This is a genomic window from Martelella endophytica, from assembly GCF_000960975.1.
GTDB classification, from domain to species: Bacteria; Pseudomonadota; Alphaproteobacteria; order Rhizobiales; family Rhizobiaceae; genus Martelella; species Martelella endophytica.
Window position 1 is genome coordinate 3251072 of sequence record NZ_CP010803.1, and the last position, 55720, is coordinate 3306791.

The window sequence follows — 55720 nt, forward strand, 5'->3', positions numbered from 1 at the left end:
CAGCGGTTCCGCCACGGCGAGGCCGAGGGTGAGGACCAGGTCGGTGTTGTCACCGGTCTTGCCTGGACGGAAGTCGGCGGTGAGCTGCTGACGATCGAAGGCGTGATGATGCCCGGCAAGGGTCGCATGACGGTCACCGGCAACCTGCGCGACGTGATGAAGGAATCGATTTCGGCAGCGGCCTCCTATGTCCGCTCGCGCGCCGTCGACTTCGGCATCAAGCCGCCTATGTTCGACAAGAACGACATTCACGTCCATGTGCCGGAAGGGGCGACCCCGAAGGACGGACCGTCTGCAGGTGTCGCGATGGCGACCGCGATCGTCTCGGTAATGACCGGTATTCCGGTCGACAAGAGCGTGGCGATGACGGGTGAGATCACCCTTCGCGGCCGGGTTCTGCCGATCGGTGGTTTGAAGGAGAAGCTGCTTGCGGCTCTTCGTGGCGGCATCAAGAAGGTGCTGATCCCGGAAGAGAACGCCAAGGACCTTCCCGACATTCCGGACAACGTCAAGAACGGCCTGGAAATCATCCCGGTTTCGCGCATGGGTGAGGTTCTGCAGCACGCCTTGCTGGAGGTGCCGCAGCCGATCGAATGGGATCCCGCGGCTGAAAACGTGGCGATTTCCACCGACGACAAGGATGCCGACTCGGGCAAGACAATGGCTCACTAACGCCGAAAAATAGCCACTTTTCCGGGGCTCCTGTGGAAAAGAAGCCTTGAAGGCCGGTCTCTGACCGGCCTTTCTTCACAAATCGTCGTATTGCTATTGCAATTCGTTGAAACGCAGGGCTTTTGAATTGCTGGCGGGTCCCGGTGTTGATTATCTGAGCCCGACTGAACCGAGATTCGTTTCGAACCATTTGAGAAAGGGTGGAAACATGAACAAGAGTGAACTCGTAGCCTCCGTCGCTGAAAAGGCTGGCCTGTCGAAGACCGACGCCGCTTCCGCTGTCGACGCTGTTTTTGATGCCGTCCAGGGCGAACTGAAGAATGGCGGCGAAGTCCGCCTCGCCGGTTTCGGCGCCTTCACCGTTTCGCACAGCGCAGCTCGCAAGGGCCGCAACCCGTCGACGGGCGCTGAGGTCGATATCCCGGCCCGTAACGTTCCGAAGTTCACGGCCGGCAAAGGCCTCAAGGAAGCTTGCAACTCGTAAGTTCCGCCGCTTTCCTAAGCGACAAGACCCGGGGCATTGCTCCGGGTTTTTTTGTGCGCGTTTCGTTGACGCTCAGTAACCATTCCACTCCGGCGAAACCACTTGCCGTTTCACCGGCGCTCGACTAACTGATGGGTATTGGTGCCGGATATCTTTCCGGCAGGTTCTCGGGGCGGGGCGAAATTCCCCACCGGCGGTAAGCGCGGTTTGTGCGCAAGCCCGCGAGCGCCCGGTTCGCAAGGACCGGGGTCAGCAGATCCGGTGCAACTCCGGAGCCGACGGTTAGAGTCCGGATGAAAGAGAACAGTCGAGCATGGCAGCGGCGCTGGCGCCGATTGCTGGCCCGTCGCGTCGTCCCGTCCACACTGCCTCCGGGTGAGGCGAGAAAGGTTCGAGACGGTCATGAACGCGACACTTCGCCGTTCCCCAGCCCTTGTCGGGGCGTTCTGGATGGTGCTTGCCGGTGTGGTCTATACGGCCGGCAACATTCTCATTCAGCAGATCACCATGAACATGGGCTTTGCCGCGTCTTCGGTTGCCTTCTGGCAATATGGCATCGCGCTCCTGTTTTCACTGCCCTATCTGTTCCGCACCGGGCTGAAGGTTATGCGCACGGAGCATCCGTGGCGCCATGTCATCCGGGTGGCGCTTTCGGCACTTGGCGTTCAGGCCTGGGCGATCGGCCTTGCCTCGGTTCCGATCAGCCAGGCCATTGCGCTGGTCATGACCTCGCCGTTCTTCATCATTGTCGGCGCGAAGCTTTTCCTCAATGAACGCGTCGGCGCCTCGCGTTGGATCGCGACGGCGGTGGGCTTTACCGGCGCCGTGCTCATCCTCCAGCCGTGGTCCGAGGCCTTTACCTGGGCGGCGCTGCTGCCGGTCGCTTCGGCACTTCTGTGGGGGGGAACCTCGCTGATCACCAAGAACCTGACCGCCGACGAAGCGCCGGAATCGATCACCGTTTGGCTGCTGATGCTGCTGACGCCGATCAACCTTCTGGTCGCCATCGGCGGTGGCTTCGCCGTGCCGACCGGGGACATGCTGTGGGTCATGATCGCGCTCGGCCTGGTGACCGTCCTCGCGCAGTATTTCCTCACGCTTGCCTATTCATCCGCCGATGCCGCCTATGTGCAGCCCTTCGACGACCTGAAGCTACCGCTCAACGTTCTCGGAGGCTGGCTGGTGTTCGGCTATGCGCCGGACAGCTTGTTCTGGGTGGGCGGCGTGATGATCCTCGGCGCTTCGCTTTCGATCATGCTGATCGAGCGGCGGCGCGAGGCCTGAGGGAGGAGCCCTGCCGGCACAATCAGCCCGTGTTTTATGGCCCAAAGCCCGCCGCTACCGATCTCCCCCTTAAGGGGGGAGATTATTTGGTCCGAGATACACCTACCAGCGCTGATGCACATGCGGAGCGATGCGGGAGCGATAGAGCTCTTCCATCGCCGCCATCACGTCGGCGCCGATGACCGGAAGATCGGAAGCCGCTGCGTTGCCCTTTGCCTGCTCGGCATTGCGCGCACCCGGAATGGCGACGGTGACAGCCTCGTTCATCAGGATCCAGCGTAGCGCAAAAGCGGCCATGCTTTCGCCACCCGGCACATGCTTGCGCACTTCCTCGACGGCATCGAGCGCGATCTCGAACGGCACGCCGGCAAAGGTCTCGCCGACATCGAAGGCGTCGCCATTGCGGTTGAAGTTGCGATGGTCATCCTTGGCGAAGGCGGTGTTGCGGGTGATCTTGCCCGATAGCAGCCCGCTTGCCAGCGGCACGCGCACGATGACGGCGACGTTCTTCTTCTTTGCCTCCGGCAGGAACAGCGAGGCCGGGCGCTGGCGGAAGATGTTGTAGATGATCTGGACGCTGGCAACGCCCGGAAACTCGATCGCCTTCAGCGCTTCCTCGACCTTCTCGACGCTGACGCCGTAATTGGCGATCTTGCCCTTGGCCTTGATCGCGTCGAGCGCTTCGAACACGTCAGGCCGGTAGAAGGCTTCCGTCGGCGGGCAATGGAGCTGCACCAGATCGAGCCGTTCCATCTTCAGGTTCTTCAGGCTGCGATCGATAAAGCCTTCCAGGTTCTCGCGGTTATAGCCCTCCGCCGTATGCGGGTTGAGACGGCGCCCGGCCTTGGTCGCCACGAAAGGGCGTTGGCCGCCACGGCTGGCCAGCACATCGGCGATGATCTTTTCCGAGCGGCCGTCGCCATAGACATCGGCGGTGTCGATGAAGTTGATGCCGGCATCAAGTGCCGCGTTCAGCGCGGCGCGGCCGTCCTCCTCGGTGACCGATCCCCAGGACCCGCCGATCTGCCAGGCGCCGAAGCCGATGTTCGATACGGGCCGCCCCGTGCGGCCGAAATTGTGATAATGCATGTGTTCCTCCGGTAGAATCGTCGCTGGAAAGCAAAGCGCCGCTTATGGCGCTTTTGACTTGAAATAGCGTCCGGAGTTCTTTTACCCGTCGAAGGCCGATGGGAAAACAGGGAAACGTGATCCGTGTCCAGCTTCCGCTTCATCCATGCTGCCGATCTGCACCTTGGAAGCCCGCTTTCGGGCCTCCGGCTGAAGGACAAGCGTATTGCCGAGCGTTTTGCCGCGGCCGGGCGTGATGCCTTCACGGCGCTGATAGACCGGGCGCTTTCGCTTGAGGTGGATTTCCTGGTGATTGCCGGTGACGTCTATGACGGCGCCTGGAAGGACAACCATATCGGCCTGTTCTTCAACCGCGAGATCGCCCGGCTCGCCCGCGCCGGCATCCCGGTCTACTTCCTGCGCGGCAATCACGACGCCGAGAGCATCGTCACCCGCACCATTGCGATGCCCGACGACGTGCACGAGTTCTCGACCCGCAAGCCCGAAACCTTCGTCATCGACCATCTGAAGGTGGCGCTGCATGGCCAGGGCTTTGCCGAGCGCGTGGCGAACGACAATCTGGCGCTTGCCTATCCGCCCGCCGTGCCCGGCCATTTCAACATTGGCGTGCTGCACACCTCGCTCTCCGGCCGGCCGCCGCATGCCGTCTATGCACCCTGCACCCCGGCGGATCTTGCCTCGCGCGGCTATGACTACTGGGCGCTTGGCCATGTCCACAGCTTCGAGGAAGTCTCCGCCGATCCGCTGACGATCTTTCCCGGCAACCTGCAGGGCCGCAATATCCGCGAGACGGGTGAAAAGGGTGCAGTGCTGGTGACGGTCGAGGAGGGCAGGGCGCGCTACGAGCGGCTTTCGCTCGACTGCGCCCGCTTCGAGGCCGTGACCGTTACAGTGACGCCGGACATGCAGGATGGCGACATCCTCTCCGCGGTCGAGCACAGGGTCGAGGAATTCGCTGAGGCGGCCGACGAACGTCCGCTGGCGTTGCGGTTAAGCCTTTCGGGGCGTCACGATGGATCGGCGCGGCTGCAATCGGCGCGCGGCGAGTGGCATGACGACCTGCAGGCGGCTCTGCAGCGCGTTCATGCCGAGCTCTGGCTGGAGAAGCTGGTCCTCGACCTCCTGCCGCCCGATGATGCGCCACGGCCGGTGCAGGACGAAACCACGCTCGATATCGAGCGCATGATCGACGCCATCGCCGGCGAACCCGAGATTGGCGAGGCGCTTGATGCGCTGATCGAGGAGATTGCCAAAAAGCTGCCCGGTGGCGCTGCGGCCGAAGCCGAGCCGCTGGGCGACAGTGCATCCGCTCTTCTGGCCGAAGCCCGGGCCATTCTCGGCGCTCGCCTTTCTGCGGAGAACTGACGATATGCGTTTTCTCTCGCTCGACCTGATCCGCTACGGGCATTTCACCGATCGCTCCATCCTCTTCCGGCCGGAAGCCGGGCTGCATATCGTCTACGGCCCGAACGAGGCCGGCAAATCGTCGGCGCTGTCCGCCTTTTCCGACTTGCTCTTCGGCTTTCCCGATCGCGATGTCGGCTTCGATTTCCTGCATGAGGCGCGCGATCTGCGCATCGGCGCCGAAATCGCGGCGCGATCCGGCGCCCGGCTGTCCTTTCGCCGCCGCAAGGGACGGAAGAATACCCTGCTGGAGGGAGCCGCCGAGACGGCGCTGAATGACGACGCCTTGGCGGCCTTTCTCGGCAGTCTGGAGCGGCCGGTCTTCGAACGCGCCTTTGGGCTCGATTCGGAGCGGCTGCGCGCCGGGGCTGACGAGATGCTCGCCGATGGTGGCGAGATCGGGCAGATGCTGTTCTCCGCCGCCTCTGGGCTCACCGGGCTAAGGATCGCAAGCGAAAGGCTCGCCGCCGATGCCGATGCGATCTACGCGCCGCGCCGCTCGCAAACCCGCAGCTTTTACCAGGCGCTCGACCGTCACGACGAGGCCCGCAAGGCCGAACGCGCGCTTGAACTCAACGCCAGCGACTGGAAGGCGCTGCTGAAGGAAGAGCGCGAGATCGATGAGGAAATCGACACCGTTCAGGATCGCTGCCGCAAGCGCGCCGCCCGGATTGCGGAGCTCGAACGGTTGCAGCGCCTGCGCGGCCTCGTCCTCGAGATCGACCGTCATGTCGCGGCCTTGGCCGAACTGGAAGATGTCGCCAGTGTTGCCGATGAAACCGGACTGGCGCTGGAGACGCTGGAGGCGGACCGGCAGCGGCTTCAGGCAACGATCGCGGAAAAGGGCGGGCGCCTTGGCGGCCTCAGGCGGGACCTTGAGGCGCTGAAGGTCGATGACGCACTTCTGGAAAGGCGCGGCGATGTCAGCCGCCTCGGCGTCGAGAGCGGGCTTTATGCGCAGGCTGTCGAGGCATTGCCGGCGCGCCGGCTGGCACGCGATGACGCCATGGCAGAGCTTGCCGGCTATGCGGCTCAACTGGGGCTCTCATCGGTCGAAGAGCTCGAAAGCAGCAGCCCGAACGCGATGCTGCGGGCAGAGCTCGAGCAGCTTGTCGAGGAAGGCGGCGCGCTTGCGCGTGAAAAAGCGGCGGCTGAGAAGGCTTTGGCCGAAGGCCGGCAGGCCCTGTCAGCGTTGGAGGGGGACCGCGGCGAAGGTCATCTTGTCGACCCGACACCCCTGCGCCGGCGTTACGAGGCGCTGCGCCCCGATATCCTCAGCCTCGAGGAGATGGAGGCCCTGGAAACCGAGATCTCGCGGCGGGAGCGGTCGCTTGGCGCTTCCGCGGCCGGGCTCAGGCCCGCCATCGTCGATATTTTCGCGCTCTCGCAGGCCGAGCTGCCAAACCAGGCAGAGTTGCGCAGGCACCGCGATGCCGTGGCCTCTGCACGCAAGGCTGACGGCGACAGCGCCCGCGCCCTGACCGAGCTCATGGACGAGGAGGCGCGGCTCAGCACGCAGCTTGCCACGGAGGGCGAGCGCGGTCCCGTGCCGACCCGTGCGGCAATCGTTGCGGCACGAACCCGCCGCGACGGGCTGTTTCGCGCCTTTGCCGAGGGGGCGTCGGCGGCGCAATCTTACATCAACGCGGTCGAGGAGGCCGACCGGCTTGCCGACGGCGCGCTGGATGACGCCGAACGGGTCGCCCGCCTCGGCGAAATCGTGAAACGGCTGACGCAGACGCAGGGGAGCCGAGAAACGATGGCCCTGCGCCGCGACGAAGCCGCTGCGGCACTGGAGCGTGCCACCGCCGATTACCGTGGTTTGTTTTCGCGGCTTGCGATCGCGCCCGCCGAGCCGGACGAGATGATCGAATGGCTGCGCGCCGTCGAAACCCTTTTCGTCGAACGAGAGGCGGTGCAATCGCTTCGGGACAAGCATGGCGCCGCCTTGCGCAGGCGGGACGAGCTGCTGCCGGCGCTGAGGGCACTTGCCCGGGATCTCGGCATCGACGCCGAACTCCCGGCTCTGGCGCTTTGCCGCCAGATCGGGACGGCGCTCGACAGGCTCTCAGAACGCTGGGCAGGCGCGCGCGAGCGCGAAGGCCAGCGCGCAGCGGCAAGGCAGGCAATCGAGGCGAGGGTTTCCGAGCTCGCCGTGCTGGAGACGCGCAAAGCCGAGTTTCAGAAGCGGTACACGGTGGCACTCGGCCGCTTCGGCCTTGCACCCGATACCGGTCTCGCCGCGGCCCGCGCCGCACTCGCGCTGCGGGAACGCGTGCCGCCGCTCCTTGCCTCCCGCGAACGGCTGTCGCGCGAGACGGCGGCCGACGAAGCGCGGATTGCGCGGTTCGAGGACGATGCGCGTGCATTGGCCGAGACGGTGGCGCCGGAAATGGCGGCAGACGCGCCGGCCGAAATCATCCGTCGCCTTGCCGAGCGCGTCGAAATTCACGCAACGCGCGCCACCCGTCGCGAAACGCTGGAAGAGAATGCCGCCGTCCTGCAGCGCGAGATCGATGCGCTCGGGGTGGGGCAGGAAAACTGCGAGGCCCGCATCGGCGAGATCGCCGCAAGCTTGCCCGAGGGCGTCAGTATTGCCGGGCTCGCCGAAAGGCTGAAGATGCGGGCGGGGCTGCGCCAGGAGCTTCGCGAGGCGCGCCGGCGCTTTGACGAGGGCAGCGATGGTGCGGACGAGGCCGAGACCCGCGCGCTCGCGGCGGGGCTCGATATCGCCGCCTGCCGGCAGGAACTCGAAACCCTCGGCTCCGATCAGGCCGACGATAACGAAGCATTCGAGACGCTGCGTGAGCGACGGCTGGGCTGCAGGCACCGCAAGGAGGCCATGGGGCAGGGGCAGAGCGCCGAGGCCGCGGCCTTCGAGCGGGTTTCCGCCGAGGCCGAAGCGCGCGATCTCGCTCGCGAATGGGTGGTGCTGAAACTTGCCGGCCGGCTGCTCGACAGTGCGCTCGATCGCTATCGCGAGGGCCGCGCCGATCCTATCCTTGCAGCCGCCGGCCGGCATTTCCGCGCGCTGACGCGCGGCGCCTTCGACGGGCTGACGCAGGCTTACGGCGAACAGGATACGCTGGTGCTCTCGGCGCTGCGCGCTGGCGGCGAGGAGGTTCCGGTCGGTGGCCTCAGCGATGGCACCCGTGACCAGCTCTACCTCGCCCTCAGGCTCGCCTTCCTCGAAGACTATGCGAGCCGCAACGAGCCGGCGCCGCTGATTGTCGACGACATCTTCCAGACCTTCGACGACGACCGCAGCGCTGCCGGCCTGAAGGCGCTCTCGGCGCTCGGCCGCATTCAGACGATCCTCTTCACCCATGAGGCAAGTGTCGTCGAGATCGCGCAGCGGGAACTGGCAGGGCAGGCGGACATCATCAGACTGGAGCGCTGACAGGCTTAGTTCGGCGTGTCTTCGTCTTCCTGCTTGCCGGTATGCATGCGCCGGCTGCGATGCTCGACCTTATGCAGCAGGAAGAGCACGACGAGGCCGAGGATCGAGGCGAAGATGCCGAGGCTCCAGAGCCCGAGACCGATCGTCAGGCCGATGGCGCCGGAAAGCCAGAGCCCGGCGCCCGTCGTCAGGCCCTTCACGGTACCCTTCTGAAAGAACACGATGCCGGCCGCCAGGAACGCCACACCCTCCGTGATCGACTGGATGACGCGTGTCGGGTCGATCCTGAGGACGTCGGAGTGACCGGACAGCAGGTCCGGCACCTGCGTCGATACGATGACGAAGAGGGCAGCGGAGAGACTGACGAGGATATGGGTCCTGAGGCCTGCCGAATGATGCTGCAACTCGCGCTCGAGCCCGATCAGCCCGCCGAACACAGACGCACCGATCAGTCTCACGAACATCGTCAGATGGTCATGGGAGAACGCGGTTGCGAATGGCTCGGACAGACCGTCCATCATTCGGGGCCTCAGCTTTTGAGGGCGGCCAGGATCTTCTCGGCATTGGCCTTCAGCACATCCATGTCTTCCATCTGGCCGCTGTGACGCTTCAGCTCGACGCCCTCGTGGCGCGGCACGACGTGGAAATGCAGGTGGAATACGGTCTGCCCGGCCGCCGGTTCGTTGAACTGGGCAATGTAGACGCCATCGGCATCGAAGGCGGCTTTCACCGCGCGCGCCATCTTCTGCACGATCGGCAGGGCTTTCGACAGCACCGCAGGATCGGCATCGAGGAGGTTGCGGGAGGGGGCGCGGGGGATGACCAGCACATGGCCGGGAGCCTGCGGCATGACATCCATCACGGCAATCGCATCGTCATCCTCATAAAGGCGGATCGACGGGATTTCGCCGCGCAGGATCTTCGCGAAGATGTTGCTGTCGTCATAGTCTGCCATGGGTCATTCCTCCTCGGCGGGTTTGCCGCCGGACTTCTTGTAGGGGCCGTGATCGGTGAGAATATCATTGAAATGTGCGACGTCTTCGCGCTCGTGCTCCAGAAACTCCGCGATCGCCTGCTTCAGACCCTCGTGTGCAATATAGTGCGCGGAATGGGTCGTGACAGGGAGATAGCCGCGGGCGAGCTTGTGCTCCCCTTGAGCGCCGGCCTCGACCCGTTTCAGATTATGGGCGATGGCATAGTCGATGGCCTGATGGTAGCAGACCTCGAAATGCAGGAAACGGTGATCCTCGATGCAGCCCCAGTGGCGGCCGTAAAGCGCGTCGGAACCGATGAAGTTGATGGCGCCGGCGATATAGCGACCTTCGCGCTTTGCCATCACCAGCAGGATGTCCTTCGCCATGCGTTCGCCGATCAGCGAGTAGAATTCCCGCGTCAGGTAGGGCCGGCCCCATTTGCGGCTGCCTGTATCCATGTAGAAGGTGAAGAACTGGTCCCAGATGTCTTCGGTGAGGTCATCACCGGTCAGCCAGTCGATCTCGATGCCGTTTTCAAGTGCCGTCCGACGCTCCTTCTTCAGGGCCTTGCGCTTGCGTGAGGCCAGCGTGTCGAGGAAGGCGTCGTAGCTGTCATAGACGGCGTTGAGGAAATGGAACTGCTGGTCGGTGCGGTGGAGATAACCGGCCGCCTCGAAGGTTTCGATCTCCCGCTCGGGCACGAAGGTCACGTGGGTGGACGAAACGCCGAGACGGTCGTTGACGGTCTGCAGTCCCTCGGCGAGCACCTTGGCGACCGTTTCGCGGTCATAGCCCTCGCGGACCAGAAGATGCGGCGCCGTTGCCGGAGTAAATGGCACCGATGCCTGGAGCTTCGGATAGTATCGTCCGCCAGCGCGCTCGAAAGCATCCGCCCAGCCGTGGTCGAAGACGTATTCGCCCTGGCTGTGGTTCTTCAGGTAGCAGGGGATGGCACCGATGAGGCGGCCCTCTTCGGTTTCCAGCAGCAGGTGGTGGCCGAGCCAGCCGGTATCCGCCGTCGCCGATCCCGATTCTTCCAGCGCCGAGAGGTAGGCATGCGACAGGAACGGGCTGTAGAAGCCGTCGCCCGAAAGCGACGGCATGGTTGCGGAGAGCTTGTCCCATTCTTCGCGTGTGATGTTCGCGAAGCTGTTTTCAATGCGGATTTGCAGGTTTTCGCTCAAGAAAATCGTCCAGATCAGGCTATGCCGACCGCGGGTCGAACCCCTCGAACGTCATCTGGTCGCCATGCCGGTTTGAAATCTCCCGGGCCTCAGCGTCGCGTATGGTCCAGGTAATGACCGGAATGCCCTTGTCGCGCAGGCCGGTGGTGAAGTCGTTGGGCAGATGTTGGTAATAATAGGAGACAAAATCAAGCCCGAGCGCCATCGCGGCCTCGTGTTCATCGAAATTTTCCGCACCCTCTGCAGTCAGTCCGACCGGAACGGTGGCGCCGGCAGCCTTGAGTTCTGCCAGCAGGTCGGAATTGAAGCTCATCAGGGCGAGGGGGCCGTCATAGCCGGCAATGGCATCAAGCACGGCGGGTACGAAGCGCGGATCGGGTGCTGCACCACGCTTCAGTTCGACAACCAGCGGAACCTTGCCGTCGGTGGCGGCGAGCAGGGCAGAGAGACGCGGAATTTTCGCGTCCGCGCCGCCGATGGCGATCGCATCGGTCTCCGCCGCCGTCAGGGCCTCGATGGTATCGCCGCGACCGGCGAGGCGTTGAAGATCGTCGTCGTGGAAGATCACGGGAATGCCGTCACGTGTCAGCCGGACATCGCATTCGATGGCAAAACCGGCCGCAATCGCAGCCTCGAAGGCCGGCATGGTGTTTTCGAAGACGGCTTTCTTCGGGTCATGATAGCCGCGATGCGCAATCGGCGCAGAGGTGAGCCACATCATGCGATCTCCAGCACGGCATCGATTTCGACCGCGGCGTTCAGCGGCAAGGATGCCATGCCGACGGCGGCGCGTGCATGGCGGCCGGCCTCGCCGAAGACCTCGGCGAAGAGATCCGAGGCGCCGTTGATGACAAGGTGCTGGCTGGTGAAATCCGGCGTGGATGCGACGAAGCCGTTGATCTTGATGATGCGGCGCACGCGGCCGAGATCGCCGCCAAGCGCCGCATTGGCCTGGGCAATGATATTGACCGCGCAGGCACGCGCCGCCCGTACGCCATCTTCGAGCGAAACCGTGTCGCCGAGCCGTCCCTCGGCAATGAGCTTGCCGCTCTCGGTCGGCAACTGGCCGGAGACATGGAGCATGTTACCGGAAATGACGTAGGGCAGGTAATTCGCGGCAGGCGCGGCGGCTTCCGGCAGGGTGATGCCAAGCGACTGTAGCTTTTGGGTGATAGTGGCCGACATGAAAAACTCCGGCAGATGAAATAACATCGTGAAACAATTGGCAGTGCCGAGCCTTTTCTATACCATCGTCTCTCAAAACCAAGGGGAATATGGCGATGCGGACAATTGCTGCGACAGGTATATGTGTTGTGTTGATGGCGGGGAGTGCTGCGGCGGCGGGCGTATCGCTCGCACCGCACCAGGCGATCTACGATCTGTCCCTCGGCTGGGCGTCCGGCAATTCGGGGATCGAGGCGCTGGACGGTCGTTTCGTCTATTCCTTCACCGGTGGCGACTGTTCCGGATACAGCACGGACATGCGAATGGTGACCGACATCACGCGCGAGGATGGCTCGCTGATGACCGATCAGTCCTCGTCGAGCTACGAGGACCTTGCCGAAGGCTCCTTCGCCTTCTCCAATACGCTCTATTCCGATTTCGCCCTGCAATCCCAGACCAATGGCGAGGCGCTGCGGAAGGCCTCTGATGTCATCGACGTGACGCTTGGCGGCGATCAGCCGACATCGGTCGAGCTCAAGAAGGCCGAGTTCCCGACGGAGTATCTTGCCCATGTCATTCGCGCGGCCGACCACGGCAAGCGCGTCTATGCCTCGATCTCCTTCGATGGCTCGGGCGAAAAGGCGATGCGGGCGGTGACGCTGATCGGGGATGCGGGTGTCATCAGAAACCCTGCCGAAGGCGAGAAGGCCGCACGCAACTGGCCGATCACCACGGCCTATTACGATCTCGATGCAGGCGCCGGCGACCAGACGCCATCCTATACCGTTTCCATGGTGCTGAGCGAGGATGGCGTGAGCCGCGATCTGATGATGGATTTCGGGGACTTCAAGATTGCCGGCACGCTGACCAGTCTGAAGATGCTCAAGGCCGCGCCGTGTGGCGACCGCGCTTCGACTGCATCGTCGGCGCCCTAAGTCTCAAAACGCCACAATTCGCCGGCGCCTCTTGCAATTCGCGCTGAAACAGGCTATCGCGCCGGCATTCCACACGCAGGTCATGGGGCGTTCCGGGAGAAATCCGGGCCGTTCCGCCGGTGTCAGGCGATTGTTCGTCTGGTCTCAGGCCTGCGGAGGTTCAACCGGAAAAGGAAGAAAAAGCATGGCACTGCCAGACTTTACCATGCGCCAGCTGCTTGAAGCAGGCGTACATTTTGGTCACCAGACCCACCGCTGGAACCCGAAGATGAAGCCTTACATCTTCGGCGACCGCAACAACATCCACATCATCGACCTCGCCCAGACGGTACCGATGCTGTCGCGTGCCCTTCAGGTCGTTTCCGACACCGTGGCCCGCAACGGCCGCGTGCTGATGGTCGGCACCAAGCGTCAGGCCTCCGAGATCGTAGCCGAATCGGCACAGCGCTCGGCGCAGTACTACGTCAACTCGCGTTGGCTCGGCGGTATGCTCACCAACTGGCGCACGATCTCGAACTCGATCCAGCGCCTGCGCAAGCTCGACGAGATCCTCGCCAACGAAGCTCAGGGTTTCACCAAGAAGGAACGCCTGAACCTCGACCGTGAGCGCGAAAAGCTCGACCGTGCGCTGGGCGGTATCCGCGACATGGGCGGCGTTCCGGACCTGATCTTCATCATCGACACCAACAAGGAAAAGATTGCCATCGAAGAGGCCAAGCGCCTTGGCATTCCGGTTGTCGCTGTCGTTGACTCGAACTGCGATCCGGATGAAGTCGATTACCCGATCCCCGGCAATGACGACGCTTCGCGCGCCATCTCGCTTTACTGCGACCTGATCTCGCGCGCCGCCATCGACGGCATTGCACGCCAGCAGGGCGCTGCCGGCATCGACCTCGGCGCCGTTGACGCGCCGGTCGAAACGGCCCTCGAAGAGGAAGCCCCGGCTGAGGAAGCTGCTGCTGAGGGAACCTCCTCGGAAGAAGCCTCCAAGTAAGAGATGCGCCGTGGTTTGAACCGCGGCGTCATCATCCCTATCTCTGCACGAATGGCGCGGCGCTTTTTTGAGGCGCCGCGTGGACTATGAAGACCTCTTGTCGGTCTCGCGCCTGCTAGTGCGTTTGATGCGTTCCGGTTCTGCCGGAGGCGCAGTCGACCAACAGCAAGGCGCGACAGGCGAGGGGAGGCCGCCCGACGGGTGGCCGCGGGGTTCATACCCCTGTTATGTTACGGGTACAATGCGTTGCCCAAATCAGGCGCCGACAAGCGCTGCCAGCGAATGGACGAGAGGCAAGTTATGAGCACGATTACGGCTGCAATGGTGAAGGAACTGCGCGAGAAGAGCGGCGCAGGCATGATGGACTGCAAGAAGGCGCTGGCCGAAACCGACGGCGACATGGAAGCTGCCATCGACTGGCTGCGCGCCAAGGGCATCTCCAAGGCTGACAAGAAGTCCGGCCGCACGGCTGCCGAAGGTCTCATCGGCATCGCCGAAGCCGGCACGGAAGCCGTCGTCATCGAAGTCAACTCCGAAACCGATTTCGTTGCCCGCAACGAAGCCTTCCAGGAAATGGTTTCGGGTGTCGCCAGTGTTGCGCTTTCCACCGACGGTTCGGTCGAGGCTATTTCGGCAGCGACCTACCCGAAGACCGGCAAATCGGTCGAGGACAGCATCAAGGACGCGATCGGCACGATCGGCGAAAACATGACGCTGCGCCGCGCCGCCAAGCTTTCGGTCGGTTCGGGCGTTGTCGCGACCTACGTCCACAACGCGGTTGCCGACGGTCTTGGCAAGCTCGGCGTGCTGGTCGCACTGGAATCGGACGGTGACAAGGAAGCCCTGAACGCCATCGGTCGTCAGGTCGCCATGCACGTTGCCGCGACCAACCCGCTTGCCGTTCGCGCCGACGAAGTCGACAAGGACATCGCAGACCGCGAGCGTCACGTCTTCCTCGAGCAGGCGAAGGAATCCGGCAAGCCGGCCGAGATCGCCGAGAAGATGGTCGAAGGCCGCATGCGCAAGTTCTTCCAGGAAGTCGCGCTGCTGTCGCAGGCTTTCGTCATCAACCCCGACCTGACTGTCGAACAGGCCGTCAAGGAAGCCGAAAAGGCTGCCGGCGCGCCGATCAAGGTCGTCGCCATCGCCCGTCTCGCCCTTGGTGAAGGCGTCGAGAAGGAAGAAAGCGACTTTGCCGCTGAAGTTGCCGCCACGGCACGCGGCTGATCGGCCGAGCCTGTTAAAAACGAGGGCGCCGCGTGACAACGCGGCGCCCTTCGTGTATCCGGACTTCATTGCTTTCAGGAGTTTACGGCTTTGACGAATCCGATTTTCAAACGTGTATTGCTAAAGGTTTCCGGCGAAGCGCTGATGGGCAATCAGGGCTTCGGCATTGACGTGGCGGTGGCAGACCGCATCGCGTCCGATATCGCCGATGTGCGCGCCATGGGTGTGGAGATCGGCATTGTCGTCGGCGGCGGCAATATCTTTCGTGGTGTCGCCGTGGCGTCCAAGGGCGGCGAGCGGGTGACGGGCGACCATATGGGCATGCTCGGAACGGTGATCAACGCACTGGCGCTTGCGACCTCGTTGCGCAAGCTGAATGTCGATACCGTCGTGCTTTCGGCGATCGCCATGCCCGAGATCTGCGAGAGCTTTTCCCAGCGCGCGACGCGCGCCCATCTTGATGCCGGCCGTGTGGTGATCTTTGCCGGGGGCACCGGCAACCCGTTCTTCACCACCGATTCCGCCGCCGCCCTGCGCGCTGCCGAAATCGGCGCGGAAGCGATCTTCAAGGGCACCCAGGTCGACGGCATCTATTCCGCCGACCCCAAGAAGGTGCCGGATGCGACGCGTTTCGACAGCCTGACCCATCACGAGGTGCTGCAGCGTGGCCTGCAGGTCATGGATGTCGCGGCTGTTGCTGTCGCCCGCGAGAACAACATTCCGATCATCGTGTTTTCCATTCACGAGCGTGCCGGGTTCGGCCAGATCATGGCCGGCGCCGGTCGCCGGACGATTGTAACCGAAAGCTAGAAAGTGGCGGGCCGCCTTTGACGGCAGGTCCGCGAAGTGGGAGAATGAAGAAATGAGCGATCCGACCGATTTGAACGATCTGAAACGCCGTATGGAAGGTGCCGTCAACGCATTCGTCGGGGACATTACCTCGCTGCGCACCGGTCGCGCTTCCGCCAACATTCTCGACCCTGTCACGGTCGAGGCCTATGGTTCGCGCGTACCGCTCAACCAAGTTTCCAACATCACCGTGCCAGAATCGCGCATGCTTTCCGTGAACGTCTGGGACAAGCAGATGGTCAATGCGGTCGACCGCGCCATCCGCGAATCGCATCTTGGCCTCAATCCGATCATGGACGGTCAGAACCTGCGCATTCCACTGCCGGAGCTGAACGAAGAGCGTCGCCGATCGCTCGTCAAGGTTGCCCATGAGTATGCCGAAAAGGCGCGTGTGGCGATCCGCCATGTTCGTCGCGACGGCATGGAAGGCCTCAAGAAGGCCGAAAAGGATGGCGATATTTCCCAGGACGACAGCCGTTCGCTCTCCGATGATGTGCAGAAGCTGACGGACACCTCGATTTCGCGTATTGATGACTTGCTTGCGGAGAAAGAAAAAGAAATCATGCAGGTCTAATTTTAGCACCTACTGATTTATTCCGAGAGACCATATGACCAGATTTCCCGATTCTGCCAGGCCGGAACATGTTGCCATCATCATGGATGGCAACGGCCGATGGGCGAAGGGGCGCGGGCTGCGTCGGATTCTGGGCCATCGCAAGGGCGTGGAAGCGGTGCGGCGCACCGTGGATGCCGCCGCTGAATCCGGTATCGGCTACCTGACGATGTTTGCGTTCTCCTCCGAGAACTGGAAGCGTCCGGAAGACGAAGTCAACGATATCATGGACATGATCGCGCTGTTCATTCAGCGTGAACTCGAGAACTACCACCGCAAGAACATGCGGTTCCGCATGATCGGCGAGCGTTCGGGCCTTGGTCCCAAGGTCCTGAACGCGCTCGAAAGCGCCGAGGTGCGCACGCGCGACAATACCGGCCTTACTGTCATCGTCGCCGTCAACTACGGAGCGCGCGCGGAAATTGCGCGGGCAGCGGCGGCATTGGCCCGCGATGCGGCCGCCGGTCTGATCGCGCCGGATGAGATCGACGAGGCGATGCTGTCGGGTCGGCTCGACACGGCCGGCATCCCCGATCCCGATCTGATCATCCGCACCAGCGGTGAACAGCGGCTGTCGAACTTCCTGATGTGGCAGGGGGCCTATTCGGAACTGGTCTTCCTTCCTTGCCTCTGGCCCGACTTTTCCCGCGACATCTTCTTCGAAGCGCTCGACGAATATGCGCGGCGCAGCCGCCGCTTTGGCGGGCTCCTGGAAGAACCGTCGGTTCTGACGGGGTCGTAATGTCGCGTGAATTGAGGCTGCGCATCGTCTCGGGACTGATTCTCGCCATCGTCGTATTGGCGGCAACCTGGGCGGGCGGGCTCGTCTTCGCGCTGTTGTCGATCCTCATTGGGCTGCTGGTCTTCCATGAATGGACGGCGATGGGACGTTCGCATCCGACGGTGGGTGCGGACACGCGCCTGACTTTCCTGACGGCAGCGGGCTGGATCCTGCTTGTGGTCATAGCTGCACTTGTGGCCGCAAAGCTGTTTCTGCCGGCGCTCGCTATCTGCATCCTGGCGCTTCTGGTTGCGTTTGTCGGCTTGAGACAGCCTGCCATTCGGTGGATCGCCGGCGGCGTCTTCTATGCCGGTGCTTCGATGGTTTCGCTTGCCGCCATCAGGGGCGGGGCGGAAGGTGGTCTCTATGCCATGCTGTTTGTCTTCGCCCTGGTGTGGGCAACGGACATCATGGCCTATTTCACCGGGCGTGCCATTGGCGGCCCCAAGCTGGCCCCCTCGATTTCCCCGGGCAAGACATGGTCGGGCGCCATTGGCGGCGCCATATTCGGCGTGCTTGCCGCAATCGGCGTTGTGTTTGGCTTCGGTGGTGTGCCGAACGTCGCCTTCGCATTGCTGGCGCTCCTGCTTTCCGCCGTCAGCCAAATGGGGGATCTGTTCGAATCGGCGCTCAAACGGCGTTCGGGCGTCAAGGATTCCAGTCATCTCATTCCCGGACATGGCGGTGTGATGGACCGCGTTGACGGCCTCGTTGCCGCCGCTTTCCTGCTGTTTGTCGTCGTAGCCGTTGCCGGACTTGCCGATGGCGGCCATAATTCGGAGGTGGGCGACACACTTCGCGCCTGGAGCGGCATTTTTTCCGCTGTCGACGGAGACTGACAAGTATGGGTTTCACCAACGCGCCCGGCATGCTCGTGGCGTTCATCATCGCGATTTCCTTCCTCGTCTTCTTCCACGAGCTCGGGCACTATCTGGTCGCGCGCTGGTCCGGGATTCGCGTACTCGCCTTTTCGCTTGGCTTTGGCCCGGAGCTGATCGGACGGACTGATCGTCATGGCACGCGCTGGAAGATCTGCGCCGTGCCGCTTGGCGGCTACGTGCGCTTCTACGGTGATGAAGATGCCGCAAGCCGGCCGGATTTCGAGGGCACGGCAGCGCTTCCGCCTGAAGAGCGCGCCAAGACCTTCAACGGTGCAGCGCTCTGGAAGCGCGCAGCGACGGTGGCGGCCGGTCCGATCGCCAATTTCCTGCTCGCCATCGCAATCTTCGCGGTAATCTTCGCTGTCTATGGCCGCACGGTTTCCGATCCAGTGGTCGCCGAGGTGCAACCGGGAAGCCCGGCGGCGGAGGCCGGTATCGAGCCCGGCGACGTGATGAAGGCGCTCGACGGCCATAGTGTCGATACGTTCGACGCGGTGGTGCGCTATGTCAGCGTCCGGCCCGGTCTGCCGATCAGGATGACGGTCGAGCGCGACGGCGCGCCGGTGGACCTGACGGTGACGCCGGAGCGCGTCGAGGATTCCGATCGGTTCGGCAACACCATGGAGCTTGGCAGGATCGGCGTCGTTGCGACGCGCGATTCGGGCAATTTCCGCGTCGTCCGCTACGGTCCGGTCGATGCCGTGTGGCAGGGCGTGCTGCAGAGCTGGCACATCGTCGTGTCCACCTATGACTATATCACCAATGTCTTTGCAGGTCGGATGAAGGCCGATCAGATCGGCGGGCCGGTCAGGGTGGCGTCGATGGCGGGCCAGATGGCATCGCTCGGTTTTGTGGCCTTCGCCAACTTCGCCGCGATTCTCTCCGTGTCGGTCGGGCTCTTCAATCTGCTGCCTGTTCCGATGCTCGATGGCGGTCACCTGCTGTTTTATGCGATCGAGGCGCTGCGCGGTCGGCCGCTGTCGCAGCGGGTGCAGGAATTCGCCTTCCGCGTCGGGCTTTTCCTGGTGCTGGCGCTGATGGTGTTTGCCACATGGAACGACACGATCGGCCGTATGGGCTGACCGTGACTTTTTTAACCCTTTGACACTATTCGTTTTACAGTGCGCCTGCGCCATCTTGTGGCAAGCGGACGAGTGTGCGAATGTAGCCTTGCGTTTGACGTGAGAGATGCTAGGAAGCGCGTGAGGTGGCGGGATCATACCCTGTCACGGAACGCTGTTACGCTTCATTTACGATGATTCATAATTATCGTGGCGAATCCGCCACGCTTGGGGCGGAAGTTGCGGTTTGAAGGGGTCTTTCTATTGCGCGCGGTTACGAAGTCTTTAGAACGTAAAGCCGCAGTGCTGAAAACCGCTGATACCGAGCGAGTATAAAGGGTAGATTATAGCATGGCCGGTTCGAGATTTTTGAACACAGTTTCAGGTGCGGCGCTTTCTCTGGCAGTCGCCGTCTCCGGAGGAGTGGTCACCGCCATTGCCTTGCCTCAGTCCGCTGAAGCCGCGACCGTCAGCAACATCGTTGTAAACGGTGCTGGCGCGACGGGGGCAGATGCCATCAAGTCGAAGCTCTCCATCGTTCCCGGCAGGAGCTTCACGGATGCCGATATCAACCAGTCGATCCGCACGCTTTACGGTTCCGGCTACTTCTCTGACGTCAAGATTTCCGTCCAGGGCTCTACCCTGATCGTCAACGTCACCGAGAATCAGCTGATCAACCAGGTCGTCTTCAACGGCAACCGCAAGGTCAACGACAAGAAGCTTCAGGGCGTCGTGCAGCTGCACTCGCTCGGCCCGTACAGTCAGGCGCAGGCCGAGCTCGATGCGCAGCGCATCAAGGATGCCTATTCCCAGATCGGTCGTTCCGATGTCGAGGTTACCATCGACACCGCGACGGTGCAGGACAACCGCATCAACGTCGCCTTTGTTATCGATGAAGGTGGCCGCACGAAGACCAAGCACATCAATTTCGTTGGCAACAATACCTACGGTGCCTCGCGCCTTGCTGCTGTCATCGACACCAAGCGCTCGACGCCGCTCTCGTTCCTGACCCGCAAGGATATCTACAATCCGGACCAGGTCCGTCACGACGGCGATCTGCTGCGCGAATTCTACAACAATCACGGTTTCCCGGATTTCCGTCTGCTGTCGACCGACGTTCAGTATGACGACGTCGACAATAGCTATTCGATCACCTTCACCATGGACGAAGGTGCGCGTTACCGCTTCTCCGATATTGGTGTCGACACGACGATCACCGGCATGAATGTCGATAACCTCAAGGGCGATATCGATACGAAGTCCGGCAAGTACTATGATGCCGACAATATCCAGAAGACCTCGGAAGCGATCGCCGCTTCGGCCTCGTCGCAGGGTTATCCGTTTGCGCAGGTCAACCCGCGCCTCGACCGTGACTTCTCGACCGATACGGTCGCCGTCAACTATCAGGTCGACCAGGGTGTGAAGGCCTACATCGAACGCATTGAAATCGTTGGTAATACGCGTACCCGCGACTACGTTATCCGTCGCGAGTTCGATCTTGCGGAAGGCGATGCCTATAACCGCGAACTGATCGCCCGCACCAAGCGTCGGCTTGAGGCTCTCGGCTACTTCTCGTCCGTCGATATCCGGACGCAGCCGGGCAGCGCGCCCGATCGCGTCGTTCTCGTGGTCGATGTGACCGACGAGCCGACCGGCTCGTTCTCGATCGGCGCCGGTTACGATGCCGAGGGCGATTCGCTGGTGCTGGAACTCTCGGTCGAAGAGCGTAACTTCCTCGGTCGCGGTCAGTATGTCCGCGCATCCGCCGGTCTTGGCGATGACGACTCGCAGATCTACAACTTCTCGTTCACCGAGCCCTTCTTCCTGGGTTATCGTCTGGCGGCCGGTTTCGATCTCTATCGCGCCACGTCGTCGACGCAGACCTATTACAGCTATGCCGAGACCGCCGGTACGCTGCGCGTGACGGCGCCGCTCACCGACGATCTGGCATCGACCTTCAAGTACAACTACCAGCAGTTCGAATACACTGGTGAGGGTAACTGGGAAGATCCGAACAATCTGTCGCCGATCTACCAGAACCTCGTCAACGGCAGCCCGTGGACAGTGTCTTCGCTCGAGCAGACCTTCAGCTATTCGACGGTCGATGATCGCAAGATGCCGCGTGAAGGAACGCTGGCGCAGCTTTCGAACACGATTGCGGGTCTCGGTGGCGATTCGCATTATTACAAGATTGCGGGTAAGGCGCGCTGGTATCAGATGCTGTCGGACCAGGCAGACATCGTCGGCTCGCTGACGGTTCGTGGCGGTTACGTTGCGCCGTTCGACGACAATCTGAACGTTTTCGACCAGTTCACGATCGGTGGCCAGGAAATCCGCGGCTTCAAGCAGAATGGTATCGGCCCGCGCACGGTCGAGCAGGGCGATGCGCTCGGCGGTCAGACCTATGCCGTTGTTTCTGCCGAGGCGAACTTCCCGGTTCCGTTCATTCCGGAAGATATCGCGCTGCGCGGCGCGGCCTATGTTGACGCCGGTTCGCTCTGGGGCAATCAGGTCGATGTCGACAATACGGCGATCGAGGGGACCGATTTCTCGCTCCGCGCTTCGGCCGGTGTCGGGCTGATCTGGAACTCGCCCTTCGGTGACCTTCGCTTCGACTACGCGATCCCGTTCGTGAAGGAAGATTTCGACGAGACGCAGCGTTTCCGTTTCGGAATTGCCAACACGTTCTGATCTCGCTTCCAGAGCTGACGTCATAACCGTTCTGGAGTGGCACCTGATGGATCAAAATCAGTTTTTCGGTGCGCGGCAGTCCATCCGTCTGGATGACCTTGCCGCTCGCATCGGCGCTGAATTGTCAACGAAGTCGGCCGGCGAGCGGATGGTGGAAACCATTGCTCCGATCTATCGGGCCGGACCGTTCGACATCTGCTATATTTCGTCAAAGCGCGGTGTGAAGGAGTTCGAGACCTGTCGGGCTGCCGCCGTGATCTGCGCGCCGGCTCTGAAGCCGCTCGTTCCGTCTTCGTTGCCGACGCTGGTCAGCGATGCGCCGCAGTTGGCTTTTGCCCGTGCTGCAGCGCTGCTTTATCCTGCATCGATGCGCCCGCAGCTTGCACTGGGTCGAGCTTCCGGCATCTCGCCTCAGGCGGTCGTCGACGATACCGCAGTGATTGAAAAGAGCGCCGAGATCGCCCCCTTTGCCGTCGTCGGCGCACGGGCGGTGATTGGCGCGGGCAGCCGCATTCTTTGCGGCGCGGTTATCGGCCCCGGCGTCAAGATCGGCCGCAATTCCACCATCGGTGTTCATACATCGGTCTCCAACGCCCTGATCGGCAACAATGTCATCGTCCACACCGGTGCCCGCATCGGCCAAGATGGTTTTGGCTATGCTGCGGGCCCGACGGGCATGGTGAAGCTGCCGCAGGTCGGCCGTGTCATCCTTCAGGACGATGTCGAGATCGGCGCGAACACGACCATCGATCGCGGTGCGATGGACGATACGGTGATCGGCGAGGGGACCAAGATCGATAATCTCGTCCAGATTGGGCATAACGTGCAGATCGGCCGTCATTGCGGTATCGTAAGCCAGGTTGGTATTGCCGGTAGCACGCGCATTGGCGATGGTGTGATGATCGGCGGGCAGGCCGGTTTGAACGGTCATATCGTAATCGGCAGCGGGGCGCAGATTGCGGCGAAGAGCGGTGTGTTGACATCGATTGCGCCGGGCGCGCGGATTGGCGGCAATCCGGCCGGACCGATCCGTGACTATTTGCGCGACGTCGCCGAGATGGAAAAGCGACTGGCGAAAGCGGGAGAAAACAAGGGTGAATGACGAGCTCAGAGAAACGATGGGGCATATGGAACTTCTGGACATCATGAAGTTCCTGCCGCATCGTTATCCGTTCCTGCTGGTCGACCGTATCGTTGACATCGACGGGGACGACAGCGCGGTTGGTATCAAGAACGTTACGGCCAACGAACCGCATTTCGTCGGGCATTTCCCGACCATGCCGATCATGCCGGGTGTTCTTCTGGTCGAAGGCATGGCCCAGACGGCGGGCGCCATTTGTGCCCGCAAGGCCGCTGAGACGGACAATCTCGTCTACTTCATGACCATCGACAATGCTCGATTCCGCAAGCCCGTCGTTCCCGGAGACCAGGTGCGTTTCAAGGTCGTCAAGCAGAAGCAGCGCCGCCGCGTCTGGAAGTTTCACTGCGAGGCTCTCGTCGATGGACAGATGGTCGCGGAGGCCGATATCGGCGCCATGATGGTGCGCAAGGAAGAAGAATGACCAGAATAGCCAGTTCCGCCGTCATCGACAAACGTGCTGTTGTCGAGGACGGCGCGACCATTGGCGAGAACGTGAAGATCGGTCCGCTCGCCTATGTCGGGGCCGATGTGGTGCTTGGCGACAACGTCACGCTGATGCATCATGCGATTGTAGAGGGCGTCACGGAGCTCGGCGCTGGCTGCACGGTGTTTCCGATGGCCGTCATCGGCGGTGCGCCGCAGAGCGTGCGCCACGATGGCAGCGCGACACGACTTATCGTCGGCCGCAATTGCACCTTCCGTGAGGGCGTTACCGTCAACACCGGTTCGTCGCATGGTGGGGCTGAGACGATTCTCGGGGACGACAATCTGCTGCTTGCCAATTCCCATGTCGGTCATGACTGCCGACTGGGGAGCAACATCATTCTTTCGAACAATGTGATGATTGGCGGCCACGCGACAGTGCATGACCGGGTGATTTTGAGCGGCGGCGCCGCCATCCATCAGTTTGTCCAGATCGGCCGCCAGGCCTTCGTCGGCGGACTTGCCGGCGTGGTCAACGACATCATTCCCTATGCCATGGTTGTCGATAATCCCGCTTTCATGGGCGGCCTCAATGTCGTCGGCATGCAGCGCGCCGGTATCGGGCGCGATGAGATCCATGTCGTGCGCAAGGCCTATCAGGCGATCTTCAGCGGCGGCCAGGTGCTGGAGAATGCCAAGGCGGCACGTGAAGAATTTGCGGACCAGAGCGCAGCCGTGCGGGAGATCCTCGATTTTATCCTCGACCGCGATGGTGATCGCGCGCTGACGACGCCGGGATCGCGCCGGCGAGGCAGCACGGCGTGACCAGCGGGGCGGCATCGCCAGCGGCCGGAGAGCCGATCGCGATCGTCGCCGGCAATGGCCGCCTGCCACACTATGTGGCTGAGGCCGCAAGGCGCGCGGGAAACGAACCCTTCATCATCCGCCTTTCAGGCGAGAGCAGCGATGACTGGACCGGTTATTCCTCTATGGAGGCCGGTCTCGGCGCCTTCGCGCCCGTTGTTGCCGCACTCAAGCAGCGCGGGATCAGCAAGGTCGTGCTCTCCGGTGGCGTGCGTACTCGGCCCGAGTGGTCGTCGCTTCGGCCGACGTTTCGCATTCTCCTGGCATTGCCCGCCATCTGGCGCAAGCTTAGCAGCGGCGGTGACGACAAGGTGCTGCGCATGGTGATCGCGCTTTTCGAGCAGCACGGTTTCGAGATTATAGGCGCGCAGGCGATTGCCGGTGAGCTTCTGGTGGGGGAGGGCGCGCTCGGCGCGGTGACACCCGACGAGAAGGCGCGGGCCGATATCGCCGCGGCTTGCGAGGCGGCGCGCGCCATCGGCCTTCTGGACATCGGCCAGGGGGCCGTCAGCGTTGGCGGCCGTGTGGTCGCCGTCGAGGGCGCCGAAGGGACCGACCAGATGCTGGACAGGGTGCGCTGGATGCGCGAGGTTGACCGGGTATCACCGATGCGGCCGGGTGTGCTGGTCAAGCTCTGCAAGCCGCAACAGGAAGAGCGGGCGGACCTGCCATCGATCGGCCCGGAAACCGTTCGCGCCGCGATTGCCGCCGGGCTCAGCGGCATTGCCATCGAGGCGGGCCGTGCGCTCATTCTCGACCGCGCGGAGACCATCCGCGCCGCCGATGCGGCCGGACTGTTCATTTTCGGCCTGACGGCGGCGGAGACAGAGGGGGGATCAGCCCATGGCTAAACCACTCCGGATCGGTGTCGTCGCCGGTGAAGTTTCCGGCGATCTCCTCGGCGGCAATCTCATTACAGCGCTGAAGGGCATGTATGACGGGCCGGTCGAGCTGGTCGGCGTTGGCGGCGATGCGCTGACGGCCGAGGGGTTGAATTCGCTGTTCGACTATTCTGAGCTATCGATCATGGGCTTCACCCAGGTGATCGCGAGGCTGCCGCGCCTTCTTCGGCGCATTCGCCAGACGGCCGACGCGCTGATTGCGGCAAAGCCGGAGCTGCTTCTGATCATCGATAGCCCCGATTTCACCCACCGTGTCGCACGGCGCGTCCGCAGGGCGCTGCCGGACCTGCCGATCGTCGACTATGTCTGCCCGAGCGTCTGGGCCTGGAAGGAATATCGTGCAGCGGCGATGACGGCCTATGTCGACCATGTGCTGGCGGTGCTGCCTTTCGAGCCGGCGGCAATGGAGCGTCTCGGCGGTCCGCCGACCACGTTCGTCGGCCATCGCCTGACCGAGGTGCCGGGCGTTCAGGCCGCGCGCAACCATCGATCACTGCCAGAGCCCGGCGAGCGGGCGACCATCCTGCTGCTGCCGGGCTCGCGCGCCGGTGAAATCCGCTCTCTTGCGCCGGTTTTTCGCGAAGTCGCCGAAATTTTCGCCGCGCGCAATGCCGATGTGCGCTTCCTGATGCCGACGGTGCGTCATCGCGAGGCGGATATCCGGGCTGCGATCGCCGACTGGCCGGTGAAACCGGAGATCGTGCTTGGCGAAGAGGGCAAGTGGCGAGCCTTCGGCGAGGCCCATGCGGCGGTTGCCGCCTCCGGCACGGTGGTGCTCGAACTGGCACTCAGCGGCGTTCCTGCGGTTTCGGCCTACAAGGCCGATTTCATCGGGCGGTTCATGCTGAAGAAGATCACCATCTGGTCAGCCTCGCTGCCGAACATCATCGCCGATGCGCCGCTGGTGCCCGAATATTTCAATGACACGATGCGCGCCGGCGCGCTTGCCCGCTGGCTTGAGTTGCTGAGCGCCGACACGCTGCAGCGCCGCGCCATGGTCGAGGGCTTTGATCGCGTCTGGGATCTGATGCAGACCGACGTTCCGCCGGGGCGCAAGGCCGCTCAGGTGGTGCTCGATGTGCTTTCGCGCTGAACCACGACAAAGTCTGAATGCAAAAAGGGCCGGCGAATGACCGGCCCTTTCCTGTTCTGTGTGCAGTGATTGCTCAGCGTTCGGCAACCGGCACGAAGTCGCGATGGTCGGCGCCGGTGTAGAGCTGGCGCGGACGGCCGATGCGCTGTTCCGGATCCTCGATCATCTCGTTCCACTGGGCAATCCAGCCGACGGTGCGGGCGAGCGCGAAGAGAACAGTGAACATCGTCGTGGGGAAGCCCAGCGCCTTCAGGGTGATGCCCGAATAGAAGTCGATGTTCGGGTAGAGCTTCTTCTCGATGAAGTACTCGTCGGTGAGCGCGATCCTCTCGAGTTCCATGGCGACGTCGAGGAGCGGATCGTCCTTGATTCCGAGTTCGCCGAGAACCTCGTGGCAGGTCTTCTGCATGATCTTGGCACGCGGGTCGTAGTTCTTGTAGACGCGGTGGCCAAAGCCCATCAGGCGGAACGGATCGTCGCGGTCCTTGGCGCGGGCGATATATTCCGGAATGCGGTCAACCGAGCCGATTTCCTGCAGCATGTTGAGTGCGGCCTCGTTGGCGCCGCCATGGGCGGGGCCCCAGAGGCAGGCGATGCCGGCAGCAATGCAGGCGAAAGGATTGGCACCCGATGAGCCTGCGAGGCGAACGGTCGAGGTCGAGGCGTTCTGCTCGTGGTCGGCGTGCAGGATGAAGATGCGGTCCAGCGCGCGGGCCAGGATCGGATTGACCTTGTATTCCTCGCACGGCGTGGCGAAGCACATGTGCAGGAAGTTGGCCGCATAATCGAGATCGTTGCGCGGGTAAACGAAGGGCTCGCCGACATGATACTTGTAGGCCATGGCCGCGATCGTCGGGATCTTGGCGATCATGCGAACGCTGGCAATCTCGCGCTTGTAGGGATCGGAGATGTCGATCGAGTCGTGATAGAAGGCCGACATTGCACCGACTGCGCCACAGAGGATCGCCATCGGGTGGGCATCACGGCGGAAGCCGGTGAAGAGCCGCGTCAGCTGCTCGTGGATCATCGTGTGGCGGGTAACGCGGGTATCGAAATCCTTGAGTTGCGTCGCCGTCGGCAGTTCGCCGAACAGAAGCAGGTAGCAGGTTTCCAGGAAGCTTGCGTTTTCGGCAAGCTGGTCGATCGGATAGCCGCGATGCAGGAGGATGCCCTGGTCGCCGTCGATGAAAGTGATCTTCGACTTGCACGATGCCGTCGAGGTGAAGCCGGGGTCATAGGTGAACATGCCCGACTCTTTGTAAAGTGAGGCAATGTCGAGCACCTTGGGACCGAAGGTGCCTGCTTCGACTTTCAGCTCGAGTTCTTTGCCGTCGAGCGTGAGTTTGCCTTGTTCCGTCATGCTGTCCTCCAAATGTTCAGGCGCGAGACGCTTGATTGAGTATTCATGAATTTTAACAACTTGGTATAGGATCGACGCGCCGCTGCCAAGCCGCAGAATGGGCGTTGTTGCGATGCGGTCGAATGTTGATACCTGCGTTTAGCAAGTTTTTTGGCCGCGTGGAAAGGAAATTCTGCACCACTTTCAAGCGGCGGCGATTGCATTCCCTCTACAACCGTTCCACGATACTCAGGGTTGCATGGGGCGTGGCCGGTGAAAGTGGAGGATAATGCAGCAGGAACCGCCGGCAGGCGGCAGAGGGCGCGAAGCGGCAGCGCGTTGCGGCGCCTCCGGCTGCTCCGAAGCAGGTTGAAAACGCCGACGTCGGGAGACGATGCAGCCGCAGCGCCCGAGCGGTTCCTGGGCACTGCCCGCGGCAATCTGACGCGGCTCATGGAAGAGGAACTCGCCTTTGGCCGCGCCTTTCTGCTTGCGCCGGTCGCGATTGCAGCGGGGGCAATCTGGTGGTTCTCGCGAGCCGAGGCGCCCGCTTTCTGGGCATTGATGCTCTATGGCACGCTCTTCATCATTGCCGCAGTCTTGCTGCGACACGCGCGCGCGCTGATCCGTCTCACCACGGCTGCCTGCGCCCTGTTCTTCGCCGGCGCGCTCTTTGCCGCGCTGCAGACCGACCGGCTTTCGACGGTGATGCTGGATTCGCCGGTGGTAACCCACGTCACCGGCATTGTCGCCGAGCGCGAGAAGACGACCTCCGGCTGGCGCTACGTCGTCGATGTTTCAGCGACGGACGATCCCGTCATCCACCGCCCGCCGCAGCGGGTGGCGCTTGTGGCGCGTGGGAACAAGCCGCCGGTTGCGGTCGGCGGCGGCATTTCCGGCCTTGCCCGCCTGTCGCCACCATCCGCACCGGCGCTGCCCGGCCTCGTCGACTTCGGCTTCCTCTCCTATTTCGATGGCATCGGCGCGATCGGCTATTTCTATGGTCCGCCGGAGCCGGCGGCGATGGCCGCAAACGCGCCGAAGCCGGGGGCGGTCATGCTTGCGATCGCGGAATTGCGCGAGGCGATTGCTGCCCGGATCCGTGCTGTGCTGCCGGGCGAATCCGGTGCGTTTGCCAATGCCATCATCACCGGCGAACGGAGGGCAATGGGGGCCGAAACGCTCGACGCGCTGCGCAACGCCGGCCTTGCCCATGTCATCGCCATCTCCGGACTGCATATGGCGCTCGCCGCCGGCATCTTCTTCACAAGCCTTCGGTTGCTGCTGGCGCTTTCCGTGCACGGCGCCGAGGCGTTCGCGACCAAAAAGGTGGCGGCCATCGCCGCGCTGGCGGCGGCGTTCTTCTATCTTCTCGTGTCCGGCATGCAGGTCTCCGCCCAGCGCGCCTTCCTGATGCTCGCGATCATGCTGATTGCCGCGCTGTTTGACCGTCCGGCGATCAGCCTGCGCAATGTTGCGGTCTCGGCGCTCGTCATTCTGGCGCTGTCGCCCTCTGAGGCCTCGGGTCCCGGCATGCAGATGTCGTTTGCCGCCACGGCGGCGTTGATCGCGGGGTACAGCCTCTGGCAACGCTCGGGCTCCCGGCGTCATGCCGAGTCGCGGCGCAACGGCGTGATCCGCATCCTGTTCCTGTTTGCCGCCGGCATCGTGCTGACCGCGCTGATTGGGGGGCTTTCGACCGCGCCCTTCGCCATAGCGCATTTCCAGCGCGTTGCCGGTTATGGCCTGTTGGGCAATCTTCTGGCGATGCCGGTGATCACTTTTATCGTGATGCCGGCTGGGCTTGCCGCGATGCTGACGATGCCGCTTGGCCTGCACGGGCCGTTCCTTCATGTCATGGGGGCAGGGCTCGATTGGGTGATGGCCACCGCCCACTGGGTGAAACAGCTCGGCGGGGCATTTTCCACGGGCAAGGCGCCGGCGGGTTTCCTGCTTCTGTTCACCGCCGGTTTCGTGCCCTTCGTGCTCCTGCGCACGCGCCTGCGCTATGTCGGGGTCGTGCCGATGCTGCTGGCATTCGGGCTTTTCGCCCGGGCTGGCGATCACAGCGCGGTCCGCATCCTCGTCTCCGAAGATGGTGATCTCGTCGCCATCGTGAGGAACACCAGCGCTGCCGTCAGCGACAAACGGCCGCCCGCCTTCATCTACGAGCAATGGCAGACCGCGCTCGCGCTTGAAGAAACCGTTCCGCCAATCATGGTCGAACCCGGCGAGCCCTTCATTGACGCCACCGATCGCCGCGCACGTCTGGACGATAACGCTGCCTGGCGTCGCGGGCGCGCCGAACTTGCCGGCCTGGTCAGCGAGGCATTGCTGACGCCTGACCGGTTTTACTGCAAGAAAGATCTATGGTGTGTGGCTGCACCGGACGGCCTTGTCGTGGTCCAGGCGCTGCATCCAGCCCTCGTCGGCCTTGCCTGCGACGTCGGCGATATCGTGATCAGCCTCTATCGTACCGGCTACCAAACCTGCCGAAGCGGCCGTTTTCTGGTCACCCCGCAAATGCGACGCGAGGCCGGTGCCATCGTCTTCACGCTGGCACCGGCTTTCGGCTTATCGGAAAAGGCCGAGGTTCACGACGGGATCACCACGGTCAGGCCGCTATCGGGGGAGGGGGCGAGAAAACACGCATGCACCGTCGTCACCATAGCACCCTCGGTCACGACGCTTGCACGAGAATGGAGCCGCCACCGTCTCTACGACTGGCGAAGCGGCGACTTCAGGTCGCCGATCGCCTTGCCGGAAAGGCTGGTGATCAGTGGTAGCGACGAATCAGGCCGACCAGCTTGCCCTGAACCTTGACCTGATCGGCGGCGAAGATGCGGGTCTCGTAAGCCGGGTTTGCAGCCTCGAGCGCGATCGATGCGCCCTTGCGGCGGAAGCGCTTCAGCGTCGCCTCTTCGTCATTGACGAGTGCAACGACGATATCGCCTGGAGCCGCCGTGTTGATGTTGCGGATGATCACGGTGTCGCCGTCGAATATCCCGGCCTCGATCATCGAATCACCCTGGACTTCCAGCGCGTAATGCTCACCTGCGCCCAGCATGTCGGCCGGAACGGCCATGTTATGGGTGTTTTCCTGGATGGCCGAAATCGGCACACCGGCCGCGATCCGGCCCATCACCGGAACTTCGGTGGAGCCGCTGTCGCTGCTCACAGCCTTGGGCGCGGCGACCTCTGCCTTCTTGCCGAGACTGCCTTCGATGACACTGGGGGAGAAGCCGCGGCGCGGCGGCTGCTGGGCGACGAAACTGTCCGGCATGCGCAGGATTTCCAGCGCTCGGGCCCTGTTTGGCAGGCGGCGGATGAAGCCGCGTTCCTCAAGAGCCGTAATCAGCCGATGGATGCCGGATTTGGAAGCAAGATCAAGCGCCTCCTTCATCTCGTCGAAGGAAGGGGGAATTCCGGACTCCTTCATTCGCTCGTGAATGAAGAACAGGAGTTCCTGTTGTTTACGCGTCAGCATCCCGCACCCTTTCGCAACCCATAGTATAAGAAACAAATACAGAACGAACTATATATGTTCTTAACATGTTCCGCAAGAGTGCGCTGTGGCATCCGTGTTCGGGATAGTCATACAAAACCGACGCCGAAAGCATTGGCTTTCGGCGGCGCACATTCGGTGCAAATTTCCAGCGTTGTGAGCTCAGGCGCTGGCGGCTGAAGGGAGGCCGAGATTCAATTTTCTGGCCATCGTCTTGAGCGTCTGCTTCCGCGACGTCTGCAGCATGCCGGCTTCGAGAGCGGCCGCGACAAATGCATCGCGGGCCTGGCCCAGATGGCCGGGCTGCTCACCAGCGCGCACGCAAAGCTCAAGGGCGTTTTCGAAGTGCGGACCCTGTTTGACCGGCCATCTGCTCTTGAGAACATCCTCAGCATGGCTAGGGCCTTCGATCGTGAGGGTGTGGCCATCCTTGGCGCGAATGTGAACCGGGGACGTCCAAAAGGCGATGAGACGGGTCATGGTGGATATCCTTGTCTTGGTCGGGAAGGGCATCGATTTATGATAGGGGAACTGCCTGCGAGGCAGTTTTGTTCCCGCCGCCGAGTGCTTTATTGAGGGAGCCGGGTTCACGATCAGCACCAGCGGCTGGCGGCGCACTTCCGGGCGCGATTCGGCAGAAGTTCCATCGCGCCGGATTGATTTGGCGACGCCGACGCCCTAATCAGTCGGTCAGTCAGGTTCGTCGGCAAATGGTGCAGAAACCATCAGGTTGCGAGCCTCTTTTCCGGAGAATGAAGAAGAGACGATGGCAGGAACGAATTCGGAGCGCACCATGATTGCCGAAGGACCGGTGGTCATTCTGGTCAATCCGCAGCTTGGCGAGAACATCGGCATGGTGGCGCGCGCCATGGCCAATTTCGGACTGGCGGAGCTCCGCCTTGTCGACCCGCGCGATGGCTGGCCGAGCGAGACGGCGCGGGCCGCCGCCTCCAAGGCCGATCACGTGATTGACGGCGCCCGAGTGTTCGACCGGCTCGAAGATGCGATCGCCGACCTGAACTTCGTCTATGCGACGACGGCGCGAAGCCGTGACGGCTTCAAGCCTGTGCGTGGGCCGACCGTTGCCGCGCGCACACTGCGGCAGCGTTTCACCGCCGGCGAGCGGACGGGCATCCTGTTCGGGCGTGAGCGCTGGGGGCTCAGCAATGAGGAGGTGGCGCTTGCCGACGAGATCGTCACTTTCCCGGTCAATCCGGCCTTTGCATCGCTCAACATTGCCCAGGCCGTGCTGCTGATGTCCTATGAATGGATGAAATCCGGTATGGCGGACGAGGCGGAGACGCCGTTCCAGGCGGTCGAGCAGACGCCGGCCACCAAGGAGGACCTGTTCGGCTTCTTCGGCCACCTTGAGGATGCCTTGGATGCGCGCGGTTATTTCCGCCCTGCCGACAAGCGACCGCGCATGATCGAGAACCTCCGCTCAGTCTTCACGCGCCGAGCCATGAGCCTGCAGGAAATCCATGTTCTAAGGGGTGTTATCTCCTCGTTTGATCGCTACCGGCGCAAGGAGAACGACGACAATGACTGAGGCTGCCGGCCCGGTCCTGGTGTTCGATTCGGGCATTGGCGGGCTCACCGTGCTGCGCGAGGCGCGGATGCTGATGCCGGAGCGCCGCTTCGTCTACGTTGCCGACACCGCGGCCTTCCCCTATGGCGACTGGGACGAGGAGGCGCTGTTGGCGCACATCCTTGCGCTTTTCGAACGGCTGATCGAGGATATACGGCCCGTCTGCGTCATCATCGCCTGCAATACCGCGTTCACGCTTGCGGGCGCTGCATTGCGGGCGCGGTTCACCGAGATGGATTTCGTCGGGACGGTTCCCGCCATCAAGCCGGCCGCCGAACGCACCGTGTCCGGTCTGATCTCGGTTCTGGCTACGCCGGTCACCGTCAAGCGCGATTACACCCGGACGCTGATCGAAAGCTTCGCCAGCCATTGCCACGCCCGGCTTGTCGGCTCCCGCTATCTGGCCGCACTTGCCGAGGACTATATCTGCGGCATCGAGGTTTCAGACAAGGCATTGTGGGACGAGATTGCGCCGTGCTTCGTCGAGGAGGAGGGGCGGCGCACCGACATCGTCGTGCTCGCCTGCACTCACTATCCTTTCCTTGCCAACCGGTTTCGCAAGCTCGCGCCGTGGCCGGTGGACTGGATCAACCCGGCAGAGGCAATTGCCCTGCAGGCCCGGCGGGTGATCGGCCGGCATGGCGGCGCAGATGCCATCAGCGGCCCCAATCCGGATTTCGCCGTCTTCACGGGCAATGCCAGCCCGGCGATGAAACGGCTGATGCAGGGCTTCGGCCTTTCCGTCGCCCCGCCTGCCTAGCCTCAGTCGAGGCCGGGGATCGGCACGCCGAAGGTCTGGGCGAGCAGCACCAGGTTCAGCGAAAGAACGGCGGCTGCACCGATGATGGCGAGCGCACCAATGAGACGGCCATTGGCGAATTCGCCCATCACCTTGCGGCTGCGGGTAAAGATCACCAGCGAAATCATCGGCACGGGGAGCGCGATCGACAGGATGATCTGGCTCACCACCAGTGCCTCGGTGGCATTCACGCCAAGCGCCACGACGACGAAGGCCGGCACCATGGTGATCAGCCGCCGCAGCCAGATCGGAATGCGGAAGCCGATGAAGCCTTGCATGATCATCTGGCCGGCCATGGTGCCGACGACCGAACTGGAAATGCCCGAGGCAATCAGCGAAATCAGAAAGGCGGCCGCCGCCGCGCCGCCGAGCAGTGGTGTCAGCATGTGGTAGGCGGTTTCGATTTCGGCGACTTCGCTGTGGCCGTTATGGAAGGCGCTCGCCGCCATCATCACCATCGCCATGTTGACGACGCCCGCAACGGCCAGTGCCAGCACCACCTCGACGTTCGAGAAGCGCAGCACGCGCCGCTTTTCGCTGTCGTTCTTGACGGCCACACGATGCTGGGTGAGCCCCGAATGCAGATAGACGGCGTGCGGCATGACGGTGGCGCCGATAATGCCGACGGCGATTGCAAGCGCGGTCGCATCCGGAATGTCCGGCCGCACCAGGTGGAAGCCGGCCTCACCCCAGGCGATCGGGGCAATGAACAGCTCCACGACATAGCAAAGACTGATGACGCCGATGAGGCTGCCGATGATCAGCTCCATCGGGCGGAAGCCGCGACTTTCAAACAGCAGGATGCCATAAGTGACAACCGCCGTGACACCCATGCCCGCCATCAGCGGCATATCGAACAGCAGCGCGAGGCCGATGGCACCACCGAGGAATTCCGCGAGATCCGTGGCCATCGCCGCGATCTCGCTGACGATCCAGGCAATGATGACCACGGGCTTGGAAAATTCGTCGCGACAGACTTCTGCGAGATTGCGGCCGGTGACGATCCCGAGCTTGGCCGACAGTGCCTGGAACAGCATGGCGATCAGGTTCGCAAACAGCACCACCCAAAGCAGGGCATAGCCATAGCCGGCGCCGGCCTGGATATTGGTCGCGTAGTTGCCAGGATCGACATAGGCAATCGAGGCGATCACGGCAGGGCCGGCAAAGAGCAGCGCCGCGCGCGGCCTCACCTTGCCGGATGCGAGCGCCTGCTCGATGGCCGTGTTGGTCCTGTCCGTCAGTGACGGGCGCTTGGAGGGCAGATCTGACATGGGGCGGGGCACACCGGTATTGTAGAATTATTCGAAATATAGCCTAGGCTACATATTTGTCAAACGTCGTTATCGGCGTCTCTGTTCCAACGAAAAGTTTGCCTTGCGCGGACCCTCAGGATAGAACGATACGAAGAGAATTTAGCCACGGCTACAGATTCGCCCGGCTGGGAAAGAGGGCAGCGGATGACGGAAGATGACAGAACGGCGGACGCAGAGGCGGCCGACCGATTTTCGAAGGTTCGCTCGGAGCGGGCGAGCGCGCTTCTGGAGGATTATACTGAACTCATCGCCGATCTCATGGCCGAGCATGGCGAGGCCCGCATCGCGGATATCGCCCGCTCCATGGGCGTGGCCCATCCGACCGCAACCAAGGCGGTGGCGCGCCTGAAGCGGGAAGGGCTCGCGACCTCGAGGCCCTATCGCGGCGTGTTTCTGACACCCGCCGGCGAGGCCATGGCGGAGGAGGCGCGTCAACGCCACGGTATCGTCCGCGACCTGCTTCTGGCCGTCGGCGTTCCGGCTGAAGCGGCCGAACTTGATGCGGAGGGGATCGAACACCACGTCTCGCACGATACGCTGCAGGCTTTCGCGGCCTTTCTCGAACGCAAGAACTGAGTTCGCGCCTGCTTGCGGTTTGATGTCCGATGGTTCATCATCCGATCATGACCAAGTATCTGATTTCCTTTCCGGCCGAGGCCATGGTCCTCAGCGACGCCGATCTCGAGCGCGCCGTCGTCGATTCGCATGCTGTGATCGAGGAAGCCAAGGCCGCGGGGGTCTATGTCTTCGGCGGAGGGATCGACGAGCAGGTCGACCCCGTTCTGGTGTCAGCCGACCACACCGTGTCCGTTTCGGTCTATCCGGGAAGCCGACTCAATGGCGGATTTACAGTTCTGGAGCTGCCCTCTCGCGAGGCTGCCATTGAATGGGCTGCCAAGATCGCTGCAGCCTGTCGCTGCCCGCAGGAGCTTCGCGCCTTCATGTACAACCCGGCAAGCTGAAACCGGCTCCGGTTTATATCGTGTGATGGTAGCGGCACTTAGCTGCCCGACATTCTGGTTTAGGCGTATCTCCGTCGACAGCAGGTGAGCCCGTTTGACCGCAAACCAAATCAGTCCCAGAACGGTCTCCCGGCTTCCTGCCGCGCCTCGTCGGGGGTGACGCCGATATCGCGCAGGTGGTCGTCGGAAAGCTGGAGCAGCACCAGTCGCTGGCGTCGCCGCTGTGGCCAGTGGACGAAGACTGTCCGCATCAGCCGTGCCGAAGCGCGCCGGAGTGTGCACAAAAGCATGGGGGATGCGGTTGAATCGATCTCGGTCATGGTTTTCCTCATCGGTTGATGACGAGGGATCTAGGCCGGATAGGCGCTTCAGTGTTTCGGTCGCCACCGAAGTATCGGGCGCTGACGTGGTGGCTGGCGGGTGCTAGATTGCGGCCATGACGAACATGGTCTCAGCCAATACGCTCGCATCCGTCGCCGCCCTGATCGGTGACGTCGCGCGGGCCAATATCCTCTCCGCCCTTCTCGGCGGACGGGCCCTGACGGCGGGCGAGCTTGCACAAGCGGCCGGCGTTTCGCCGCAGACGGCAAGCGGCCATCTCGCGCGCCTTGTCGACGGCGGGCTGGTCAGCGCCGACAAGCAAGGCCGGCATCGCTATTTCCGCCTTGCCTCGAACGAAATTGCCGACCTTCTCGAGCAACTGAGCGCCGTTTCCGCCGCAGGGCCGCGCCGCTACCGGCCGACCGGACCGAAGGACGAGGCGATGCGGGTGTCGCGAACCTGCTACGACCACATGGCGGGAACCATCGCGGTGGCGCTGACCGATGCGCTTGTCGAAGGCGGCCACGTCGAAATCGAGGGCCGCTCCGGGATCGTGACAGAAAAGGGGTCAGCCTACCTTCAGGGCTTCGGCATTCCGCTGGACCGCGCCGGCGAAAGCCGCCGTGTCTTCTGCCGCGCCTGCATGGACTGGAGCGAGCGGCGCTATCATCTCGGCGGCTGGCTTGGCGCTGCGGTGCTGCTGCGGTGCGAGGAACTGCACTGGGTTCGCCCGGTCAAGGACAGCAGGGCGCTGCGCCTCACCCGGGCCGGGCAGGCGGGGTTCTCCGAAGTCTTTGGCCTGCGCGAAGAGGTGCTGCGCATCGTCACATAAGCTGATAACGGAAAGCTGTGGAAACGCCTTCCGTGTCTCCACCGCCGCCGCTCCGACCTGATAGAACGGATGCAATCCACAGAAAGGGTATGACGCAGTGCAAGTCGACATCGATATGGGAACGACATCGACGGGTGACGTGGCCAAACTCGATATCGAGGAGCTGCTCGCGACCCGTCTTCTGGTGCAGGGCAATTCGGGCTCGGGCAAATCGCATCTTCTGCGGCGTCTTCTCGAACAATCGGCGAAATGGGTGCAGCAGGTCGTCATCGATCCCGAGGGCGACTTCGTCACGCTTTCCGATGCCTTTGGGCATATCGTCGTGGATGCCGAGCGCTCCGAAGGCGAGCTGATCGGTATTGCCAACCGCATCCGCCAGCATCGCGTTTCCTGTGTTCTGACGCTTGAAGGTCTGGAGCTCGAAGACCAGATGCGCGCCGCGGCCACCTTCCTGAATGCACTGTTCGATGCCGATCGCGACTACTGGTACCCGGTGCTGACCGTGGTCGACGAAGCGCAGATGTTCGCGCCGACCGCCGGCGGCGATGTGATCGAGGAGGTCCGCCGCCAGTCTCTCGGTGCGATGACCAACCTGATGTGCCGCGGCCGCAAGCGCGGGCTGGCCGGCGTGATCGCGACTCAGCGGCTGGCGAAGCTTGCCAAGAACGTCGCAGCCGAAGCCTCGAACTTCCTGATGGGCCGTACCTTCCTTGATATCGACATGGCGCGCGCCGCCGATCTTCTTGGCATGGACCGGCGCCAGGCGGAACAGTTTCGTGACCTGAAGCGCGGCAATTTTGTTGCGCTCGGCCCGGCGATGAGCCGCCGGCCGCAGAAGGTCACCATCGGCCCGGTTGAAACGTCGGCGCGATCATCGAGCCCGAAGCTGATGCCGCTGCCGGACAAGCCGGAGGATGTCGAGGACCTGATCTTCACACCGGATCCGGAGGATCTTGCGCGTCAGGCGACGGCGCCGCGCCGGGTCACGCCGCGGCCGCGGCCGACCGTCGAGATCATTGATCAGCTGTCGAAATCCTCCGAGACTTCAGAGGTTCACGAGCCGCGCGGTCCACGGGTCGCCGTGATGTCGGACGAGGAAAAGGCAGACTGGATAGCCATGACCCTGTCGGAAATCACCGGAAACCCGGATTCGGCTTTCCGTTCGGATTCAGAGCTTTATCAGGATTTCCTGATGCGTGGTCGGATGAAGCGGATTTCCGGCGCGCCGCTCTCCATGTCGGCCTTCAGGCGGCGACTCGCCATTGCCCGATCGGGCGCGGATGCAGCCATGGTGGAGAGCGAGGCCTGGCAGATGGCGCTGACGCTGCTCGACCATGTGACCGACGACCTGCAGGGCGTATTTTTGATGCTGGTGAAGGCGGCGCTAGCCGGTGAGCCTTGCCCTTCCGATCCGATGATCGCGCGGGCCTATGGCACCCATTCCACCCGCCGCGCCCGTCGCTTTCTCGACTGGTTCGAGGAGCAGGGCCTTGTTGTGCTCCACACCGAACCCGGCGGCAAGCGCATCGTCGCCTTCCCGGATCTCGACCGCCAGACCGAAGGCGGCGATCCGGACGCGCCGGTAGAGACCGTCGAACGTCGGGATGCGGCCGAGTAGGCGGCCTTCTATCGATCCTGAGAAGCGAGCTTCGCCTTCAGATCGGCCAGCACGAACAGCCGAATTGCCGACGACAGATTGACGTCGGCATCCCGCGTATCGTCGATCTCGCGCAACATCGCCGCCAGCGTGATGTCGCGCGTCTCGGCTATGGCTTTCAGTTCTAGGAAAAAGGGATCTTCAAGCGAGAAGCTGGTGCGATGGCCGTGGAGACTGACGGAGTGCTTGCGAATCACTGCTCGTCGCGCTCGCGTCGCCCCTGTTCGAACAGTCGTTCGACCTTGCCGCGTTCGATGGTCTCGCGTTCTTTTTCGGACTTCGTCTTGCCGTGAAGCGCTCTGTTCTCGGCGGCCTTGTCAGCCGCCTGCTGCCGTTCCCTCTGTTTGCGCGCTCGGCGCAAATTGATGAGTTCGGCCGCCATTATCAGTGCTTCTTGCGGAAAGCATCGAGCGAGACGACCGATGCGCCGTCATCGCCGCCAGGGCCGTCGTCATCATCATCGACGGTGGGCTCGACAGGGCGCTCTTCCTCGAGCTCGAGGTTGGCAACGTCGAATTCGAGCTCGAAATTCACCGAAGGGTCGTAGAAGCCGACAATGGCATTGAACGGAATCACCAGTCGTTCCGGCACATCTGAGAAGGAGAGGCCGATCTCGAACAGGCTGTCGGCCACCTTCAGGTCCCAGAACTGGTGCTGGATGACGATGGTCATCTGCTGGGCGTATTTTTCCTTCAGCGCCTGCGAGATCCGCACGCCAGGCGCGCCGGTCAGGAAGGTGATGAAGAAGTGGTGGTCACCGGGAAGATGACCCGTTGCGGCAACCTCGGCCAGCACCTTGCGGATCATGCCGCGAAGTGCGTCCTGCGCCAGGATGTCGTAGCGAATATGGTCTTGCGCCATCTCTCTTCCCGTTTCTCGCCCGTTTTCTTGCGTAATGGTGTGAAGGCTTAAGGGTGCTTTTGCCGATACGCAATCATCAAGCGGGATTTTGAACAAATTAAGGTGGAGGCTTCTGTTGCCAGGTGCCTCCGGACCCCGCCTTACAGTGCTACCCGCAAGGACTTAATTTGGGTTTCTGGAACCGCCATTAGGCAGCTACAGCGTAACCCTGAGCTTTGTTGTCATTTGCAACTACTCTTTTGACCCGATAACGGTGGTATCATGCCGGGCAAAAGGTCGATCTTTACACTCTTGTCGATCCTGTTTCGCCCCCATCACAAGCAGGCCTTTCCGCCTGTTTGTGGTGGAGGCGCCGGGTACCGCCCCCGGGTCCAATGAGCTTATTGCATCGCCGTTTATCGCCATAGCCGGTCAAGCCGGCAAGACTGATATAAGTCTTTCAAATGCTTCTGCAAAGGGGGGAGGGGCGGAAAACCGGGGAAAGCGGGCGGCATGGTTTGCCGTCGGCGACGATGGACGCTACATATCGGGTGTCTTACAAGACTGGGAAGAAAGCCATGCGCACCTATCTCGACCTGCTGCAGCACGTCCTCGAAAACGGCGCCGACCGCACCGACCGCACCGGAACCGGAACGCGCTCGGTCTTCGGCTACCAGATGCGCTACGATCTTGCCGCCGGCTTCCCGGTGCTAACCACCAAGAAGCTGCATCTGCGCTCGATCATCCACGAGCTGCTCTGGTTCCTGAAGGGCGATACCAATATCGCCTATCTGAAGGAGAACGGCGTCACCATCTGGGATGAATGGGCCGACGAGAACGGCGATCTCGGCCCGGTCTACGGCGCGCAATGGCGCTCCTGGCCGACGCCCGATGGCGGGCATATCGATCAGATTGCCAAGGTCGTGGAGAGCATCCGCACCAAGCCCGACAGTCGTCGCCATATCGTCACTGCCTGGAACCCGGCGGAGGTCGACGACATGGCGCTGCCGCCCTGCCACTGCCTGTTCCAGTTCTACGTCTCTGACGGAAAGCTTTCCTGCCAGCTCTACCAGCGCTCGGCCGATATCTTCCTCGGCGTGCCGTTCAACATCGCCTCCTATGCGCTGCTGACAATGATGGTGGCGCAGGTGACTGGGCTGGAGCCCGGCGATTTTGTCCACACGCTCGGTGATGCCCACCTTTACAGCAATCATTTCGAGCAGGCGCGCGAGCAGCTGACCCGGATACCGGGACCGCTCCCGGTCATGCATCTCAATCCCGAGGTCACCGATCTCTTCGGCTTCACCTTTGACGATTTCACCCTCGAAAACTATCGCGCCGCGCCGACGATCCGCGCGCCGATTGCGGTGTAAGACGTGACCGTTTCCCTCGACAAGATCTGGATCATTCTCGTCGCCGCCGTCTCGTCCAACGGCGTCATCGGCCGCGATGGCGGTATGCCGTGGAGGCTTTCCACGGACCTCAAGCGCTTCAAGGCCATGACGCTTGGCAAGCCGGTGATCATGGGCCGAAAGACCTTCCAGTCGATGGGCAAGGCGCTCTCCGGCCGCACCAATATCGTGATTTCGCGCGATCCGGATTTTGCGGCGGACGGGACAATTGCCGTCACATGCCTAGCCGATGCGCTCGATGCCGCCCGCAAGGCCAAGGGCGAAGCCGACGAGATCGCCATCATCGGCGGCGGCCAGATCTATGCGCAGGCCATGGCGATCGCCGACCGGCTGCACATCACCCATGTCGATGCCGAGCTCGACGGCGACACGATATTTCCGTCTATCGATGACGCCGATTGGCGGGTCGTCAGCAGCGAAGATGTGCCCGCCGGCGAGAAGGATGACTATCCTACGCGGTATGTTGTTTATGAGCGGCGCGGCCTCTGAACAGGAATTTACTGCGATTTCATTGCGCAAACGAGCGGATCGCGTTGAAAGCGGTCCTCCGCATCCCTATAACGGACGGAACGCCAATTGGTGTTAACGCTGGGCCGGGCCTAAGGGTTGCGCGGCCTGTTGGTTTTCTTTTGTGGATGAGGTGTGAATGCCCTGGAGCAATCAGAATGGCGGCGGCCCTTGGGGAGGCGGCGGCGATAATCAGGGTCCGTGGGGCCAGGGGCCGCGCCGGCCCGGTGGCGGTAACGGCGGCGGCAATGGCGGCCCGCCCGATATCGAGGATTTCTTCCGCAAGGGCCAGGATCAGTTCAAGGGCATGTTTCCCGGCGGCTTCGGCTTCGGCCTGATCGCGATCATCGTTCTCGTGGTCGCTGCTTTCTGGCTCATGCAGTCCATCTACACCATCCAGCCGGACCAGCGCGGCGTCGAGCTGCGCTTCGGCAAGCCCAAGCAGGAAGTCTCCCAGCCAGGCCTGCATTTCATGTTCTGGCCGTTCGAGACCGTCGAGAAGGTCGACATCACCGAACGCCGCATGAGCATTGGCGGCGGCCGCGGCGATCCGGAAGGCATCATGCTCACCGGCGATCAAAACATCGTCGATCTCAGCTTCTCGGTGATCTACAATGTCACCGATCCGAAGGGCTTCCTCTTCGACGTCGAATCGCCAATCGAGACGCTCGACCAGGTATCGGAAAGCGCCATGCGCGAGGTTGTCGGCCGCAGGCCCGCCAACGACGTCTACCGTGAACAGCGCGAGGCGATTGCCGTCAACGTGAAGTCGATCATCCAGGAAACGATGGACGAATACGGCGCCGGCATTACCGTCAACGCCGTATCGTTTCAGGACGCTTCGCCGCCGCAACAGGTGGCCGATGCCTTCGACGAGGTGCAGCGCGCCGGACAGGACGAGGACCGTTTCCTGCAGGAAGCCAACCAGTACGCCAACAAGGAACTGGGTGCTGCACGTGGTAACGCGGCTGTGGTCCGCGAAGCGGCGGCCGCCTACAAGGACCGTGTCGTCAAGGAAGCCGAAGGTGAGGCCGAACGCTTCATCTCCATCTACGATTCCTATCGCACCGCACCTGACGTGACCCGCAAGCGTCTCTATCTCGAGACCATGCAGGATGCGCTGTCGCAGTCGAAGAACGTCATCGTTGATGACGAGGGGCAGGGGGTCGTTCCCTATCTGCCGCTCGACCAGATCGACCGTGATGCGGCCCAGCGCACGCAGCGGACGCTTCCGGCATCCTCTTCGACGCAGAACCTGACACAGGGAGCGAGCCAGTAATGTCATCCAATCGTCTTATCGCTACCCTCGCCGGCATCGCCGTCGTTCTCGTGGTTCTTTATGGCTCGTTCTTCGTGGTCAATCCGCGCGAGCAGGCGATCGTCATAAGGTTCGGTGAAATCCAGCGCGTCGAATCGGAGCCGGGAATCTATTTCAAGCTTCCCTTCTCCTTCATCGATGCGGACCGCGTTCAGTATGTGTCGAGGCAGGACCTCCGCTTCGATCTGAGCGACCTGCGCATTCAGGTGTCGGACGGCAAGTTCTACATCGTTGACGCTTTCGCGGTGTACAACATCAATGATCCGGAACGCTTCCGCGAGGCTGTCTCGGGTGATCGCACGGAAGCCGAATCGCAGCTGAAGTCGTTGCTCGATTCGGCCCTGCGCCGGGTCTACGGCCTGCGCGGTTTCCAGGCGGCGCTCTCCTTCGAACGCGCTTCGATGATGGAGGAAGTGCAGGAGCTTCTGCGCAATGATGCGGAAAAGCTCGGCATCAAGATCGTCGATGTCCGCGTGTTGCGGACCGACCTGACGCCCGAGGTCTCGGAAGATACCTATGAGCGGATGAAGTCGGAGCGTCTTGCAGAGGCCGAGGCGATCCGGGCGAACGGCCGCGAACAGGCCGAAACCCGAAGGGCCGTGGCCGACCGACAGGTCGTCGAGATCACCTCGCAGGCGGAAAAAGAAGCCGAAATCCTGCGCGGTGAAGGTGATGGTGAACGCAACCGTATCCTGGGCAATGCCTATGGCCGCGATCCTGCCTTCTTCGCCTTCTATCGTTCGATGAACGCCTACAAGGACGTCATCAACCAGAATGCGACGATGGTGTTGTCACCGGATTCCGAATTCTTCCAGTATTTCGGTTCCAGCGGCAGCGGCGATCTTCCCGCGGAAACCGCTCCGGCGGTGGAAGATGAGACGACGGAAGCGCCCGCCGGGAGCAACTGATCCATGCTGATGCAGGATATCCTTATCGGATTTGCATTCTTTCTGATTATCGAGGGGCTGGTCTATGCACTGGCCCCTTCGTTTCTTGTGGCGATGGCTAAGCTGTTGCCGACGGTCTCCGAAGGCGCACTCAGGCTGACCGGCCTCGTCGCGATCGCATTCGGCGTGCTTCTGGTCTTCCTGGTTCACGGCTAGGTCCTGGCACCGGAGGGTGCGCTATTAGCAGGGAAGGTGCCTGCCGTTCACGGCAATGTGCTTTTTGTTTTGCGTTTTGGCGACCGAGGCTCTCCACTTTGCGTGCGAACGCACTATTCTGGAACCATCAACCACGGAGGCTCCATGTCGAAGGCAGTCGATTTCCCTCTGGTGAGCCGCGCCGCCGGCTTCGGCCTCATCGCGGCACTGGCGCTTGCCACACCGCTCTCGGGACCAGTGAATCGGGCCGAGGCCGTCAACCTCGCCGATGTCTCCGTCGCCGATATGGCCGAGAAGCTGCTACCCTCCGTCGTCAATATTTCGATCTCGCAGGATGACGGTTCGGGTGATGATACCCGGCCAGTGCCCAAGGTCCCGGAGGGGCAGCCGTTCGAGGACCTGTTCGACGACTTCTTCAATGGCGGCCCGGGCGGGCGGCCGCATCCCGTGAGCGCGCTCGGCTCGGGCTTCATCGTCGATCCCGATGGCATCATCGTCACCAACAACCACGTCATCGAGGATGCCGATACGATCGAGGTGACGCTGTCGGATGGCACCTCACTCGATGCGACACTGCTCGGCGTCGACGACCAGACAGATCTCGCCGTGCTCAAGGTCAACCCTGACAAACCTCTGCCGGCCGTCAAATTCGGCGATTCGCGCAAGGTCAGGATCGGCGAATGGGTGGTTGCGATCGGCAATCCCTTCGGCCTCGGCGGCTCCGTGACGCTCGGCATCGTCTCTGCGCGCGGACGAACGCTTGATGGGCCCTACGACAACTTCATCCAGACCGATGCGGCGATCAACAAGGGCAATTCCGGTGGGCCGCTGTTCAACATGGAAGGCGAGGTCATCGGCATCAACACCGCCATCCTGTCGCCGTCGGGCGGCTCGATCGGCATCGGCTTCTCCGTGCCGAGCGAACTGGCCGAAAACGTCATCGACCAGCTTATCGAATATGGCCGCACGCGGCGCGGCTGGCTCGGCATCCGGGTGCTGGAGGTAAGCGACGAGCTCGCTGCCTCGCTCGGCGATGATGATCCCGCCGGCGTTGCCATCGGCTCGATCATCGAAGGAGGCCCCTCCGATGGCGGTCCCTTCGAGGAAGGCGACATCATCCTGCGTTTTGACGGCCACCCGATCGAAAGCCCCCGCGATCTGCCGCGTTTCGTCGCCGAAAGCCGGATCGGCGAGCCGGCCGAGGTCGAGATCCTGCGCGACGGCATGCGCATGACAGTCGAGGCGACGCCGGAGCTCCTGGACGAGCCGGCGGTCGTTAGTGGCGATGCGGAAACCATCGCGCCGCCCGAACTCGCAACGCCCGATAACGGCGCCGACATGCCGGATACGGCCGACATTCCCGTGCGGCTTTACGGCATGACGCTCGGCCAGCTCGACGACAACGGCCGAGCGCTCTACCAGATCGGCGCGGATGTCGAAGGGGTTCTGATCACCGAGGTCGAGGAGGGCAGCGCTGCGGCCGAGGAAGGGTTGCTGCCGGGCATGGTCATCGCCGAGGTCGCGCAGGATGCGGTCGCCACGCCGCAGGACGTGCGCTCGCGAATTGTGCGCCTGATTTCGGATGGACGGCGAAGCGTTTCTCTGATGGTGGCGAGCCCGAATGGCGACCTCAAGGTGGTGAGCCTGGTGCTCGAATAGGCGCTAGTCGGCGCGCATGAGCCGGTAGAGCACATGCCGCTTCAGGTGCGGATGCGTATCGGGGACCGAAGGGTGGTCGAAATCGCCCTCCGGATCGCGGCGCATTCCGAGCCTTTCCATCACGGCCGTCGAGCGATGGTTGTTGGCGACAGCAAAGGCAACGACCTGATCGTGGCCGCGCTCATTAAACGCAACGTCGACCATCGCCTTCGCTGCCTCGCTCGCATAGCCCTTGCCCCAGTAGCGCGTGGCCATACGCCAGCCGATTTCGGGCACCCCTTCCGGTTTGACGTCGGCGCTGTAGTGGTCGTTGAGGCCGGTAAAGCCGATAACCTCGCCGCTCGCCTTCAGCTCGACGGCGGGAAAGCCGTAGCCGGTTTCTGCGATCCGGTCGCGGACGACGTCGAGAAGCGCATCGGATTCGGCGCGGTCGCGGCGCATGGCGAAGAATTCCATCACCCGGTCGTCCGAGTTGATCTCGTGGAACAGGGCGCGGTCGCGCTCCTCCCAGTTGCGGATGATGAGGCGTTCGGTTTCGGCGATGATCATGGGGCCTCCGGTGGAATGACGAAGTCCTCGCGCCGATAGCCCTGGATATAGAGCAGGGCGGTAAGGTCGCCGTGATTGATGCGGATCTTCGCCTGCGCGGCAACCGTCGGCTTGGCGTGAAGCGCGACGCCCGCGCCGGCGAGTTGCAGCATGCCGAGGTCGTTGGCGCCGTCACCGACGGCCATGATGTCATGTTCGCCGATGCCGCGCTTGGTGGCGATATCGTGCAAGGCCGCCACCTTGGCGGCCTTGCCGAGGATCGGATCCGCGACGTGCCCCGTCAGCTTGCCACCCTCTTCGAGCAGGATATTGGCGCGGTTTTCGTCGAAGCCGATCATGGCTCCGATGCGTGAGGTGAAGACGGTGAACCCGCCGGAAACGAGCGCGGTGTAGCCGCCATTGGCCTTCATCGTCGCGATCAGTGCCTTGCCGCCCGGCGTCAGCGTTATCCGCTTTTCGATGATCTCGTCAACGATATCGATCGGCAGGCCCTTGAGCAGGCCGACGCGTTCGCGCACCGCCGGCTCGAACTCGATCTCACCATTCATGGCGCGGGCGGTGATGGCGGCGACCTTGTCCTTGAGCCCGACTTCGGCGGCAAGCTCGTCGATGCATTCCTGGCCGATCATGGTGGAATCCATGTCCGCCAGCAGCGCCTTCTTGCGACGCGTCCCGGCTTCCTGGATGACGATATCGACCGGCGCCTCGCCGAGAACCGTCAGCAGCGCCGCCTCGATCCTCTCCAGTTCGGCGTCTTCGGAAAAGTGCAGGTCGGCGGCAATACCCTCGGCGAGAACGTCCGTGCGGGAGGCGGCGGCGGCACGGGCCAGCGTTCCGGCAAGAGCGATATCCAAAATCGGGTTTGACGGATCGGCGATAAGCGTGGCAACCAGAGCCATGGCGATTTCCCTGAATGAAGACAGACGTGCGATCCTGATAACGGGGCCGACGGCCAGCGGCAAGTCCGCGCTGGCGCTCGAGCTTGCGAAAGCGTCGGGCGGTGTCGTGGTGAATGCCGACAGCATGCAGGTTTACGACACGCTGCGTGTGCTCACCGCACGGCCGTCCGAGGACGAGATGGATGGCGTTCCGCATTACCTCTATGGCCATGTTCCGGCGGGGAGAGATTATTCGACGGGCACCTGGCTGCGCGACGTCGCAGGGCTGCTGGAGACGCTGGAAGGCCGCATGCCGGTCTTCGTCGGCGGGACTGGACTCTATTTCAGGGCTCTGACCGAAGGGCTTGCCGAAATGCCGGATATACCCGACGCGGTGCGGGCAAAATATCGTGCAGCGCTGGAGGAAGAGGGCGCCGCACCGCTTTATGCGCTTCTGGCCGAGCGGGACCCCGTAATGGCCGCGCGGCTTGAACCAGGCGATGGCCAGCGTATCGTTCGTGCGCTTGAGGTTTTTGAAGCAAGCGGACGGTCGATTGCCGACTTCCAGGCCGAGACGCCGCCGCCGTTGCTGAAGGCCGAGCGCGCCGAAAAGATCGTCGTCTTGCCCGAACGCCCCATACTCCACGATCGTGTCAATCGCCGTTTCGAAGCCATGCTGGACGCGGGAGCGATTGAAGAGGTGGAGGCTCTTCTGGCGCTGAAGCTGCCGCTATCCGCCCCGGTGATGCGGGCGATCGGCGTCGGCGAGATTGCGGCAATGCTGCGCGACGAGATCGATCGGGCAACGGTGATCGAACGGGCCTCGGCGGCAACCCGGCAATATGCCAAGCGGCAGATGACCTGGTTCCGCAACCAGATGGGGCCGGACTGGCGGCGGGTTGAGCCCGGAAGAGACTGATCCGGGCTCCTTCCGAACTCTAGTAACCGGAAAGTTCGGCGTTAAGTTCGTTCGCGAACTCGGCCATGGCTGCGGCAGCGCTGAAGTTGTAGGCGTTGATGCTGACGAAAACGCCGACGCCGTGCGCGGGCGCAAGCGCGACATAGGACAGTTCGCCTTGCATGCCGCCGGCCTTCTGCAGGATGAAGGGACTGCCCTCTGTCGCGTTCATGGCCACCCATGCGAGCCCCATGCCGCTCATGCGTCCGGATTCGTCCATGCCCGAGACCATGTCAAAGTCGCCGCGGGAGCGGTAGACGGCATGGTCGAGCAGTCGGGCCTCGGCGTCGGGGCCGTCCTTTTCGAGATGCCACCGCATCCATTTGACCATGTCGTTCGCCGTCGTCGTCAGGCCGCCGGAGCCGGTGATCACATCGCCGGTCACGATATGGGGCAGGGGCTCGCCATCAAAGCCGTGGCCGTACATGGCAAGCTCCGGATAGCGCTCGGAGCGTGCGTAGCCGGTATCTTCCATGCCAAGCGGCCCGGTGATCGTTTCCTCGACCAGTGTGTCGAAGGGCTTGCCGGCGGCGCCTGACAGCGCGGCTGACAGAATGTCGAAACCGAAGTTGGAATAAAGCACCGCGCTGCCCGGTTCGAACAGAAGCCCGTTTTCCGCGATCCAGCCGGCGAAGGCGTCATAGGTAATCGTCGCAAAGGGATCGGCTGGGTCGTCAGAAGGATCACGCGGGACCTCGCGCGGAAAGCCTCCCGAATGCGTGACGAGATCGATGAGCAGCAGCGGCGGCACACCTTTCAGAGCCTCGCCGAGCTCGCCGGAAACGTGATCGGCCGCAGGCGTGGTGAAGGCCACCTCGCCCTCAGCCACCGCGTGAGCCAGTACCTGACCGGTAAAGGCCTTGGTGATCGAGCCGATCCGGATGGTGGAATCGCCGGTTGGTTCGATGCCGCTTCCCTTCTTGGTTTCGCCGAAACCGTACACGGCGGTCTCATCGCCCTTGACCACGGCGACCACGGCGCCGGGCACGCCGGCGCTCAGAAAGAAGATCGTCGCCGGGAATTCGACCAGTTCGTCCATCAGCATGTCGGCACGCGCTGGTGCCGCAATCAGCAGAGCCGTGGTGGAAACCGCCGCAAGCGCGGTGGCGAAAACTTTCAGCATATGAAACCCCCTGATATGCAAATTCATCATCGGCCAAAGCACCCTCAAAATTCATGGCCGCACGCAATGTGCCTGCAAAATGCCGAACTTGCCACCCGCTTCGGTCGAGACTTACGAAGATCTGCATAATTTTATTTCACCCAGCACCGCTTCTGGCTATTTTTCTTGCACAACTTTGTTGACGCTGGCGGCGTTAGCGGCTATCAGACGAGCATGATCAAGACAGAACTTCTTATTGTGGTGGGATCGCGCATGGGCAGGATGGTGTAACCATCCGGCAGTAGCCACCCATGCGCGACGAACAGGCTCCTCGAAGGGGCCTTTTTTTATGCCCGCACGAAACACGGACCATCAGACGGAAAAAATGAGATGACCGCGACGGAAAACATGATGACAGGCGCTGAGATCGTTTTGCAGGCGCTGAAGGAAAACGGGGTCGAGCATATCTTCGGCTACCCGGGCGGCGCCGTGCTGCCGATCTATGACGAAATCTTCCAGCAGGACGATATCCAGCACATCCTCGTGCGTCATGAGCAGGGCGCCGGGCATGCTGCCGAAGGCTATGCCCGCGCCACCGGCAAGGTCGGCGTCATGCTCGTCACCTCCGGCCCCGGCGCCACCAACGCCGTCACGCCGCTGCAGGATGCGCTGATGGATTCCATTCCGCTGGTCTGCATCTCCGGCCAGGTCCCGACGACACTGATCGGCTCTGACGCCTTCCAGGAATGCGACACCGTCGGCATCACGCGTCCGTGTACAAAATATAACTGGTTGGTCAAAGACGTAAACGAACTTGCCAATGTCATTCATGAAGCATTTCGGATTGCGCAGAGCGGCCGTCCTGGTCCGGTCGTCGTTGATGTTCCGAAGGACATCCAGTTTGCCCGCGGCCATTATTCGCCGCTCGCCGGACATCCGATCCGCGAGAGCTATCGGCCGACCACGGAGGGCAACAGCGACGCCATCGCGGCAGCCGTCGAACTGATGGCCAATGCCCGCCGTCCTGTCATCTATTCCGGTGGTGGCGTCGTCAATTCCGGCCCCGAGGCGACGCGCCTGTTGCGTGAACTGGTCGAGATCACCAATTTCCCGATCACTTCGACCCTGATGGGCCTCGGCTGCTATCCGGCCTCCGGTAAGAACTGGCTCGGCATGCTGGGCATGCACGGCTCGTATCAGGCCAATATGGCGATGCATGACTGCGACGTCATGGTCTGTGTCGGCGCCCGCTTCGATGACCGCATTACCGGCCGCGTCGACGCCTTCTCGCCGAACTCGAAGAAAATCCACATCGATATCGATCCGTCGTCGCTCAACAAGACCATCCACGTTGACGTGCCGATCCTGGGCGACGTCGGTCTGGTTCTGGAGGAGATGGTCCGCCGCTACCGTGCGCTCAAGGGTGAGCGTCCGTCGCTGGCCGCATGGTGGGATAATGTCGAGCGCTGGCGCGGCCGCGACTGTTTCGCCTACACGCCGTCAAAGGACGTGATCATGCCCCAGTACGCGCTGGAGCGGCTGAATGCAGCGGTCAAGGGCCGTGATTTCTACATCACCACCGAAGTCGGCCAGCACCAGATGTGGGCAGCACAGTTCATCGATTTCGAGGAGCCGAACCGGTGGATGACCTCCGGCGGCCTTGGCACGATGGGTTACGGCCTGCCGGCAGCCCTCGGCGTTCAGATCGCCCATCCCGGCTCCCTTGTCATTGATGTTGCCGGCGATGCCTCGATCCAGATGTGCATTCAGGAGATGTCGGCGGCGATCCAGCACAATGCGCCGATCAAGATCTTCATCATGAACAATCAGTACATGGGCATGGTTCGCCAGTGGCAGCAGCTTCTGCACGGCAACCGGCTGTCGCACTCCTATACCGAGGCGATGCCCGATTTCGTCAAGCTCGCCGAGGCTTACGGCGCAGAGGGCATTTATTGCGACGATCCGGCCGAACTGGACGATGCGATCCAGCGGATGATCGACAGTCCCAAGCCGGTGATCTTCGATTGCCGGGTTGCCAATCTCGCCAACTGCTTCCCGATGATCCCGTCGGGCAAGGCGCACAACGAAATGCTTCTGCCGGACGAGGCCAATGACGAGGCCGTCGCCACCGCCATCGATGCCGCTGGCCGCCAGCTCGTCTGAGGAGAGAAAACTATGAACGCCAAACTTCAGCCGACCGGCTCCGCCTATTTCATTTCCGACGCCCACATTCCGCCGGAGCGCCACACGCTTTCCGTCGTGGTCGCCAACGAACCGGGCGTTCTCGCCCGCGTCATCGGCCTGTTCTCAGGCCGGGGCTACAACATCGAGAGCCTCACCGTTTCGGAAACCGAGCACGAGGCGCATCTGTCGCGCATCACCATCGTCACCAAGGGCACGCCGGATGTGCTGGAGCAGATCAAGGCCCAGCTCGACCGGCAGGTCCCTGTACACAAGGTCGTCGATCTTTCGGTGCGTGCCCGCGAGCTCGGCCAGGCCGCGCCGGTCGAGCGCGAGGTGGCGCTGGTCAAGGTCGTCGGCAATGGCGATCAGCGCCAGGAAGCGCTGCGGCTGGCCGATGCCTTTGAGGCCAAGGTAGTGGATGCCACGGTCGAGCACTTCCTGTTCGAGCTGACCGGCAAGGTTTCCAAGGTCGACCAGTTCATCGCCATCATGCGCCCGCTCGGCCTCGTCGAGATCTGCCGCACGGGCCCGGCCTCGATGAACCGCGGCCCGCAGGGGATGTAAGAAGGGCTATCGTCGACATCGATCTCCCCCTTGAGGGGGGAGATTGATTGCGGAGAGGTTCTCGTGTTCGTCTATCGCCTCGAGAGACGCTCTTGCCCGAATTTGCATCCCATCGTCAAACCGGAGCCTTTCGCATGACCCACGAGACTCTGCTTGCGCTCATCGGCTTCGCGGTCGCGGCCTCGATTACGCCGGGGCCGAACAACATGATGGTGTTCGCCTCCACGGTGAATTTCGGCTTTTTGCGTACTCTGCCCCATATGGCGGGGGTGGTTGCGGGCTTTGTCCTGCTGATGGCGGCGGTCGGTGGCGGGCTTGGCGCCGTCATCACCGCCTTTCCGGCGCTGCTTCTGGTCGCAAAGGTCGCCGGTGCGCTTTATCTCCTCTGGATCGCCTGGAAGATCGGCACCACCCGCAAGTTCGCCTCGACGGGCGAGGCGAGCGGCCGGCCGCTCTCCTTCCTTCAGGCGGTCGCCTTCCAGTGGGTGAACCCCAAGGCGTGGATCATGTCGCTGACGGCGATGTCGGTCTATACCGATCCCGGCAACTACGTTTTCTCCGTGGCGCTTGTTGCCGGCATATTCGGCCTCGTCACCATTCCCAGCATTTCGGTGTGGGGCGGTTTCGGCTCCGGCCTCAGGGACTGGCTCTCCCACGGCAACCGCCTCAAATGGTTCAACATCGCGATGGCGGTCGTGCTGGTGGCAAGCCTCTGGCCGATGCTGCGCTGAGACGCTGACATGGCGATTGCGGGCCGTGAGCGGCGCCCGCTGTGCCGTGCTGTCATGAAGATGCAATACGACTCTGTTTTTAAGGGATCATCCATAGGTGCACAGGGACCGCGCGGGGGCGGGTTTAAGGCAATGGAACCCAGAAAATTCAGAACGCTGTTCATTTCCGACGTTCATCTCGGCTCGAAGGCTGCCAAGGCCGATTTCCTGCTCGATTTCATGCGTCACCATGAAGCCGATACGATCATCCTCGTCGGCGATATCATCGATGGCTGGCGGCTGAAGCGCTCCTGGCACTGGCCGCAGGCCTTCAACGATGTCATCCAGAAGATGCTGCGCAAGGCCCGCAAGGGGACCCGCATTGTCTACATCCCCGGCAATCATGACGAGTTCCTGCGCGAGTTTCCGGGCACCCATTTCGGCGGTGTCGAAGTCGCCCGCCAGATGATCTTCGAGGCCGGCGACGGAAAGAAGTATCTCATCATTCACGGCGACGAGTTCGATGTCGTCGTCCGCCATGCCCGTATCGTCGCTTATCTCGGCGACTGGGCCTATGACGCTGCGATCGCCATCAACCAGGTTCTGGCCTTCGTTCGCCGCAAGCTCGGCCTGCCATACTGGTCGTTCTCGGCCTGGGCCAAACTGCAGGTCAAGCACGCTGTCAATTTCATCGGCGAGTTCCAGCGCGTCGTCGTTGAGGAGGCCCGTCGCAATGAAGTGGACGGCGTGATCTGCGGTCATATCCATCACGCCGTGATGGAGGAGCTGGACGGCATCCGCTACATCAATACCGGCGACTGGGTGGAGAGCTGCACGGCGATTGCCGAGCATTTCGACGGCACGTTCGAACTGATCACCTGGCAGAAGATCGAGGAAGCGGCGCCTGCGGCGGAGCCGACTGACGACGAAGCCCTGCCGCCCTTCCTTGCTGCGCCACGCAGCGGAAAACGCGCGGCCTGAGGGCAGGAGCACTTTCGAACCTCTTCAAAAGACTTGCAATTATGCCCGTTGCATGGAAAGCCTAGCGCATCGGCCCGAAAATCGGAATCGATGTTCGGGCGCGGATGCGCAATTTCGAAGTGCTGCAGCGCCTTTGCCAGTCGGATGGCTTCGCGGTGCTTCTTGCAGGTCTCTGCGGCCGGGCTGCATCCCGCCCGCCGGGCCAGCGCCTGAAGGCCTGGACAACGGAAAGCTGGCTTTTGCAGAACGCGGACGAACCCAAAGCCTCGCTGACAAGCGAACCCGGAAAAGGCGGGGCGGCAACGACCCTGCGCCTTGCCGGCGCATGGACCGTGTTCAACGCGGCCGCGCTTTCGGAAACCGCCCGCACGCTCGATCTTCCCGACGGCGATATCGTGATCGACCTCTCCGAGGTCACGATCATGGATACCGCCGGCACCTGGCTGCTGCGCCAGCTTCAGGAGAGCTGCCGCCGCACCACCCAGAAGGAGCCGGAACTCGTCGGCACCAATCCGCGCATCGACGAACTGCTCGAATCGATACCCGAGGCCCTGCCGGAGCCCGAACGGGCGGAGCAGAAGCATGTCGGCATAATCGAGCGGGTCCTGTCGGCGGTCGGCCGTTCGGCCGTTGCCGCGGGCAAGGACATCTATGCCGGCGTCGGCTTTTTCGGTTCGGTCTTCGTGGGCTTGTTCGATCTGGTGACGGGCAAGGGCGGCGTCAACATGGCGGCCATCACCTCCCAACTCGATCATATGGGCGTTCGCGCGGTACCCATCATCGCGCTGATGTCTTTCCTCGTCGGCGGCATCATCGCCCAGCAGGGCGCCTTCCAGCTCTCCTATTTCGGGGCGGAGCTCTTCGTCGTCGACCTCGTCGGCATTCTCCAGCTGCGTGAAATCGGCGTGCTGCTGACGGCGATCATGGTGGCCGGCCGTTCCGGCAGCGCAATTACCGCCGAGATCGGCGCTATGCGGATGCGCGAGGAAATCGATGCGCTCCGGGTCATGGGCTTCGATCCCGTCGCCGTGCTGGTCTTCCCGCGTATGGTCGCGCTCCTGATCGCCCTGCCGCTGCTGACCATCATCGCCAATTTCGCAGCGCTCACCGGTGCGGCGCTCGTCGTCGACGTCTATTCGGGCATTACGCTGGAGACCTTCCTCCAGCGTCTGCACGAGGCGGTCGATTTCTCGACGCTCGTTTCCGGCATGGCCAAGGCGCCATTCATGGCGCTGATCATCGCCATCGTCGCTTCGCTTGAAGGCATGAAGGTCGGTGGCAGCGCGGAATCGCTCGGCCAGAAGGTCACGGCCTCGGTGGTGAAGTCTATCTTCGTCGTGATCGTCGTCGACGGCATTTTCGCAATGTTCTATGCTGCCATCGATTTCTGAGGGGAACGGTTTGAACGACCAGACAATCGACGAAAGCCAGGAGAACGGTGCTGAGGCCAAGACCGGTGAACGCGAGAGCGTGCTGACGGTCCGCGGGCTGACCGTCGGTTTCGGCGGACCAACCGTGCTTGAAGACCTCGATCTCGATGTCTATCGCGGCGAGGTCCTCGGTTTTGTCGGCGGGTCGGGAACAGGCAAGTCGGTGCTGATGCGCACCGTGCTGCGCCTGACGCAGCGCCAGGCCGGCAAGATCACCATTCTCGGCAAGGATTTCGACCAACTGACCTATGAGGAGCGGCTGGCGGTCGACATGCGCATCGGCGTTCTGTTCCAGCAGGGCGCCCTGTTTTCGGGCCTGACCGTGCTCGAGAACGTGCAGGTTCCGATGCGTGAATATCTCGATCTGCCGAAGCCGCTGATGGACGATCTGGCGCGGCTGAAGATCGAGCTGGTGGGGCTCAGGCCCGAAGCGGCGGACCGTTTCCCTTCGGAGCTTTCCGGCGGCATGATCAAGCGCGCCGCGCTGGCGCGGGCGCTGGCGCTCGATCCGGATCTGGTGTTTCTCGACGAACCGACCTCCGGCCTCGATCCGATCGGTGCTGCCGAGTTCGACGAACTGATCGCGCGGCTGCGTGACACACTCGGCCTGACGGTCTATATGGTCACGCATGACCTCGACAGCCTCAGCGCCGTCTGCGACCGCATCGCGGTGCTCGGCCGCAAGAAGGTGCTGGTCGAAGGCACACTCGACAAGATGCTCAGCTTTGATGACCCCTGGGTCAAAAGCTACTTCCGGGGCAAGCGGTCCCGCGCCGTGTTCAACGAGGCCGGCGACGGCCAGAAACAATAGCGGGCAGACATGGAAACCAAGGCAAATTATTCAATCGTCGGCTTCTTTATCTTGCTCGTGCTCGCCGCGGCCGCCGGCTTCATCTACTGGATGGGCGAATATGGCCGCCAGGGGCCGATCGCCGAGCTCGTGGTGCGCATACCGGGCTCCGCCAACGGGCTGAGCGTCGGTTCGGCGGTGCGGTTCAACGGCATCCAGGTCGGCTCGATCCGCAAGCTGGAGATCGATCCCGCCGATCCGCGCTATACCATCGCCCGCACCGAGGTGAAGGCGGATACGCCGGTGCAT

Annotated in this window: 57 protein-coding genes, 1 other RNA gene and 1 riboswitch (2 of these 59 cut by a window edge); of the genes, 40 read left to right on the forward strand and 18 right to left on the reverse strand. The window is 62.6% G+C overall.

What is annotated here, in order from left to right; all coding sequences use genetic code 11:
- The 3 genes from lon to TM49_RS14855 all read left to right on the forward strand — a co-directional run.
- Positions 1–672 carry the 3' portion of an endopeptidase La gene (lon, locus tag TM49_RS14845; RefSeq protein WP_045682389.1) on the forward strand. 1746 nt of this gene lie to the left of the window's left edge, so 672 of the gene's 2418 nt are visible here — the last part of the coding sequence; the start codon falls outside the window, past its left edge; its stop codon occupies positions 670–672.
- 190 nt (positions 673–862) lie between these two features.
- Positions 863–1156, forward strand: coding sequence for an HU family DNA-binding protein (locus tag TM49_RS14850; protein WP_319520003.1), 294 nt, complete (start codon positions 863–865; stop codon positions 1154–1156).
- 159 nt (positions 1157–1315) lie between these two features.
- Positions 1316–1465, forward strand: a riboswitch (FMN riboswitch).
- Between the two features lie 93 nt (positions 1466–1558).
- On the forward strand, positions 1559–2440 hold the full coding sequence (locus TM49_RS14855; protein WP_045682394.1) for a DMT family transporter: 882 nt from the start codon (positions 1559–1561) through the stop codon (positions 2438–2440).
- A 102-nt stretch (positions 2441–2542) separates the two neighbouring features.
- Here the strand turns inward: TM49_RS14855 and TM49_RS14860 are convergent, their stop codons facing one another.
- Positions 2543–3529, reverse strand: a complete 987-nt coding sequence (locus TM49_RS14860) for an aldo/keto reductase (protein ID WP_045682396.1) — start codon at positions 3527–3529, stop codon at positions 2543–2545.
- Positions 3530–3652: 123 nt separating this feature from the next.
- Between TM49_RS14860 and TM49_RS14865 the strand changes: the two genes are divergently transcribed.
- Entirely contained in the window at positions 3653–4894 is a 1242-nt protein-coding gene (locus tag TM49_RS14865) for a metallophosphoesterase family protein (RefSeq protein ID WP_045682398.1), read from the forward strand.
- 4 nt (positions 4895–4898) lie between these two features.
- The gene (locus tag TM49_RS14870; protein ID WP_045682400.1) at positions 4899–8333 is read left to right on the forward strand and encodes an ATP-binding protein; all 3435 of its coding nucleotides are present in this window, start codon (positions 4899–4901) and stop codon (positions 8331–8333) included.
- 5 nt (positions 8334–8338) lie between these two features.
- Here TM49_RS14870 and TM49_RS14875 read toward each other — a convergent pair whose 3' ends face one another.
- Genes TM49_RS14875 through TM49_RS14895 form a run of 5 tightly spaced genes read right to left on the reverse strand, consistent with a single transcriptional unit; the run spans position 8339 to position 11676 of the window.
- Positions 8339–8854, reverse strand: coding sequence for an MgtC/SapB family protein (locus TM49_RS14875; protein WP_082074754.1), 516 nt, complete (start codon positions 8852–8854; stop codon positions 8339–8341).
- A gap of 8 nt (positions 8855–8862) precedes the next feature.
- The gene (locus tag TM49_RS14880; protein WP_045682402.1) at positions 8863–9288 is read right to left on the reverse strand and encodes an HIT family protein; all 426 of its coding nucleotides are present in this window, start codon (positions 9286–9288) and stop codon (positions 8863–8865) included.
- Between the two features lie 3 nt (positions 9289–9291).
- Positions 9292–10491 (reverse strand): GNAT family N-acetyltransferase, encoded by a 1200-nt coding sequence (locus TM49_RS14885; protein ID WP_045682404.1) that lies wholly within the window; start codon positions 10489–10491, stop codon positions 9292–9294.
- A 19-nt stretch (positions 10492–10510) separates the two neighbouring features.
- Positions 10511–11212: a glycerophosphodiester phosphodiesterase family protein gene (locus tag TM49_RS14890; RefSeq protein ID WP_045682407.1), complete on the reverse strand. Its 702-nt coding sequence runs from the start codon at positions 11210–11212 to the stop codon at positions 10511–10513.
- Positions 11209–11676: a RidA family protein gene (locus TM49_RS14895; RefSeq protein ID WP_045685295.1), complete on the reverse strand. Its 468-nt coding sequence runs from the start codon at positions 11674–11676 to the stop codon at positions 11209–11211. Before TM49_RS14895 ends, TM49_RS14890 begins: the two co-directional genes overlap by 4 nt.
- A 134-nt stretch (positions 11677–11810) precedes the next feature.
- Here TM49_RS14895 and TM49_RS14900 point away from each other — a divergent pair, with 134 nt between their 5' ends.
- The 14 genes from TM49_RS14900 (at position 11811) to lpxB (ending at position 26110) form a co-directional block, all read left to right on the forward strand.
- On the forward strand, positions 11811–12590 hold the full coding sequence (locus TM49_RS14900) for an EipB family protein (protein ID WP_045682409.1): 780 nt from the start codon (positions 11811–11813) through the stop codon (positions 12588–12590).
- Positions 12591–12774: 184 nt separating this feature from the next.
- On the forward strand, positions 12775–13584 hold the full coding sequence (rpsB, locus tag TM49_RS14905; protein WP_045682410.1) for a 30S ribosomal protein S2: 810 nt from the start codon (positions 12775–12777) through the stop codon (positions 13582–13584).
- Between the two features lie 300 nt (positions 13585–13884).
- On the forward strand, positions 13885–14811 hold the full coding sequence (gene tsf, locus TM49_RS14910) for a translation elongation factor Ts (RefSeq protein WP_045682412.1): 927 nt from the start codon (positions 13885–13887) through the stop codon (positions 14809–14811).
- A gap of 90 nt (positions 14812–14901) precedes the next feature.
- The gene (gene pyrH / locus TM49_RS14915; RefSeq protein WP_082074756.1) at positions 14902–15621 is read left to right on the forward strand and encodes a UMP kinase; all 720 of its coding nucleotides are present in this window, start codon (positions 14902–14904) and stop codon (positions 15619–15621) included.
- A 52-nt stretch (positions 15622–15673) separates the two neighbouring features.
- A complete protein-coding gene (gene frr / locus TM49_RS14920; protein WP_045682414.1) occupies positions 15674–16234 on the forward strand; it encodes a ribosome recycling factor in 561 nt (186 codons plus the stop codon).
- Positions 16235–16268: 34 nt separating this feature from the next.
- Positions 16269–17015 (forward strand): isoprenyl transferase, encoded by a 747-nt coding sequence (locus TM49_RS14925; protein WP_045682416.1) that lies wholly within the window; start codon positions 16269–16271, stop codon positions 17013–17015.
- Positions 17015–17893 carry a phosphatidate cytidylyltransferase gene (locus tag TM49_RS14930; RefSeq protein ID WP_045682418.1) on the forward strand — a complete coding sequence of 293 codons (879 nt, stop codon included), beginning with the start codon at positions 17015–17017 and terminating at the stop codon, positions 17891–17893. Before TM49_RS14925 ends, TM49_RS14930 begins: the two co-directional genes overlap by 1 nt.
- A gap of 5 nt (positions 17894–17898) precedes the next feature.
- Complete coding sequence (rseP, locus tag TM49_RS14935) at positions 17899–19017, forward strand: RIP metalloprotease RseP (RefSeq protein WP_045682420.1); 1119 nt, start codon at positions 17899–17901, stop codon at positions 19015–19017.
- A 330-nt stretch (positions 19018–19347) separates the two neighbouring features.
- A complete protein-coding gene (gene bamA / locus TM49_RS14940; RefSeq protein WP_045682421.1) occupies positions 19348–21687 on the forward strand; it encodes an outer membrane protein assembly factor BamA in 2340 nt (779 codons plus the stop codon).
- A 46-nt stretch (positions 21688–21733) separates the two neighbouring features.
- Positions 21734–22789, forward strand: coding sequence for a UDP-3-O-(3-hydroxymyristoyl)glucosamine N-acyltransferase (lpxD, locus tag TM49_RS14945; protein ID WP_045682423.1), 1056 nt, complete (start codon positions 21734–21736; stop codon positions 22787–22789).
- Positions 22790–22814: 25 nt separating this feature from the next.
- Positions 22815–23249 carry a 3-hydroxyacyl-ACP dehydratase FabZ gene (gene fabZ, locus TM49_RS14950; protein WP_425283248.1) on the forward strand — a complete coding sequence of 145 codons (435 nt, stop codon included), beginning with the start codon at positions 22815–22817 and terminating at the stop codon, positions 23247–23249.
- Entirely contained in the window at positions 23246–24076 is an 831-nt protein-coding gene (gene lpxA, locus TM49_RS14955; protein WP_045682427.1) for an acyl-ACP--UDP-N-acetylglucosamine O-acyltransferase, read from the forward strand. Before fabZ ends, lpxA begins: the two co-directional genes overlap by 4 nt.
- The gene (locus tag TM49_RS14960) at positions 24073–24966 is read left to right on the forward strand and encodes an LpxI family protein (protein WP_045682429.1); all 894 of its coding nucleotides are present in this window, start codon (positions 24073–24075) and stop codon (positions 24964–24966) included. The genes lpxA and TM49_RS14960 overlap by 4 nt, the downstream gene beginning before the upstream one ends.
- Positions 24959–26110, forward strand: coding sequence for a lipid-A-disaccharide synthase (gene lpxB / locus TM49_RS14965; protein WP_045682431.1), 1152 nt, complete (start codon positions 24959–24961; stop codon positions 26108–26110). Before TM49_RS14960 ends, lpxB begins: the two co-directional genes overlap by 8 nt.
- Positions 26111–26183: 73 nt before the next feature.
- Here lpxB and gltA read toward each other — a convergent pair whose 3' ends face one another.
- Positions 26184–27470 carry a citrate synthase gene (gltA, locus tag TM49_RS14970; RefSeq protein WP_045682433.1) on the reverse strand — a complete coding sequence of 429 codons (1287 nt, stop codon included), beginning with the start codon at positions 27468–27470 and terminating at the stop codon, positions 26184–26186.
- 348 nt (positions 27471–27818) lie between these two features.
- On the opposite strand from gltA, the gene TM49_RS14975 reads away from it, so the two are divergent.
- Entirely contained in the window at positions 27819–30272 is a 2454-nt protein-coding gene (locus TM49_RS14975) for a ComEC/Rec2 family competence protein (protein ID WP_052699866.1), read from the forward strand.
- Here TM49_RS14975 and lexA read toward each other — a convergent pair.
- Complete coding sequence (lexA, locus tag TM49_RS14980; RefSeq protein WP_045682435.1) at positions 30226–30936, reverse strand: transcriptional repressor LexA; 711 nt, start codon at positions 30934–30936, stop codon at positions 30226–30228. The two genes, TM49_RS14975 and lexA, sit on opposite strands and share 47 nt — an antisense overlap.
- 180 nt (positions 30937–31116) lie before the next feature.
- Positions 31117–31434 carry a DUF982 domain-containing protein gene (locus TM49_RS14985; RefSeq protein ID WP_045682437.1) on the reverse strand — a complete coding sequence of 106 codons (318 nt, stop codon included), beginning with the start codon at positions 31432–31434 and terminating at the stop codon, positions 31117–31119.
- A 286-nt stretch (positions 31435–31720) separates the two neighbouring features.
- On the opposite strand from TM49_RS14985, the gene TM49_RS14990 reads away from it, so the two are divergent.
- Entirely contained in the window at positions 31721–32503 is a 783-nt protein-coding gene (locus tag TM49_RS14990; RefSeq protein ID WP_045682446.1) for an RNA methyltransferase, read from the forward strand.
- A complete protein-coding gene (murI, locus tag TM49_RS14995) occupies positions 32496–33302 on the forward strand; it encodes a glutamate racemase (protein ID WP_045682447.1) in 807 nt (268 codons plus the stop codon). Before TM49_RS14990 ends, murI begins: the two co-directional genes overlap by 8 nt.
- 2 nt (positions 33303–33304) lie before the next feature.
- Here murI and TM49_RS15000 read toward each other — a convergent pair whose 3' ends face one another.
- The gene (locus TM49_RS15000) at positions 33305–34612 is read right to left on the reverse strand and encodes an Nramp family divalent metal transporter (RefSeq protein ID WP_045682449.1); all 1308 of its coding nucleotides are present in this window, start codon (positions 34610–34612) and stop codon (positions 33305–33307) included.
- A 186-nt stretch (positions 34613–34798) separates the two neighbouring features.
- Between TM49_RS15000 and mntR the strand changes: the two genes are divergently transcribed.
- Together mntR and TM49_RS15010 are read left to right on the forward strand one after the other, a co-directional pair.
- Positions 34799–35230: a manganese-binding transcriptional regulator MntR gene (mntR, locus tag TM49_RS15005; RefSeq protein ID WP_045682451.1), complete on the forward strand. Its 432-nt coding sequence runs from the start codon at positions 34799–34801 to the stop codon at positions 35228–35230.
- 29 nt (positions 35231–35259) lie between these two features.
- Positions 35260–35616, forward strand: a complete 357-nt coding sequence (locus TM49_RS15010) for a YciI family protein (RefSeq protein WP_201777006.1) — start codon at positions 35260–35262, stop codon at positions 35614–35616.
- A 110-nt stretch (positions 35617–35726) separates the two neighbouring features.
- Here TM49_RS15010 and TM49_RS23080 read toward each other — a convergent pair whose 3' ends face one another.
- Positions 35727–35936, reverse strand: a complete 210-nt coding sequence (locus TM49_RS23080) for a DUF1127 domain-containing protein (protein WP_244464735.1) — start codon at positions 35934–35936, stop codon at positions 35727–35729.
- A 116-nt stretch (positions 35937–36052) separates the two neighbouring features.
- Between TM49_RS23080 and TM49_RS15020 the strand changes: the two genes are divergently transcribed.
- Both TM49_RS15020 and TM49_RS15025 read left to right on the forward strand, forming a co-directional pair.
- Positions 36053–36769 carry an ArsR/SmtB family transcription factor gene (locus tag TM49_RS15020; protein ID WP_045682455.1) on the forward strand — a complete coding sequence of 239 codons (717 nt, stop codon included), beginning with the start codon at positions 36053–36055 and terminating at the stop codon, positions 36767–36769.
- A gap of 97 nt (positions 36770–36866) precedes the next feature.
- Positions 36867–38387: a helicase HerA domain-containing protein gene (locus TM49_RS15025; protein ID WP_045682457.1), complete on the forward strand. Its 1521-nt coding sequence runs from the start codon at positions 36867–36869 to the stop codon at positions 38385–38387.
- Between the two features lie 8 nt (positions 38388–38395).
- On the opposite strand, the gene TM49_RS15030 is transcribed toward TM49_RS15025, so the two are convergent.
- The 4 genes from TM49_RS15030 to ssrA form a co-directional block, all read right to left on the reverse strand.
- Positions 38396–38623, reverse strand: a complete 228-nt coding sequence (locus TM49_RS15030) for a ribbon-helix-helix domain-containing protein (protein ID WP_045682459.1) — start codon at positions 38621–38623, stop codon at positions 38396–38398.
- The gene (locus tag TM49_RS15035) at positions 38620–38808 is read right to left on the reverse strand and encodes a DUF4169 family protein (protein WP_045682461.1); all 189 of its coding nucleotides are present in this window, start codon (positions 38806–38808) and stop codon (positions 38620–38622) included. Before TM49_RS15035 ends, TM49_RS15030 begins: the two co-directional genes overlap by 4 nt.
- Positions 38809–38810: 2 nt before the next feature.
- On the reverse strand, positions 38811–39287 hold the full coding sequence (locus tag TM49_RS15040) for an SspB family protein (protein ID WP_045682463.1): 477 nt from the start codon (positions 39285–39287) through the stop codon (positions 38811–38813).
- A gap of 101 nt (positions 39288–39388) precedes the next feature.
- Positions 39389–39747, reverse strand: a transfer-messenger RNA (tmRNA) gene (ssrA, locus tag TM49_RS23085).
- Between the two features lie 97 nt (positions 39748–39844).
- Here ssrA and TM49_RS15045 point away from each other — a divergent pair.
- The 6 genes from TM49_RS15045 to TM49_RS15070 all read left to right on the forward strand — a co-directional run bounded on the left by TM49_RS15045 (position 39845) and on the right by TM49_RS15070 (position 45265).
- Positions 39845–40639: a thymidylate synthase gene (locus TM49_RS15045; protein ID WP_045682465.1), complete on the forward strand. Its 795-nt coding sequence runs from the start codon at positions 39845–39847 to the stop codon at positions 40637–40639.
- Positions 40640–40723: 84 nt separating this feature from the next.
- Positions 40724–41167 (forward strand): dihydrofolate reductase, encoded by a 444-nt coding sequence (locus TM49_RS15050; RefSeq protein WP_244464872.1) that lies wholly within the window; start codon positions 40724–40726, stop codon positions 41165–41167.
- Between the two features lie 157 nt (positions 41168–41324).
- The gene (hflK, locus tag TM49_RS15055) at positions 41325–42464 is read left to right on the forward strand and encodes an FtsH protease activity modulator HflK (RefSeq protein ID WP_045682466.1); all 1140 of its coding nucleotides are present in this window, start codon (positions 41325–41327) and stop codon (positions 42462–42464) included.
- Complete coding sequence (gene hflC / locus TM49_RS15060) at positions 42464–43411, forward strand: protease modulator HflC (RefSeq protein ID WP_045682468.1); 948 nt, start codon at positions 42464–42466, stop codon at positions 43409–43411. Before hflK ends, hflC begins: the two co-directional genes overlap by 1 nt.
- A gap of 9 nt (positions 43412–43420) precedes the next feature.
- Positions 43421–43606: a DUF2065 domain-containing protein gene (locus TM49_RS15065; protein WP_045685302.1), complete on the forward strand. Its 186-nt coding sequence runs from the start codon at positions 43421–43423 to the stop codon at positions 43604–43606.
- 144 nt (positions 43607–43750) lie between these two features.
- The gene (locus TM49_RS15070) at positions 43751–45265 is read left to right on the forward strand and encodes a Do family serine endopeptidase (protein WP_045682470.1); all 1515 of its coding nucleotides are present in this window, start codon (positions 43751–43753) and stop codon (positions 45263–45265) included.
- 3 nt (positions 45266–45268) lie between these two features.
- Here the strand turns inward: TM49_RS15070 and TM49_RS15075 are convergent, their stop codons facing one another.
- Complete coding sequence (locus TM49_RS15075) at positions 45269–45814, reverse strand: GNAT family N-acetyltransferase (protein WP_045682472.1); 546 nt, start codon at positions 45812–45814, stop codon at positions 45269–45271.
- Positions 45811–46713 (reverse strand): phosphoserine phosphatase SerB, encoded by a 903-nt coding sequence (gene serB / locus TM49_RS15080; protein WP_045682474.1) that lies wholly within the window; start codon positions 46711–46713, stop codon positions 45811–45813. Before serB ends, TM49_RS15075 begins: the two co-directional genes overlap by 4 nt.
- Here serB and miaA point away from each other — a divergent pair.
- Positions 46712–47611, forward strand: a complete 900-nt coding sequence (gene miaA / locus TM49_RS15085; RefSeq protein WP_045682476.1) for a tRNA (adenosine(37)-N6)-dimethylallyltransferase MiaA — start codon at positions 46712–46714, stop codon at positions 47609–47611. The genes serB and miaA overlap by 2 nt on opposite strands.
- Positions 47612–47630: 19 nt before the next feature.
- On the opposite strand, the gene ampH is transcribed toward miaA, so the two are convergent.
- On the reverse strand, positions 47631–48773 hold the full coding sequence (gene ampH, locus TM49_RS15090; protein WP_045682478.1) for a D-alanyl-D-alanine-carboxypeptidase/endopeptidase AmpH: 1143 nt from the start codon (positions 48771–48773) through the stop codon (positions 47631–47633).
- Between the two features lie 390 nt (positions 48774–49163).
- Here ampH and TM49_RS15095 point away from each other — a divergent pair, with 390 nt between their 5' ends.
- From TM49_RS15095 to TM49_RS15125, 7 genes are all read left to right on the forward strand, one after another.
- Positions 49164–50915: an acetolactate synthase 3 large subunit gene (locus tag TM49_RS15095; protein WP_425283294.1), complete on the forward strand. Its 1752-nt coding sequence runs from the start codon at positions 49164–49166 to the stop codon at positions 50913–50915.
- A 12-nt stretch (positions 50916–50927) separates the two neighbouring features.
- Complete coding sequence (ilvN, locus tag TM49_RS15100; protein WP_045682482.1) at positions 50928–51500, forward strand: acetolactate synthase small subunit; 573 nt, start codon at positions 50928–50930, stop codon at positions 51498–51500.
- Between the two features lie 134 nt (positions 51501–51634).
- Entirely contained in the window at positions 51635–52231 is a 597-nt protein-coding gene (locus TM49_RS15105) for a LysE family translocator (RefSeq protein WP_045682484.1), read from the forward strand.
- A gap of 132 nt (positions 52232–52363) precedes the next feature.
- Positions 52364–53191, forward strand: a complete 828-nt coding sequence (locus tag TM49_RS15110; RefSeq protein WP_045682486.1) for a UDP-2,3-diacylglucosamine diphosphatase — start codon at positions 52364–52366, stop codon at positions 53189–53191.
- Between the two features lie 104 nt (positions 53192–53295).
- Entirely contained in the window at positions 53296–54582 is a 1287-nt protein-coding gene (locus TM49_RS15115) for an MlaE family lipid ABC transporter permease subunit (protein WP_082074759.1), read from the forward strand.
- A 25-nt stretch (positions 54583–54607) separates the two neighbouring features.
- Positions 54608–55432 carry an ABC transporter ATP-binding protein gene (locus TM49_RS15120; protein WP_045685305.1) on the forward strand — a complete coding sequence of 275 codons (825 nt, stop codon included), beginning with the start codon at positions 54608–54610 and terminating at the stop codon, positions 55430–55432.
- A gap of 9 nt (positions 55433–55441) precedes the next feature.
- On the forward strand, positions 55442–55720 hold the start of the coding sequence (locus TM49_RS15125; protein WP_045682488.1) for an MlaD family protein. 1092 nt of this gene lie beyond the right edge of the window; 279 of the gene's 1371 nt are visible here — the first part of the coding sequence; its start codon is at positions 55442–55444; its stop codon lies off the right edge, out of view.

What these genes read in the sequence shown, in the direction of transcription:
- lexA (WP_045682435.1), bottom strand. Translation starts at nt 30,936, where the DNA reads ATGCTGACGCGTAAACAACAGGAACTCCTGTTCTTCATTCACGAGCGA.
- TM49_RS14880 (WP_045682402.1), bottom strand. Translation starts at nt 9,288, where the DNA reads ATGGCAGACTATGACGACAGCAACATCTTCGCGAAGATCCTGCGCGGC.
- bamA (WP_045682421.1), top strand. Translation starts at nt 19,348, where the DNA reads ATGGCCGGTTCGAGATTTTTGAACACAGTTTCAGGTGCGGCGCTTTCT.
- TM49_RS14925 (WP_045682416.1), top strand. Translation starts at nt 16,269, where the DNA reads ATGACCAGATTTCCCGATTCTGCCAGGCCGGAACATGTTGCCATCATC.
- TM49_RS15045 (WP_045682465.1), top strand. Translation starts at nt 39,845, where the DNA reads ATGCGCACCTATCTCGACCTGCTGCAGCACGTCCTCGAAAACGGCGCC.
- lpxD (WP_045682423.1), top strand. Translation starts at nt 21,734, where the DNA reads ATGGATCAAAATCAGTTTTTCGGTGCGCGGCAGTCCATCCGTCTGGAT.
- murI (WP_045682447.1), top strand. Translation starts at nt 32,496, where the DNA reads ATGACTGAGGCTGCCGGCCCGGTCCTGGTGTTCGATTCGGGCATTGGC.
- TM49_RS15110 (WP_045682486.1), top strand. Translation starts at nt 52,364, where the DNA reads ATGGAACCCAGAAAATTCAGAACGCTGTTCATTTCCGACGTTCATCTC.
- TM49_RS14860 (WP_045682396.1), bottom strand. Translation starts at nt 3,529, where the DNA reads ATGCATTATCACAATTTCGGCCGCACGGGGCGGCCCGTATCGAACATC.
- ilvN (WP_045682482.1), top strand. Translation starts at nt 50,928, where the DNA reads ATGAACGCCAAACTTCAGCCGACCGGCTCCGCCTATTTCATTTCCGAC.
- TM49_RS14985 (WP_045682437.1), bottom strand. Translation starts at nt 31,434, where the DNA reads ATGACCCGTCTCATCGCCTTTTGGACGTCCCCGGTTCACATTCGCGCC.
- TM49_RS15050 (WP_244464872.1), top strand. Translation starts at nt 40,724, where the DNA reads ATGCCGTGGAGGCTTTCCACGGACCTCAAGCGCTTCAAGGCCATGACG.
- tsf (WP_045682412.1), top strand. Translation starts at nt 13,885, where the DNA reads ATGAGCACGATTACGGCTGCAATGGTGAAGGAACTGCGCGAGAAGAGC.
- frr (WP_045682414.1), top strand. Translation starts at nt 15,674, where the DNA reads ATGAGCGATCCGACCGATTTGAACGATCTGAAACGCCGTATGGAAGGT.
- TM49_RS14870 (WP_045682400.1), top strand. Translation starts at nt 4,899, where the DNA reads ATGCGTTTTCTCTCGCTCGACCTGATCCGCTACGGGCATTTCACCGAT.
- hflK (WP_045682466.1), top strand. Translation starts at nt 41,325, where the DNA reads ATGCCCTGGAGCAATCAGAATGGCGGCGGCCCTTGGGGAGGCGGCGGC.
- TM49_RS14990 (WP_045682446.1), top strand. Translation starts at nt 31,721, where the DNA reads ATGGCAGGAACGAATTCGGAGCGCACCATGATTGCCGAAGGACCGGTG.
- hflC (WP_045682468.1), top strand. Translation starts at nt 42,464, where the DNA reads ATGTCATCCAATCGTCTTATCGCTACCCTCGCCGGCATCGCCGTCGTT.
- miaA (WP_045682476.1), top strand. Translation starts at nt 46,712, where the DNA reads ATGGCGATTTCCCTGAATGAAGACAGACGTGCGATCCTGATAACGGGG.
- fabZ (WP_425283248.1), top strand. Translation starts at nt 22,815, where the DNA reads ATGGAACTTCTGGACATCATGAAGTTCCTGCCGCATCGTTATCCGTTC.
- TM49_RS15095 (WP_425283294.1), top strand. Translation starts at nt 49,164, where the DNA reads ATGACAGGCGCTGAGATCGTTTTGCAGGCGCTGAAGGAAAACGGGGTC.
- TM49_RS15065 (WP_045685302.1), top strand. Translation starts at nt 43,421, where the DNA reads ATGCAGGATATCCTTATCGGATTTGCATTCTTTCTGATTATCGAGGGG.
- lpxA (WP_045682427.1), top strand. Translation starts at nt 23,246, where the DNA reads ATGACCAGAATAGCCAGTTCCGCCGTCATCGACAAACGTGCTGTTGTC.
- TM49_RS15000 (WP_045682449.1), bottom strand. Translation starts at nt 34,612, where the DNA reads ATGTCAGATCTGCCCTCCAAGCGCCCGTCACTGACGGACAGGACCAAC.
- rseP (WP_045682420.1), top strand. Translation starts at nt 17,899, where the DNA reads ATGGGTTTCACCAACGCGCCCGGCATGCTCGTGGCGTTCATCATCGCG.
- TM49_RS15075 (WP_045682472.1), bottom strand. Translation starts at nt 45,814, where the DNA reads ATGATCATCGCCGAAACCGAACGCCTCATCATCCGCAACTGGGAGGAG.
- mntR (WP_045682451.1), top strand. Translation starts at nt 34,799, where the DNA reads ATGACGGAAGATGACAGAACGGCGGACGCAGAGGCGGCCGACCGATTT.
- ampH (WP_045682478.1), bottom strand. Translation starts at nt 48,773, where the DNA reads ATGCTGAAAGTTTTCGCCACCGCGCTTGCGGCGGTTTCCACCACGGCT.
- gltA (WP_045682433.1), bottom strand. Translation starts at nt 27,470, where the DNA reads ATGACGGAACAAGGCAAACTCACGCTCGACGGCAAAGAACTCGAGCTG.
- TM49_RS14930 (WP_045682418.1), top strand. Translation starts at nt 17,015, where the DNA reads ATGTCGCGTGAATTGAGGCTGCGCATCGTCTCGGGACTGATTCTCGCC.
- TM49_RS15010 (WP_201777006.1), top strand. Translation starts at nt 35,260, where the DNA reads ATGGTTCATCATCCGATCATGACCAAGTATCTGATTTCCTTTCCGGCC.
- TM49_RS14890 (WP_045682407.1), bottom strand. Translation starts at nt 11,212, where the DNA reads ATGATGTGGCTCACCTCTGCGCCGATTGCGCATCGCGGCTATCATGAC.
- TM49_RS15115 (WP_082074759.1), top strand. Translation starts at nt 53,296, where the DNA reads ATGCGCAATTTCGAAGTGCTGCAGCGCCTTTGCCAGTCGGATGGCTTC.
- rpsB (WP_045682410.1), top strand. Translation starts at nt 12,775, where the DNA reads ATGGCACTGCCAGACTTTACCATGCGCCAGCTGCTTGAAGCAGGCGTA.
- TM49_RS14895 (WP_045685295.1), bottom strand. Translation starts at nt 11,676, where the DNA reads ATGTCGGCCACTATCACCCAAAAGCTACAGTCGCTTGGCATCACCCTG.
- lpxB (WP_045682431.1), top strand. Translation starts at nt 24,959, where the DNA reads ATGGCTAAACCACTCCGGATCGGTGTCGTCGCCGGTGAAGTTTCCGGC.
- TM49_RS15070 (WP_045682470.1), top strand. Translation starts at nt 43,751, where the DNA reads ATGTCGAAGGCAGTCGATTTCCCTCTGGTGAGCCGCGCCGCCGGCTTC.
- TM49_RS15105 (WP_045682484.1), top strand. Translation starts at nt 51,635, where the DNA reads ATGACCCACGAGACTCTGCTTGCGCTCATCGGCTTCGCGGTCGCGGCC.
- TM49_RS15040 (WP_045682463.1), bottom strand. Translation starts at nt 39,287, where the DNA reads ATGGCGCAAGACCATATTCGCTACGACATCCTGGCGCAGGACGCACTT.
- serB (WP_045682474.1), bottom strand. Translation starts at nt 46,713, where the DNA reads ATGGCTCTGGTTGCCACGCTTATCGCCGATCCGTCAAACCCGATTTTG.
- TM49_RS23080 (WP_244464735.1), bottom strand. Translation starts at nt 35,936, where the DNA reads ATGACCGAGATCGATTCAACCGCATCCCCCATGCTTTTGTGCACACTC.
- TM49_RS14875 (WP_082074754.1), bottom strand. Translation starts at nt 8,854, where the DNA reads ATGATGGACGGTCTGTCCGAGCCATTCGCAACCGCGTTCTCCCATGAC.
- TM49_RS15020 (WP_045682455.1), top strand. Translation starts at nt 36,053, where the DNA reads ATGACGAACATGGTCTCAGCCAATACGCTCGCATCCGTCGCCGCCCTG.
- TM49_RS15035 (WP_045682461.1), bottom strand. Translation starts at nt 38,808, where the DNA reads ATGGCGGCCGAACTCATCAATTTGCGCCGAGCGCGCAAACAGAGGGAA.
- TM49_RS14900 (WP_045682409.1), top strand. Translation starts at nt 11,811, where the DNA reads ATGGCGGGGAGTGCTGCGGCGGCGGGCGTATCGCTCGCACCGCACCAG.
- TM49_RS14855 (WP_045682394.1), top strand. Translation starts at nt 1,559, where the DNA reads ATGAACGCGACACTTCGCCGTTCCCCAGCCCTTGTCGGGGCGTTCTGG.